Genomic DNA, 56456 nt, shown 5'->3' on the forward strand with positions numbered 1-56456 from the left:
GGAACCCACGCTCACATCCGTTCGTGTGGGTCAAAACCGCGGAGGACATCCTCGCCAAGATCGACCGGAAGAAGACTTCAGCCACGCGCCACTAGGTCGAAGGGACTGCTGCACCGATAGGTGACAGTTACGGTGTCATGCCGCTGTCGCGGCTGTGTTGATGATGGTCTCGTATTCGATGGGCGTCAAGCGGCCGAGGCGGGCTTGCCGGCGGCGGCGGTGATAGGTCCGCTCGATCCAAGTGACGATCGCGATCCGCAGTTGCTCGCGGGTGGCCCACCGACGTCGATTGAGGACATTCTTCTGGAGCAGCGCGAAGAACGATTCCATCGCTGCGTTGTCGCCGGCGGCGCCGACCCGGCCCATTGATCCGACGAGGCCGTGCCGGTTCAACGCTGCGACGAACTTCCGAGACCGGAACTGAGACCCTCTGTCCGAGTGGACAATGCAACCGGATACGTCGCCTTCGCGGCGAGCAACAGCATTGTTGAGCGCGTTCACTGCGAGGCGTGATTGCATACGGGAGTCGATGCTGTAGCCGACGATCCGCCCCGAGCAGGCGTCCTTGATCGCGCACAGGTAGAGCTTGCCCTCGTCGGTCCAGTGCTCGGTGATATCGGTCAACCAGAGCTCGTTCGGAAGCTCGGCGGTGAAGTCGCGTTCGACCAGGTCATCGTGCACCGGCGGCCCGGGCTTCTTGCCGTTGCGGCCTCGTTTCTTTCCGAAGGTCGACCACCAGCCGTTGGCGCAGCAGATCCGCCACGCCGTCCGGCCGCTCATGGGTTGACCAGCAGCGTCGGCCTCGTCAGCGAGGAACCGGTACCCGAACTCCGGGTCCTCGCAGTGCGCATCGAACAGGGCGTTCGCCCGCTCCGCGGCGACCCGGTCGGCGGCGGTGACCGCATCATTGAGCCATCGGTAGTAGGGCTGGCGGGCGAGCTTGAGGACCCGGCACGTCACCGTGACGGGGATCCCGTCGGCGGCGAGCTCCTTCACGAGCGGGTAGAACCTTTTCCCAGCAGGTTCGCCTGCGACAGATACGCCGCAGCCCGTCGCAGGACTTCATTCTCCTGCTCCAACAGGCGGATTCGTCTATTCGCCTCACGCAGCTCCGCAGACTGCCCCGACGTCATCCCAGGCTTGTTGCCGTCGTCGATATCAGCGCGACGCATCCACTTCTGCAAGGTCATCGGGTGCACCCCGAAGTCCTTCGCGATCTGCTCGATCGTCACACCGCTCTCACGGTCCCGGGCAACCCGGACCACGTCGTCGCGGAACTCTTTCGGATAGGGCTTGGGCACGATGGCCATCCTTCCAGGCCGGCCCTCTCAGGCAAGCCAGATCAGATGTCACCTATCGGTGCAGCAGTCCCGAAGATGTAACGCGACCCGTGTCCGCAACAACGTCACGCACTCGTCCGGTCGTGCGACGTCGTGCCTCGGCGCCGCCAAGGTCCGGGCGCGCGAATCTTGAGGCGGTCCGCCAGGCCCGACCTCGATTCCGTTCTGGTCGTCGCGGCTATGCGGCGATCGACGTGGACCGTCGATGTTGGTACGGCTGGCTGCGCCGGAGCATGGCGTGCAGGACGTCGATGCGACGGCGGGACAGGCAGACCAGCGCGGCGTTGTGAGGCTTCCCTTCGGACCGTTTTCGCTGGTAAGAGGCCCGGGAGGCGGGATCGGCGAAGGAGGACAAGAACAGGGCCCGTTTGAGGGCTTTGTTGCCGCCGTGGCTGCGGTGCTCACAGCGGATGGAGCTGCCGGATTGCCGGGTGACGGGTGGGAGGCCGGCGTACGAGGCGAGGTGCCCGCTAGTGGGAAATCGACCGATGTCCCCGACCTCGACGGGGATGGTGGCGGCGGTCCTGACCCCGATCCCCGGCATGGAGGTCAGGACCTTCCCGAGAGGGTGCGCGGACAATATCTCCTCTCTCCGTGTGGCTGCTTCCGCCCGCTGAGCAAGCAACCCCGAGAGCGTCTCGACCAGCTTCGGGATCACCGCCTCCACACCCGCGGTGCCGGGTACGACGACGGTCTGCTCGCGAAGTGCCTTTTCGATCGCTTCGACCAGCTGGGCGCGGTTGCGGTGCGCCTGCTTGGTCACCACCGCCGAGAGCTGGCGGCGCGAGAGTTTCGACAGCCCAGTAGGTCCGCCGTAGCGGCGCAGCAACTTCAGCGCCACGGTCTGCTGCAGTCGTGGGCCGAGCACACGATCTAGGGCGGGGTGGATCTGCCCCAGCAGCGATTGAATCCGGTTCGTCAGGCGAGTGACCTCCCCGGCGAGGTCAGTGTCGAAGCCAACCAGCACACGCAGATTCGCCAGCGCCTCCTCGCCCGACGTCCAGGGGCCGCAGGGTGTGCGGGGTCGAGCGGGCGGCTTCGGCGATCACATAGGCATCGCAGGCGTCGATCTTCGCCGAGCCCGGATGGGTCTGCGCCAACCGGCGCATCACGAGCCCTGGCAGGTAGGCCACGTCCACGCCGTCGGTGGCCTGCGCGACCGCGACGGCGAGGGCACCGATCGACGCTGGCTGATCCACAATCACCAACACCGGCCCGCGATCGGTGAAGAGCTTCTGGAACAGGCGCTCCAGGTCGGGTGCGCTTGCGGTACTGGCTTGTCGAACACGGTCCGGCCAACCGGTGTCAACGCGCAGCCATGGTGACTACTCTTGCCGACGTCAAGTCCGAGAAACACTGCATAGTCGAGTCGTTCGTTCATCTGCACCCTTCCAACTCGTGGAACTGCTTCGCGACCGCAAGTCAAGCGCAGATCCCCGGCACCCACGTTACGAAAGCCCAACCCCGAAAAGTGCAGGTGGACGTATCCCTATCAGCGGTCGACCGGCGCCACCGACCCCGGCGACGCCACAACCCGGATCATCAACTACGACAGGGGTGGAAGTCATACCGAAGCCGGCGACCGCAGCCCCGACACCGGGACCACTACAAAGGTGACGGGGAGGTTGTGCGGCGAAGCGGCTCAGGTCGGCGGCGCGCCATCGACGCCGGTAGGGTGGCCGCGTGCGGCGATGGCAAAAGCTCCTGTGGGTGACAGCGGTGCTCGTCGTCGCCGTGCTCGCCGCGGTCGGTGGGGTCGGGTACGTGCTCTTCGGTGTCCCGCACGAGGATCCGCTCCGCAAGGTGGACGCGATCATCGTCCTGGGCGGTGAACACGACTCCCGCGAGTACTACGGGATCCGCCTCGCCCAGGAGGGGTACGCCAAGAACGTGGTCCTCTCGAACCCGTACGCCGCGACCGACCGCACCATGCAGGACCTGTGCGACACCAGGATCGACGACATCGCCATCACGTGCGAGCGGCCCGCGCCCAGTACGACGCGCGGCGAGGCGATGTTCACGCGGCGGCTGTCCGAGCGGCACGGCTGGAAGTCGGTGATCGTGATCAGCTGGGGTTACCACCTCACGCGGTCCCGGTACATCTTCGACCGGTGCTACAGCGGCGAGACGGTACTGCGGGCGGTCCCGCGCTCGTACGACTACGGCCCCGCCGACTGGGAACTCGTGTACCTCTACCAGTTCTTCGGCACCGCGAAGGCCGTCGTGCAGGGCTCCTGCTGAGCGGTCAGAACCACCCGCGCGCCAGCCACGCCGCGAGCCCGAGCCCGCAGATCGCGACCACCACCCGCAGGCGTCCGGCGTCGATCCGCGCCACGACGGGCGGGCCGCACCAGCCGCCCAGGAACCCGCCGATCGCCATCGCGATCGCCGCCGGCCAGTGCACCGGGCCGAAGACAGCGAAGCCGATGGCCGCCACCAGGTTCGCCAGCCCGAGGACGTAGGCCTTGAGCATCGCCGCGCGCCACAGCGGCTCGGACGTCGCGACCAGGGTGAGCGCCAGGATCATCACCCCGGCCCCCGCGCCGAAGTAGCCGCCGTACACCGAGACCAGGAAGACTCCGACCGGGTAGTACCGCGCGAGACGCGCGACCTCGGGGCGCTCGCGCAGCCGCGGCTGCAGCAGGATCGCCACTGCGGCAACGGCGATGAGTGCCGGCACCACGGCCTCGAAGGTGCTCCCCGGAGCCAGCATCAGCAGAGCGGAGCCCACGACGCCGCCCGCAACCGCGAGCACGGCGAGCAACCGCATCTGCGGCTTGTTCTTCACCAGCTCGGACGCCGACGACGCGATGGAGCCACCGCCCACCGCCACCATCGCGACCGTGTTCGTGACATTGGCCGCCACCGGCGACAGGCCCATCGCGAGCAGCGCCGGATACGAGACCAGCGAGGCCAGCCCGGTGATGTAGCCGATCAGGCCCGCAGCGAACCCGGCGACCACCATCGCCGCGATCATCCACGCCGTCATCGCCCCACCGTCCGACCTACATCAGTCGCAACGATTGTCGCGCGGCACGGGGCGGACTCAGACCGCGGGCTGCTGCTGCGTGATGCAGTGGATGCCGCCGCCGCGGGCGAACAGCGGCCGCGCGTCGACGGTGAGGATCTCCCGGCCGGGATAGGCGGCGGCCAGGACCTCCACCGCCACAGCGTCGTTCGGGTCGTCGAAGGAGCAGGCGACCACGGCGTCGTTGACCACGACGTGATTGATGTAGCTGTAGTCGACGAAGCCCTCGGCGTCGCGGAGCACCGTCGGGGCGGGGACGGACACGACCTCCCAGGGCCGGCCCGCGGCGTCCGTCGACGCGGCGAAGACCTCCCGGATGCCCCGGCACCGCTCGTGGTCCGGATGCGCGGGATCGCGCTGGTCGTGCAGCAGGACGGTGCCCGCCGACGGGACGGTCGCGACGATGTCGACGTGGCCGCGCGTACCGAAGGTGTCGGAGTCGCGGGCGAGCCCGTAGGGCAACCACACCGCGTGCGTCGCGCCGATCGTCCGGGCCAACTCGGCCTCCACGTCGGCCTTCGAGAGCCCCGGGTTCCGGCCCGGATCCAGCTGGACGGTCTCGGTCAGCAGGACGGTGCCGGCACCGTCGACGTTGATTCCCCCGCCCTCGCCCACCAGGTCGGACCCGATGTACTCGGCCCCGGCGAGCTCGGCGACGAAAGCCCCGATCCGGCTGTCGCGGTCCCACGTCGCCCAGGACTGGCCGCCCCAGCCGTTGAACACCCAGTCCACGGCGCCCAGCCGCCCATCCTCGTCGACGACGAAGGTGGGGCCGATGTCGCGCATCCAGGCGTCGTTCAGCGGGGCCTCCACGACGTCGACGGCGCCGGCCAGGTGACGCAGCGCGGCCTGCCGCTCGTCGGGATCGACGACCACGGTCACGGGCTGGAAGTCGACGATCGCGTTCGCCACCGCAGCCCACGTGGTGCGCGCGGATTCCTGCTCCGAAGCCGTGTCGCCCAGCGAGTACCCGGCGGACGGGTAGGCCATCCATGTGCGGGTCTGGTGCGCCGTTTCCGACGGCATCCGCCAGGTCACCGGGCACCGCCCAGGGGGCCGCGCGCCGACACCGGCTCGGTGAGCAGGCCGTAGGTGTCCGGCCGGCGGGTGGTGAGGAACGGGAAGAGCGTGAGCCAGTCGCGCCGCTGGTCCAAGTCCAGGTCCGCCACGAGCACCGCCGACGCGTCGCGGGGCGCCTCGACGAGGACGCGGCCGTACGGGTCCGAGATGAACGAGCTGCCGTAGAAGGTGATGGCGCCCTCGTTCCCCCAGCGGTTGGGCACCACCATGAAGGTGCCGCTGGAGATCCCGTTGCCCACGATCACCTGTCGCCACAGGGGCGCGGTGTCGAAGTCGGGGTGATCGGGTTCGGAGCCGATCGCCGTCGGGTAGGCGATGATGTCGGCCCCACCCAGGGAGTAGGCCCGTGCGACCTCGGGGAACCATTCGTCCCAGCAGGTCGGGAGCCCGAACCGCGCGCCGCCCAGCTCCGACGGTGCGTGGACCGGGTAGGGATCGGCGCCGCCGTCCGGCCCGGGGCCGCGCAGGAAGTAGGTGTCCTCGTAGTAGCCGGCCGTGACCGGGATGTGCAGCTTGCGGGTCTTCCCGAGTAGCTCGCCGGACGGCGAGACCAGGATCGCGGTGTTGTAGCCCAGCGGCTCCGCGTCGGGATGCCGCTCGTAGAGGGAGGCGTGGACGACGACGCCGTGCTGCTTCGCCGCGGCGGCGGCGAAGGTGAAGGTGGGCCCGGTCAGCAGGTCCTCGGCGAACGCGCTGGGCTGCGCGCCGCCCCGCTCGAACGCTGGGTAGCGCAGCAAGGTGATCTCCGAGAGGAAGACGACCTCGGCGCCGGCCTCGGCCGCCTGCCCGATCGCGTCGGTGAGCTCCTTCGCGAGCAGGTCGGCGTCGTCGTGCCAGCGGTGCTGCACGAGGGCGACGCGCAGCGGCTCGCGGGCCGGGGTGTCCACGCGGGCGGGCGATACCGGGATCTCCGGCGCGACGATGAGCTCCATCTCGGCTCCTCCAGAATTTATCGACAGGCTTTCGATAAAAGATAGACCGTGGTGACGGCCGCCACAAGAGCCAAATCGAAGGCCTGTCGATTAATCGCTGGATCGGGTAGGTTCGTGCAGGTGAGCAGACGTGTCGGACGGCCCAGCAGCCCGCAGCTCGACCGCGCCTCGATCGGAGCGGCGGCGCTGGAACTGGTCGATGAGGACGGCTCCCTGAGCATGCCCGCGCTCGCCCGCCGGCTCGGGGTGCAGGTCTCCTCGATCTACCACCACGTCGAGGGCCGGGCGGGCGTCATCGGCCTCGTCCGCGACCTCGTGACCGCGGACATCGACGCCACCTGCTTCGACGCGCTGCCGTGGGACGAGGCCCTGGACACCTGGGCCCGCACCTACCGCGACGCCTTCGCCGCGCACCCGTCGGCGGTCCGGCTGCTCGCGACCGAGACCATCGGCGGCGACCAGAACCTGGCCATGTACACCGCCGCGGCGGCGGCGCTGCTCCGCGCCGGATTCCCCGTCGATCGCGTCATGGGGATCATCGTCGGCGTGGAGAACTTCCTGCTCGGTGCGGCGCTCGACGTGTCCGCGCCCGACGAGCCGATCCACGTCGGCGACGAGCCGGGCGCCGAGGATCTGCGCCGGGCGGTGGCCGCGGCACCGTCGGGCCCGGATCGCTCGCTGCAGGCCTTCGACCTGGGGCGCGCGGCGATGATCGAGGGCCTGCGAGCGCTACTCGTCGCCGAGCAGCAGGGCCAGTAGGAGCTCGGCGCGCACCCGCGCCGACTTCAGGTCCACACCGAGCACCTCCTCCGCCCGCGCCACCCGCGCCCGCGCGGTGTGCCGATGCACACCGAGGGCCGCGGCGGTCCCCTCCCACTGCCCGTGGTTCTCGAGGTACGCACGGAGCGCCTGCGCCAGACCGGGGTCCTGCACACGCAAGGGCTCGAGCAGCGCGCGGTCGAGCGCGGTCAGCGCGCCCCGCGTGCCGGGGTCGGTGAACAGAGTCCGCCCGGCCAGCGCGGAGGCGTCGACGGTGCCCCCGCCGGGCCGGGCCGCGCGGGCGGCGAGCTCGGCCGCGGACACCGCTTCGGCGACGGCGCCCGCCGCATGCGGCGCTCCGAGCCCCGACCGCAGCCGCGCCCGCTCGCCGGGTGCGAGACTCGCGACCAGTCGGTCCGCGAAGGTCGGCCCGTCGGCGCCGCCGAGCAGCGCGACGACGACGTCGACGGCCGCCTCGGTCACGAACACCGGCCGGCCAGCGTCGTGCAGCGCCGCCCGCACCGCGGCGACGACGGCCTCGGCCTCGCCGCCGCGGACCACGAGCGCACGGACGCCCGCCGGATCGGCGGCCTCGCCGACCAGGCGCGCGGCCTCATCGGAGTCCCCGCCCGCCGACAGCACCAGCCGCAGGGCCGCCGCGTTGATCCGCCACTGCGCACGCAGCAGCCGCAGCGGCCGCTCGAAGTCCAACGCCAACAACGAATTCGCGTGCCCGATGAGGACGTGATCGGTGGCCAGCGGCTCGTGCGGCAGCACGACGCCGAGGTGGCCGTGCTCGCGGTCGCCGACGCGGATCGGCTGGGTCACGATCGTCGCACGACCGGCCCCGTCCACCGCCGTCACCGGCCCGACCGCGGATGCCGCGCGGTGCGCCCGCGCCAGCTCGCCCACCTCGCGCGACGCGGCCGGATCGACGTCCACGGGGTGGGCCTGCACCACCCGGCCGCTGCGGTCCAGGAGCAGGGCCGTGCCGCCGCAGCCCACCGCGAGCTCGCGCAGCGTGGCCGACGGTCCGCCGACCACTGCCGCTCGGGTCATGCGCTGCTGGGCACGGCCTGCGGCCACCTGCGACGCGTTCGCGCGGCGCGCGATCTCGTCGATGACGGTGCGCGCAACGGCCACGAAGGGCGTCGGCAGCGGCACGTCCACGAGGGCCAAGCCGTACTCGTCGGCCGCCGCGACCAGGGCCGACGGTGCGCTGGCCCGCGACACGCCCACACCGAACCCGAGCGCCGAGACACCGCGTTCGGTGAGTCGGCGCACGTACATCCGACACCCCTCGTCGCCGGGTGGGATGCCGATGCCCGTGGTCAGCAGCATCTCGCCGCCGGCCAGCCAGGGCGTGGGATCCGACAGCTCGGTGGTGATGACGAAAGTGATGGGGACATCGGTCGCCGCGGCCCCCGCACGGAGCCCGAGACCCAGGTCCCGCTGCGCGAGCAGCCAGCGCACCGTGACGGCCATGCCACTCCATTTCGTCGAGTCACTCCGATCGATGTCGCCATTCTGGCAGATGCGATGAACAGTGACCCAGCGCACAGTGAGAGGACCGCACCCGCCCTGCCGCCACCGACGAGAAAGAGCCGCGATGACAGACCGCCTCCAGAACTACATCGACGGAGCCTTCGTCGACTCGACGTCCGGCACCTCGATCGACGTCGTCGATCCCGCGACCGAGCAGGTCGTGGCGGTCTCCCCGGTGTCCACCGACGCCGAAGTGGCCGCTGCGATCGCCGCCGCCGAGCGCGCCTTCCTCACCTGGGGCCGCACCACGCCCAGCGCGCGGCAGGCGGCGCTGCTCACGCTGGCCGACGCCATCGAGGAGCACGCCGACGAGATCGTCGCGGCGCAGGTGCGCAACACCGGCCAGATCGCCGCCCTGGTGAAGTCGGAGGAGGTCCTCGTCTGCGCCGACCAGGTGCGATTCTTCGCGGGCGCGGCCCGGATGCTCGAGGGCCGGTCCGCGGGCGAGTACATGGACGGCTTCACCTCGTACGTCCGGCGCGAGCCGATCGGCGTCGTCGGCCAGGTGACCCCGTGGAACTACCCGTTCATGATGGCCATCTGGAAGATCGCGCCCGCCCTCGCCGCGGGTAACACCGTGGTGCTCAAGCCCTCCGACACGACGCCCGAATCGACCCTGGTGCTGGCCCGGATCACCAAGGACGTCCTCCCCGACGGCGTGTTCAACGTGGTCCTCGGCGACGGCGGCGTCGGCGCCCGGCTGGTGAGCGACCCCGCGCTCGGCCTGGTCGCGATCACCGGGTCGGTCCGTGCGGGCGTCGCCGTCGCGACCGCGGCGGCGACGGACGTCAAGCGCGCGCACCTGGAGCTGGGCGGTAAGGCCCCCGCCGTCGTGTTCGCCGACGCGGACCTCGCCCGCGCCGCGGAGGGCATCGCCCAGGCCGCCTTCTTCAACGCCGGCCAGGACTGCACCGCCGCCACGCGGGCGCTGGTCCACGAGTCGGTGTACGAGGACTTCGTGGCCGCGCTCGTCGCGCAGGCGCAGACGCTACGGCCCGGCGCGCCCGACGACCCGGACGCCTTCTTCGGCGCCCTCAACAACGTGCGCCACTTCGGCGCCGTGCTCGACAAGCTGGCGGCGCTGCCCGCGCACGCGGTCGTCGCGACCGGCGGCAAGCGGATCGGCGAGCAGGGCTTCTACCTCGAGCCGACCGTGATCACCGGTGTGCACCAGGACGATCCGATCGTCCAGGAGGAGACCTTCGGCCCGATCATCACGGTGCAGCCCTTCGCCACCGAGGACGAGGCCGTGGCACTCGCCAACGGCGTCGACTACGGCCTGGCGGCCAGCGTCTGGACCACCGACCACGCCACCGCGAACCGGATGAGCATCCGCATCGACGCGGGCGCGGTGTGGATCAACTGCCACATCCCGCTCGTCGCCGAGATGCCGCACGGCGGATTCAAGCACTCGGGTTACGGCAAAGACCTGTCTGCGTACGGCCTGGAGGACTACACCCGTATCAAGCACGTCATGAGCAGCAACGACTAACCGCCGCCGAAGCCCGCCGAGAAAGGCACCCCGCGATGCAGACCTCCTCCCCCGCCGCCCATCCTCTGGACCCGCTCTCCGCCGACGAGATCCGCGCCGTCACCGCGCTGCTCGCCCGCGAGCACGGCGTGAACGACGACTGGCGCTACGCCTCGATCGAGATGTTCGAGCCGAGCAAGGCCGAGATCACCGCCTTCGACGCCGACGGGACGCCCTGCGAGCGCGTCGCGGTCGCGGTGCTCTTCGACCGCACGGCGAACCGCACCTACAAGGCCCGCCTGTCCCTGACGGACGGCGCCGTCACCGCCTTCGACCACATCCCGGACGTGCAGGCGAACGTCACCGTCGACGAGTGGGACGAGGCCGACAAGGCCCTGCGCGCCCACCCCGACGTCATCGCGGCGCTCGCCGCGCGGGGCATCACCGACATGTCGCTGGTGTTCATGGACACCTGGACCTACGGCGCGGTGCTGATCCCGGAGGAGTTCGCGGGGCGGCGGATCGGCTGGTCCGACACCTGGGTCCGGGCGGTCGACGGTGCCAACCCCTACGCCGGGCCGGTCAACGGCTTCCACTGCGTGATCGACCTCAACACCATGGAGCTGCTGAAGATCGAGGACACGTTCCACGTGGAACGTCCGGAGATCATGGGCGAGTACGTGCCGCGGATGCTGCCCAAGGAGATCCGCGAGGCGAGCACGCGCCCCGAGCGCAAGCCGCTCGAGATCACCCAGCCCGAGGGCCCCGGCTTCACCCTCGAGGGCAACAAGCTGACCTGGCAGAACTGGTCGCTGCGGGTGGGCTTCAACTACCGCGAGGGCATGACCCTGCACGCGATCACCTACAACGACAACGGGAACGTGCGCAAGATCGCGCACCGCCTCTCCTTCGCCGAGATGATGGTCCCCTACCGCGACCACTGCGAGGACCACTACCGGCGCACCGCCTTCGACATCGGCGAGTGGGGCCTCGGCTTCATGACCACCTCGCTGGCGCTCGGCTGCGACTGCCTCGGCGAGATCCGGTACCTGGACGCCACGCTCCACGACAGCAAGGGCGAGCCCTACGACATCGCCAACGCGATCTGCATCCACGAGGAGGACAACGCCGTCCTCTGGAAGCACGTGGACCACCACGCCGGCGCCGAGGTCCGCCGCATGCGCCGCCTCACGGTGTCCTTCCACGTGACCGTCGCGAACTACGAGTACCTCACCTACTGGCGGTTCTACGAGGACGGCAACATCGAGTGCGAGGTGCGCGCCACCGGCATCATGGTGGTCAGTCACTTCCCCGAGGGCGGATCCCATCCGCACGGCACGCTCGTCGACCAGCGCACCTACGCGCCCTTCCACCAGCACTTCATCGTCGCGCGCATGGACCTCGACGTGGACGGCGAGAACAACACCGTCTACCGGTCCGAGACGCAGATGGTGCCCACCGGGCCGGACAACCCGTACGGACTGTCGCTGCAGCAGGTGAACACGCCGCTGCGCACCGAGTCCGAGGGCAAGCAGGACCCGCACTACCCCACGCAGCGCTCGTGGAAGGTGGTCAACGACAACGTCACCACCGGCCTGGGCGTCCATCCGTCGTACAAGCTGGTCGCGTCGGCGAACGTCCCCGCGATGTTCGACCCGGCCTCCCCCATCCTCGACCGCTGCCGCGCCATCGAGCACACCCTGTGGGTCACCCCCAACGATCGCGAGGAGCGCTGGCCCGCGGGCGAGTTCGTCAATCAGGGCGGCGGTGGGATGGGCCTGCCGGCCTGGACCGCGCAGAACCGCTCCATCGAGAACACCGACGTGGTGCTCTGGTACACCTTCGGCATCCACCACATCACCCGTCCCGAGGACTGGCCGATCATGCCGGCGGACACGGTGAGCTTCTGGCTCAAGCCCTTCGGCTTCTTCGACCGGAACCCGTCGCTGGACGTGGCCCCCACGCCCGCGAAGACCGGGTCGTGCTGTTCCACCGATTCCGACGGTGCCGCATCGTCGTGCTGCGAGGGGGAGGAATGAAGATCTACGTCGCCTACCTGGCCACCGACGGCGGCCGCGACGCCGTCGCGCTCGGCGTGCAGCTGGCGCGCACCCTCGGCGCCGAGCTCGCGCTCGGCATGGTGGTGCCGCCCGACCACACGGGGTCGTTCGTCTCGGGCGACCTGACCTCCCAGGTACTCACCGAGCAGGCGGACGCCTGGCTGGCGCAGGCGAAGACACTGGTGCCGGACGACGTGACCGCGAGCACCCAGGTGGGCGTGCACGACTCGATCGCCGGCGGCATCATCGCCGAGGCGGAGCGGATCGGCGCCTCGATCGTCGTGACGGGCGCCACCGGCGGAGGACTGCTCGGCAGGCACTCGCTGGGCCCCGTGGTCAACGACCTCATCCACTCCGCACCCATGGCCGTGGCGCTGGCCCCGCGCGGGCAGCGCCACTCCAAGGCGGAGCGGGTGCGATCGGTGACCTGTGCGGTCGGTGCCCGACCGGGCGCCGCGGAGCTGCTGGACGCCGCGATCGCCGGCGCCGAGCGCGCCGGCGTCCCCCTCCGGCTCGTCTCGCTCATCGCGGTCGACCTGATGCCCGGTCCGCAGCAGAGCGACGACGGCAAGCTCGACGAGGCCCGCCGTCATTCTCTCGAGGTGCTCGACGAGGCCCGCGGCAAGTTGTCCGGATCGGTCGAGGTGACCTCGGCGGTCGTCCTCGGCGACACGGTCGAGGACGCCGTCAACAGCCTCGACTGGCACCCCGGCGACGTGATCCTCGTCGGCTCGAGCCGCCTCGCGGCGCCCCGGCGCCTGTTCCTCGGCTCGACCGCGGCGAAGATGCTCCGCGTCCTCGACGTCCCGATGATCGTCGTGCCCCGGGCCGGGATCTCATGACCGCCGACGCGGGCCGCGGTCCCGACACCGCGTCCGCGGACGGGAGCGGCGACACCGTCGACAAGGGCCTCGCGAAGGGCAGGATCGGAACCCTCGCGGGCGCGGTCCTCGGCATCTCGACGGTGGCCCCCGGCTACACGCTGACCGCCAGTATCGGCCTCATCGTCGCCTCGGTCGGGCTGAAGATGCCCGCGATCTTCATCGCCGGGTTCATCCCGATGTTCCTCACCGCCTACGCCTACCGCGAGCTCAACTCGCGGGTGCCGGACTGCGGCGCGTCGTTCACCTGGTCCACCAAGGCCTTCGGGCCGTACGTGGGCTGGATGTGCGGATGGGGCATGGTGCTGGCCACCATCATCGTGCTGTCGAACCTGGCGGCGATCGCCGTCGACTACTTCTACCTGTTCCTCGCGCAGGTGGTGGGCAACGACTCGATCGCGGATCTGGCCTCGAACAAGCTCGTCAACATCGCGACCACACTGGTGTTCATCGTGATCGCGACCTACATCTCGGGTCGCGGCGTCACCACCAGCGCCGTGGTGCAGTACGCGCTGGTCGGCTTCCAGATGGTCGTGCTGGTGGCCTTCGCGGTCACGGCGATCGTGCGCTCGCACGGAGTACCCACCGGGCTGTCCTTCTCGATCGACTGGTTCAACCCCTTCACCGGGCTGACGATCGCGGCGTTCGTCGTCGGCCTCACGGGCTCGATCTTCGCGTTCTGGGGCTGGGACACGTGCCTCACGCTCGGCGAGGAGTCCAAGGACCCCACGAAGGTCCCCGGGCGCGCCGGGCTGCTCGCGGTGGTGTCGATCCTCATCACCTACCTGCTCGTGGCGATCGCCGTGATGATGTACGCGGGCGTCGGCACCGAGGGCGTGGGCCTGGGCAACCCGGACAACTCCGAGAACGTCTTCCGGCCGCTCGCGAACCCGGTGCTGGGCGGCTTCGGCGGCCTCATGCTGTTCCTCGCGATCTTCGCCTCGTCCATCGCCAGCCTGCAGACCACCTTCCTGCCCGCGGCGCGGACGATGCTCGCGATGGGCAGCTACGGCGCCTTCCCGAAGAAGCTGGCCGCGGTGCACCCGCGCTACCTGGTCCCGACCTACGCGACCGTCGTCTCCGGCATCATCACCGCCGTCTTCTACGCCGTGGTCAAGATGCTCTCGGACCGCGCCCTGCTCGACACCATCGCCGCGCTGGGCATCATGATCTGCTGGTACTACGGCATCACGGCCTTCGCCTGCGTCTGGTTCTTCCGCCGCGAACTGTTCACCGGTGTGCACAACATCGTCTACAAGTTCCTGTTCCCGCTGCTGGGCGGCACGATCCTCGCGATCGTCTTCGTCATCTCGGTGCAGGAGAGCCTCAACCCCGAGAACGGCAGCGGCTCCTCGCTGTTCGGAATCGGCCTCGTGTTCTACATCGGCTTCGGCCTGCTCCTCCTGGGGGTCGTGCTGATGTTCGTGCGGCGGGCCACCCATCCCGCCTTCTTCCGCGGCGAGACCCTGCGCCGCACCATCGCCCCCGTCGACGTCGACAAGGAGACCCTGACATGACCGCATCCACCACCTCCCTGACGTACCGCCTGCCGCAGGTCCGCAATCTCGTCACCGCCCTCCCCGGCCCGGAGTCCGCCCGCCTGGCGGAGCGCCGACGGTCCGCCGTGGCCGGCGGGGTCGGCTCGTCCGTGCCCGTGTACGCCGCGGACGCCGACGGCGGCGTCATCGTGGACGTCGACGGCAACTCGCTGATCGACCTGGGCTCCGGCATCGCCGTGACCAGCGTCGGCGCGTCCGACCCGCGCGTCGCGGAAGCCGTTGCGACGCAGGCTGCGCACTTCACCCACACCTGCTTCATGGTGACCCCGTACGAGGGCTACGTGGCCGTGGCGGAGCGCCTGAACGCGCTCACCCCCGGCGACCACGACAAGCGCACCGTGCTGTTCAACTCCGGCGCCGAGGCCGTGGAGAACGCCGTCAAGGTGGCGCGCCTGGCCACCGGCCGCGATGCGGTGGTCGCCTTCGACCACGCCTACCACGGCCGTACCAACCTCACGATGGCGTTGACCGCGAAGACCATGCCCTACAAGAAGGACTTCGGCCCCTTCGCGCCCGAGGTCTACCGGATGCCGATGTCGTACCCGTACCGGGACGCCGCCGCCGGCCTCGACGCCGACGGTGCCGCCGCCGCGGCCCGCGCGATCTCCCAGATCGAGAAGCAGATCGGCGCCGACTCGGTGGCCGCCGTCATCATCGAGCCCATCCAGGGCGAGGGCGGCTTCATCGTGCCCGCGCCCGGTTTCCTTCCCGCCCTGGCCGCCTGGGCGAAGGACAACGGCGTCGTCTTCATCGCCGACGAGGTGCAGACCGGCTTCGCCCGCACCGGAGCGTGGTTCGCCTGCGAGGACGAGGGCGTCGTGCCGGACATCATGACCATGGCCAAGGGCATCGCGGGCGGCATGCCGCTCTCCGCGATCACCGGCCGCGCCGACCTGCTCGACGCGGTGCACGCGGGCGGCCTCGGCGGCACCTACGGCGGCAACCCCGTCGCCTGTGCCGGCGCGCTCGCCGCACTCGACACCATGGCGGACCTCGACCTCCCCGCTCGTGCCCGGGCCATCGGCGCGCGCGCCGTCTCGCGACTGCGCGCCCTGGCGGAGGAGATCGGCGTGATCGGTGACGTCCGCGGTCGCGGCGCGATGATCGCGATCGAGCTGGTCAAGGCCGGAACGACGGAGCCGGACGCCGACCTGACGAAGGCCGTCGCGGCGAAGGCCCTCGCGGCCGGCGTCGTGATCCTGACCTGCGGCACCTACGGCAATGTCATCCGGCTGCTGCCGCCGCTGGTGATCGGCGACGACCTGCTCGACGACGCTCTCACCGTGCTGGAGACGGCGATCCGCGAGGCCGCTGCCTAGAGAGGCTCGGCCGACCCGCCGACCCGCCGACCCGCTGCCCCGCCAGGGAGCGGGTCTCTCTGCCGCGCGACTCTCGGATTCCGTCCGTTCCGGACACGTCGTCCGAACCGGACGGAATCCGAGAGTGCTTCGCCGCAGGCACCCGTCACCACCACATCCACACCGCCCCACTGCCACCGAGAGGCCCACCACCATGACCGCATCCCACGCACTCCCCGCTGGCATCCCCACCGGCCTGTGGCAGGGCGGCCGCTCCGTGCCGAGCGAGTCCGGCCGCACCTTCGACGTGGTCAACCCCGCCACCGGCGAGGTCCTCGCCGCCGTCGCGAACGCCACCCCCGCGGATGCCCGGGCCGCCCTGGACATGGCGACCGGCGTCGCCGACGAGTGGGCCGCCACCCCCGCCCGCACCCGCGCGGAGATCCTGCGCGCGGCGTTCGAGGCCGTCACGGCGCGCGCCGACGACTTCGCCCTCCTCATGACCCTCGAGATGGGCAAGATCCTGCCCGAGAGCCGCGGCGAGGTGGCCTACGGCGCCGAGTTCCTGCGCTGGTTCTCCGAGGAGGCCGTGCGCATCGGCGGCCGCACCGCGACCGCCCCCGCCGGGACCGGGGAGATCGCCGTCGTCAAGGAGCCCGTCGGGCCGTGCCTGGCGGTCACCCCGTGGAACTTCCCGCTCGCCATGGGAACCCGCAAGATCGGCCCCGCGCTCGCCGCGGGCTGCACCATGATCGTCAAGCCCGCCGAGGACACCCCGCTCACCATGCTGCTGCTCGCGCAGATCTTCGCCGAGGTCGGTCTGCCGGCCGGAGTCCTGTCGGTGCTCCCGACCCTCGACGCGCCGACCGTCGTCAAGGAGCTCATGGACGACGCCCGCCTGCGGAAGGTCTCGTTCACCGGCTCCACCGGGGTCGGCAAGATCCTGCTCGCGCAGGCGGCGAACAACGTCCTGCGCACCTCGATGGAGCTCGGCGGCAGCGCCCCGTTCCTCGTGTTCGACGACGCCGATCTCGACAAGGCCGTCGACGGTGCCATGCTCGCCAAGATGCGCAACGGCGGCGAGGCCTGCACCGCCGCCAACCGCATCCTGGTGCAGAACGGCATCCGCGAGGACTTCACCACCAAACTCACCGAACGCGTCGCGGCGATGCGGGTCGGTCCGGGCTGGGAGGCTGATTCCGCGATCGGCCCGATCATCAACGCCGAGCAGCGCGGCTCCATCTCCGCGCTCGTCGACGAGGCCGTCGCCGCGGGCGCCACGGTGCGCACCGGCGGCAAGCAGGTCGACGGTGCCGGGTTCTTCTTCGAGCCCACCGTCCTGGACGGCATTCCCGGCGGTGCCCGCATCCGCCGGGACGAGATCTTCGGGCCCGTCGCCGCGGTCGTCGGCTTCGACACCGAGGACGAGGGCGTCGCCATGGCCAACGACACCGAGTACGGCCTCGCCGCGTACTTCTTCACCGAGAATCTCGGCCGGGCGCAGCGCGTCGCGCGGAGACTGCAGGCCGGCATGGTCGGCGTCAACCGCGGCGTCATCTCCGATCCCGCGGCCCCGTTCGGCGGGATCAAGCAGTCCGGCCTCGGCTCCGAGGGCGGCAGCGAGGGCATCGAGGAGTACCTGAACACCAAGTACATCGCCCTGCCCGCGATCTGATCAGCCGATGCGCGGCAGTTTCAGGTACGCCAGGCCGAGCAGGTCGAAGGAGAGGTAGCCCAGGATCGCGGCGGCGGCGGCGCTCGCCACCACGACGAGCCCCCGCCACCACGTCCCCCGCGGGGCGGCCTGCAGCCACCAGAGGATGCCGGTGAAGGTCACCATCGGCCCCAGCAGGGCGATCGGCACCGTCGCCAGGCCCATGTCGCCGACGACCCGGACGACGCGGGCCACCGCGCCGAGCAGCATCGACAGCAGGGCCGTGACCAGCAGCAGCCTGCTCCATCCCGGACCGGCCGCGATCAGGCGGTACCCCGCCACGGATCCCACGGCCCCCGCCGCGGCGACGAGCACGATCACCCGCGGATCCTCCGCACCAGCCACAGTCCGGCCGCCGTGCCCAGCGCGGCGACCACCGGCGCCGCGAACAGGAATCGGACTCCGGCCGCCGGTGGCGTCGCCAGCAGCCCGACCAGTGCGTAGACCCCGACCGACGAGAAGCCGGCGAGCAGGCCGAACACGAGGAGACCGAACGCGCGGGGGCCCAGCCGGTCCCGCAGGCCGAACAAAATGCCGGCGGCGACCGACACGAGCGCGAAACCGAGGAGCCGGACGTCGAATTCGGCGCTGCGCCACGTCGGCGCGGTCGACAGCTCGTTCACGAGGACGGCGGCGAGGGCTCCGCCCGCCGCGACCGCCAGAAGGGTTCGACGGTCGGCGGGCAACCGCGCACCGTCGGGCGCGGTCCGGTCCCGGGTTCGGTCCTGCACGGAGACGACGATACGGCCCGTCAGTACGCGCCGTCGGAGGTGAGCACGGTCTTCACCGTGCGGGCGATGATGCTGATGTCCTGGCCGAGGGACCAGTTCTCGACGTACCCCACGTCGAGCCGGATCGACTCGTCCCAGGAGAGGTCGGAGCGCCCGCTGACCTGCCACGCGCCCGTCACGCCCGGCTTGACCAGCAGGCGCCGCCGCATCACGGGCGGATACTGCTCGACCTCGTGCGCGAGCGCGGGCCGCGGGCCGACGACGGCCATCTCGCCGCGCAGCACGTTGAAGAACTGCGGCAGCTCGTCGAGGCTGTACCGGCGGATGACGCGCCCGACCCGGGTCACGCGCGGGTCGTCCTTCACCTTGAACAGTGGTCCGGCGCCGACGTTCTCGCCGGACAGCACGTCGCGGCGCGCGTCGGCGTCGATGTACATGCTGCGGAACTTGATCATGTCGAAAAGAGCGCCGCCGGATCCGACGCGGGTGGCGCGGTAGAAGACCGGACCGCGACTGTCGACCGTGATCGCGAGGGCCACCGCGACCATCACGGGCGCCGCCAGCACCAGGCCGACCACGGCGACGGTGAGGTCGAGGAGCCGTTTCCCCACGCCGAACGAGCGGCTCGGCTTCGGGGCCGCGATGTGCATCATCGGTGTCCGTCCGAGCGGCTGGCTGACGATCCGACTGCCGGCTACGTCGGCGATGCCTGCGGTGACGACCAGTTCGACACCGTCCTCGGCGAGGTGCCACATCAGATCGCGCACGTCGTCCGGGCCGAGCGAGTCCGTGGCAGTGAGTACGACGACGCCCGCACCGGTGTCGCGGACCGCCTCCGACACCGCGCGATCGGTACCGACCACGGGGATCCGCGTGCCCTCCACCTCGAGAGCGTCGACGGCCAGCGCGTCACCGGCCGGCAGGCACACGCCGACGATCCGGGCGCCGGCGTACTCCGCGCGCAGCAGGCTCCGCGCCGAGGCGGTGGCGGAGGAGTAGCCACCGACGATGAGGGTCGGCGCGCCCACCGCGCCGGAATCCGTGCGGCCGAGCCGCCGGCGGAACCAGATGCGGCTGAGCAGTATCCCGCCCAGGGCGACGGGGCCGGAGACGACGACGAGCGAGTGCGGGAGGAGGGCGGGGAACAGCACCTCGACCGCGACCACGGGGCCGAACACCGACCGGACGGTGCCGAGGACGCGCCGCAGTTCGGCCGAACCCAGACGGAGCAGCGGAACGTCCATCGGCCGCGTCCGGGTCAGCTGATGGAACCAGAGCAGATGCACGACGATGACCAGCACGACGAGCAGCGTCGGGTCGGCGCCCTGACGCAGCCCGACGACCGTGCCCGCGCAGGCGGCGGCGAAGGCGACCGTGCCGTCCGCGACGAGGATCCAGCGGGCGAGCCTGTCGCGGTACGCATCCGCCTCCGCGCGCGCCGATGACGAGCCGGCGGAGACCGCGACACCTCCGTCGAGCACCGCCGGGCGGTCGGGCGGGACCGGGCGGTCGGGCGGGACCGGGCGGTCGGGCGGGACCGGGACAGCCGCAGTGAGCACGGTGGTTCGCGGCGCACGCGCGTCGGCCCAGGTGTCGATCGACATGTCCCGCCTCTCCGAATCGGTGCCGGAAGCTCCGCTGGGCGAATACCTCTTCGGAAATCGCAATCGGCGATCAACGCCATTGCAACTGCGAATTCCCAACGAGGCTCCGCGTGCACCCGGTCCTCACGGCGCACCGGGTCCGATGCGCCGCAACGAGGCGCAACACCCTCCGAGCGCCGCACCCCTCCACCCCCAGGACGACCGCGGCCACGAGTCAGTATCGCTGATACCCTGCTGCTCACAGGGTATGCGATCGCTCGCCGACCTCGACCCTCCGACGTCCGGACCGCCGGTTCTCGGCGGTGGGCGGAGACGGACTCGAGTGGCTGTCGTCAGCCACCGTAGACGTTCACGATTGCGATCGCAACATCAATAGCCATTTGCAACCAGAAAAGCCTGAGAGGCTATGCTCGGGTCTCGAAGCACCCCGTCGACAGTTACGGATTCCATCATGCAGTGCCGTTTGTGCGGTTCGTCGCGACTGCGGAGTGTGGTCGATCTCGGAGCCACACCGCCCTGTGAGAAGTTCCTCACGGCGGACGAGCTCGACCTGCCGGAGCCCACCTACCCGCTGCACCTGCGGATCTGCGAGGAGTGCCTCCTGCTCCAGATCCCCGCTCTGATCATCCCGGAGGAGACCTTCTCCGAGTACGCCTACTTCTCGTCGTTCTCCGCCAGCTGGGTCGAGCACGCGAAGCGCTTCGTCGACTCCTCGATCGAACGGCTGGGCCTCGGCGTCGACAGCCTGATCGTCGAGGTCGCCAGCAACGACGGCTACCTGCTGCAGCACGCCGTCGCCGCGGGCGTGCCGTGCGTCGGGATCGAACCCTCGGTCAACGTCGGCGAAGCCGCCCGCGAGTGCGGGGTCCCGACGGTGACCGCGTTCCTCGGCCCGGAGACCGCCGCCGCCGTCCGGGCCGAGCACGGCCCGGCCGACCTGGTGGTGGCCAACAACGTCTACGCCCACATCCCCGACCTGCTGGGATTCACCCGGGGTCTGCGCGGGCTACTGGCCGACGACGGCTGGCTGAGCATCGAAGTGCACCACGCGCTTCCGCTCGTCGCCGAGGGACAGTTCGACACGATCTACCACGAGCACTTCCAGTACTACACGGTGCTGACGGCGCAGCGCGCGCTCGCGACCGCGGGGCTGACCGTCGTCGACGTCGAGACGATCCCCACGCACGGCGGCTCGATCCGCGTCTGGGCACGGCCCGACGGGGTGGCCCAGGCACCGTCGGACCGGGTGCGCGAGGTGCTGCGCGCCGAGGAGGCGGCGGGCCTGCACCACCTCGCCGGGTACGCGGGCATGCGGGCGCTGGCCGAGCGCGCGCGGCAGGACCTGCTGCGCTTCCTGCTCGAGCGCCGGGCCGAGGGCAAGCGGATCGCGGGCTACGGCGCGCCCGGCAAGGGCAACACCCTGCTGAACTACTGCGGCATCCGCACCGACCTGCTCGAGTACACCGTCGACCGGAACCCGTACAAGCACGGTCGGTTCACGCCCGGCGCGCGGATCCCGATCCACGAGCCCGAGCGACTCGACACGGATCGCCCGGATGTCGTGGTGGTCCTGCCGTGGAACCTCGAGACCGAGATCACCGAGCAGCTGCGGCACCTCGTCGATGCCGGCACCGAGCTGATCTACCCCATGCCCCACCTGCACACCGCGCGACCCCGTGCCGCGGCCGTGGAAATCTGACGAAGGGTCGGACATCATGAAGGTCGTCCTGTTCTGCGGAGGCTACGGCATGCGCATGCGCAACGCCGCCGACGACGCGGTGCCCAAGCCCATGCAGCTCGTGGGGCCGCGCCCGCTGATCTGGCACGTCATGCGCTACTACGCGCACTACGGTCACAAGGACTTCGTCCTCTGCCTGGGCTACGGCGCCCAGCACATCAAGGACTACTTCCTGAACTACCGCGAGACCGAGTCCAACGACTTCGTCATGCGCGGTGGCGAGGTGGAACTGCTGTCCACCGACATGAGCGACTGGTCGATCACCTTCGTCGACACCGGGCTGGAGTCGGCGATCGGGGAACGGCTCCGGCGCGCCCGCCCGTACCTCGACGGTGACGAGTACTTCCTCGCGAACTACGCCGACGTGCTCAGCGACGCGCCGATGAACGACATCATCGACCAGGTCCGCGCGACGGGATCGGCCGCCTCGATGCTCCTGGTCCCGCCGCAGTCCTCGTTCCACTGCGTGGACGTCGACGGTGCCTCGATGGTCACCGGCATCACGCCCGTGTCCGAGTTCCCGATCTGGGAGAACGGCGGCTACTTCGTGCTCACCCAGGAGGTCTTCGACCACCTGCCGCCCGGCGGCGATCTCGTCGCCGACTCGTGCACGGCGCTCGCCAAGGAGGGGAAGCTGTTGGGGTACAAGCACCGCGGCTTCTGGAAGCCCGCCGACACCTTCAAGGAACGTGCCGACCTCGACGCCGGATACGCGCGCGGCGACCGGCCCTGGATGGTGTGGCAGACCGCCGTCGCGCCATGATCGACCTGTTGACCGGCCCTCTCGCGGAGATCGCCGTGCTCGGCGCGCACTGCGACGACATCGCGATCGGCATGGGCGGCACGCTCCTTCAGCTGGCGGAGGCCAACCCGGGGCTGCGCGTCCGCGCGTTCATCGGAAGCGGTGCCGGCACACCCCGCGAGGCGGAGGAGCGCTCCGCGCTGGCCGCCTTCGCGCCCGAGGCGGAGCTGCACGTGACGGTGGTGGACCTCCCGGACGGCCGGGCGCCGGCCCACTGGGAGCGCGCGAAGTCGCTGCTGTCGACGTTCCGCCGCTCCACCGAGCCCGATGTCGTGTTCGCACCGCACCGCGGCGACGCGCATCAGGACCACCGCCAGCTGGCCGAGCTGGTCCCCACCGAGTTCCGCGACCACCTGGTGCTGGGTTACGAGATCCTCAAGTGGGAGACCGACACCCCGCAGCCCACACTGCTCAATCCGCTCTCGCCGTACTCCGCGATGGCGAAGGCCCGGCTGCTCGCCGAGCACTACCCGTCGCAGACCGCGCACGACTGGTTCGACGACGACGCCTTCCTCGGCCTGGCCCGGTTGCGCGGCATCCAGTGCCGCGCCGCCTACGCCGAGGGTTTCCTGCTGGAGAAAGCAATCATCCGATTCGGAGGAGATCGATGAAGGTCCTGCTCACGGGCAGCCACGGATATCTGGGCACGGTCATGGCGCCGGTCCTGCGTGCCGAGGGGCACGCGGTGACGGGCCTCGATTCGGGCCTGTTCGCCGACCGCGTCCTCGGCCCGGCGGTGGACGACCCGCCGACGCTGACCACGGACCTGCGTGACGTGACGGTCGAGGAGCTCCGGGGATTCGACGCGGTGGTCCACCTCGCGGCCCTGTCGAACGATCCGCTCGGCTCGCTCGCGCCGGAGGTCACCTACGACATCAACCACGCGGCGTCGAGCCGGCTGGCACGGCTGGCGAAGGAGGCGGGCGTCTCCCGCTTCCTGTACGCCTCGACGTGCTCGGTGTACGGCGCCGCGGGTGCGGGCCTCGTCGACGAGGACGCGCCGCTCAACCCGATCACGCCCTACGCGATCAGCAAGGTGCGGGTCGAGGACGACGCCGCGGCGCTCGCCGATGCCGACTTCACCCCCGTCTTCCTCCGCAACGCCACGGCCTTCGGCTTCTCGCCGCGCCTCCGCGCCGACATCGTGCTCAACAACCTGATGGGCTACGCCGTGCTGACCGGCGAGGTGCTGGTGCTCTCCGACGGCACGCCGTGGCGGCCGCTGGTGCACGCGCAGGACATCGCGCGGGCGTTCGCCGTCTGCCTCACCGCGCCGAAGGAGACGGTCTCGGCGCGCGCCTACAACGTGGGTACCGAGGCCAACAACGTGACGGTCGCGCAGATCGCGCAGTCCGTGGTCGACGTGGTCCCCGGCGCGGCCGTGCGGATCACCGGCGAGGCGGGCAACGACCCCCGCTCGTACCGCGTCGACTTCTCCCGCGCCCGCGACGAGCTCGGCTTCGAGGCGCAGTGGACGGTTCCCGACGGCGCGGCGGAGCTGCACGAGGCGTACACCGAGTACGGCCTCACCGAGCACTCCTTCCACCAGGACTTCACGCGGCTCGCAGTGCTCAAGGGCCTCCAGGCCGACGGCGCGATCGACGGATCGATGCGCCGTCGATGACGATCCGCTCAGCCCAACCGCGACCGGATCTCGGCCCACGAGCCGGCTGCGCGGTCGCGGGGCGAGACGATCGACGCCGTGAGCGGCCAGTCGAGCGCCAGGTCCGGGTCGGCGTGGTGCACCGCGAGATCCTCGGCGGGGTCGTGCGGCCGGTCGATCCGGTAGCACACGTCCGCCACGTCGGTCAGGGCCTGGAATCCGTGCAGGAAGCCCGGCGGCACGTACAGCGTGTGGAACTCGATGTCGTCCAGCCGGAAGGCCTGCGAGCGGCCGAAGGTGGGCGAGTGCGGTCGCGCGTCGACCAGCACGTCGTGCACCGCGCCGCGGGCACTGCGCACCAGCTTCGCCTCGCCCCGGCCGGACCTGCCGTGCATCCCGCGCAGCACGCCGCGCACGGACCGCGACTGCGAGTCCTGCACGAATCGTGCTGCGGCGCCGTCCTCCCCGAGGTGCGCGTCGAAGACCTCCGCGTCGAAGGTGCGGGTGAACAGGCCCCGCTCGTCGACGTGCGGCGTCGGGACGAGCAGGACGACGTCGGCGAGTTCGGTGTCGCGGATCTGCATGGGAGTACTGTGCCATGACCTCGTCCCGCGCGTGCCGCGGCTGCGGCTCCCCCGACCTGACCCGGGTGCTCGACCTGGGCCGGGTGCCCGCGGCGGACCGTTTCCCGCCCGCCGATTCCCCGGTCTCCCCCGACGAGTCCGCGCACCCGTCGGCCATGGACCTGTGCGGCGACTGCGGCCTGGCACAGCTCGCCGACGACGACACCGTCGCCGACGAGCCGCGGGGCGTGGAGCCGCGCGCCCTGCGCGAGCAGGCCGCGGACGCCGTGGATCGGGTGGCGGCCGCCGGGCTGTTGGGCGGTTCGACGGTGCGCGAGTTCGGCAGTCCGCACGGCGGCACCTGGCTCCCGGTGCTGGCGGACCGGGGATTCGCCGTCGCCGACGGCGACACACCCGCGGATGTCGTGCTCGACTGCTTCGGCATCATGCACGAGCCCGACCAACGCGCGGCGTTCGCGGCCCGGGCGGCCGCCGTCGCACCCGGCGGCGTCCTCCTCCTGCAGTACCAGCCCCTCGGATCGATCGTCGCGCACCGGCAGTGGACCGCGCTGCGGCACGGCCACTTCGGCTACTACACGCTGATCGCCCTCCGGCGCCTGCTCGCCGATGTCGGCATGGAGCCGGTGCGTGCCTTCGAGTTCGACCTCTACGGCGGCACCGTGCTGCTCGCGGCCCGGCACGCGGGCCACCGGCCCGCGGGGCCGGACGGCACGATCACGCGGATCCTGCGCGACGAGCGCACCGCCGGCCTCACCGAACCGGAGGGGCTGCGCCCCCTGGCGGACGCGCCGCAAGAACAGGCCCGGGCACTGCGGGACTGGGCCGGACGTGCCGCGGCCCGCGGTGAGACCGTTGCGGCGTACGGCGCCGCCTCCCGCGCCGTCGCACTGTTCGCCCTGGCCGGGCTGGAGCGCAGCACGATGTCGTGCATCGCCGACGCCTCGCCCACCAAGCAGGGCCGCCGCATGCCGGGCACCGACGTGCCGATCGTCGCGCCCGAGGCGCTCGACGCCACCACCGGCCCCGTCTTCCTGACCCTGCCCGACCTCTACGACGAGATCACCGAGGCGCACCCCGCGCTGCGCGGGCGCCTGGTGACGGAGGGCGAACTGTCATGACCGAGCCCGTCTTCGACGAGTCCCGCCGCCTGCAGGATCGCCTGCACGCCCTCGTGCCGGGCGGCGCACACACCTACGCCCGCGGCGCGGATCAGTACCCCGAGTTCATGCCGCCGGTGCTCGTCCGCGGCAGCGGTGCGCGGGTGTGGGACGCCGACGGCAACGAATACGTCGAGTACGGCATGGGCCTGCGCGCCGTGACCCTGGGCCACGGCTACGCCCCGGTGGTGGATGCCGTCCGGGCGGTCCTCGACGGGGGCCTCAGTTTCAGCCGCCCGACGGTGACGGAACTCGCCGCCGCCGAGGACTTCCTGGACCTCGTGCCCACCGCGGAGATGGTGAAGTTCGCCAAGAACGGCTCCGACGCCACCACAGCCGCGCTGCGGCTGGCCCGCGCCGCGACGGGACGCGACCTGGTCGCCGTGTGCGAGCAACCCTTCTTCTCGGTGGACGACTGGTTCATCGGCGCCACCGACATGAACGCCGGGATCCCCGTGGCCACCAGGGATCTCACGGTGCGCTTCGGCTACAACGACGCGGAGTCGCTGCGCGCCCGCTTCGCGGAGCACCCGGGGCGCATCGCCGCCGTCTTCCTGGAGGCGGCGACCGCGCTCGCGGAGCCGGAACCCGGTTTCCTGGCAGAGGTCCGGGCGCTGTGCGACGAGCACGGCGCACTGCTGGTCTTCGACGAGATGATCACCGGCTTCCGCTGGTCGCCGCACGGGGCGCACTCGGTCTACGGCGTCACCCCCGACCTGTCCTGCTGGGGCAAGGCCATGGGCAACGGCTTCCCGATCGCCGCGCTGGCCGGCAAGCGTGAGTTCCTGGAGCTCGGCGGGCTGAACACCGACGCCGACCGGGTGTTCCTCCTCTCGACGACGCACGGACCGGAGACGATGTCGCTCACCGCCTTCCGCGCCGTCGCCCGCGCCTACCGAGAGGGCGACCCCGTCGGCGCGATGGAGCGGGCCGGGCGCCGCCTGGCCGACGGGGTGAACGCCGCCGCCGAGGCGGCCGGGGTCGGCGACGCCGTGCGCGCCATCGGCCGGCAGTCGTGCCTCGTCTTCACCACCCGCGATGCGGACGGCGCACCGTCGCAGGCGTTCCGCACACTGTTCCTGCAGGAACTGCTGCGCCGGGGCGTGCTGGGCCAGTCCTTCGTCGTCTCCGCCGCGCACACCGACGCCGACATCGACCACACCCTCCGTGCGGTCGCCGGCGCGCTGACCGTCTACCGGCGGGCGCTCGAGGCGGGCACCGTCGACGGGCTGCTGCAGGGTCGCCCCGTCGCCCCGGCGCTGCGCCGCACCGCCGCACCGCGGCGCCTGCCCGGCGGAGCCACGCGGTGACACCGCCGGTCCGGGTGCTCGTCGTGGGTCCCGCGCCGCCGGGCCCCTCGAGCCGGGGCGGCATGGCCACGGTGATCGGGCACATGGCCGCGATCACCGACCCGGCCATCGAGGTGCGACTGCTCACCACCTACGTCGACGCGCCCGCGGCACAGCGGATCCGCGTCGGACTGGTGGGCATGGCACGCGGCACCGTCGCCGTCGCGCGCGGTGACGCGGACGTCCTGCATGTGCACCTCTCACACGGGGGGAGCGTGCTGCGCAAGGCCCCGCTGCTGTGGGCGGCGCGCCTGCGCGGCACACCGGCGGTCGTGCACGGGCACAGCTTCGATTTCGGCGGCTGGATGGCACGCCTGCCCGCTCCCGCGCGGGCCCTCGTACGCGCGGCGCTGCCGGCCGACCGCTGGCTGGTGCTGGGCGCGGGCCTCGCCGCCGAGTACGCCGCGGCGCTGCGGCTCGATCCCGCGCGGGTGCAGGTCCTCTACAACCCCGTCCCTCCCGCCCCGCTCGACGCTTCCGCTCCCGGGCCCGACGGTGCCGCGCGGGTCGAGGTGCTCGCCCTCGGCCGGCTCGGCGTGCGCAAGGGCAGTTACGACCTGCTCGCCGCGATCGCGGAACTCGAACCCGCCGTGCGGGACCGGCTGCACCTCACGCTCGCCGGCGACGGCGAGGTCGCGCACGTCCGGGCCGCCACGGAGCCCCTCGGCGCGGCGGTGACGGTGCGCGGCTGGGCCGGCGCCGCCGAGCGTGACGCGCTGCTCGCCGCGGCCGAGGTCCTCGCCCTGCCCAGCTACGACGAGGGCCTGCCGATGGCCCTGCTCGAGGCGATGGCCGCCGGCCTGGTGCCGCTGACCACCCCCGTCGGCGGCATCCCGGAGGCAGTCGTCGACGGCCGCGACGGGCTACTCGTGCCGCCCGGCGACGTGCCCGCGCTCGCGGCCGCCCTCGCGCGGCTCGTCGAGGATCCCGCACTGCGGCGACGACTGTCCGACGGTGCCCGCGCCCGCGCCGCCGACTTCGATATCGCCGACTGGCACGACCGGCTCAGCGCGCTGTGGACCTCGCTCGCGCGGCGATAGCCGCGGGCCGAGCACCCGTCGCCATGTGCGATGCCAACGTGTCAGTCGGGTGGGTAGGGTCGACACGCACGGCATCAATAGGCTATCTACCTTGTGATTGTCTGGTTTCGTGCAAGAGTATGAGGCAGCATTCCCACGCGTAAGGACGAGCCCATGTCGCAGCCACTGCACGACCCCGCTCCGCGGACCTTGGTCGTTCATCCCGCCGATGCGGAGGAGTACCTCGGGCGTATCGGCATCCCCATCGGCAGTATTCGCGTCGCCCTCGAGCGCGGCGAGACCCGTGCGATGGAGAATTCCGCACCCGAGTACCCGCGTACCGGTGCAGGACTCTCCCGATGGATCGAGACAGTGGGGACGCTGCGGCGGGAACTGATGCGCGAGGACTGGAATCCGCAGGACCAACTGAATCGTCCGATCGTCGTGAATCCCCAGCGGACCGTCAGAGTGGCGGTGGTGGGTGGCACCGAAGCCACCGGTGATCCGCTGTCGGAGGAGGGACCGAAGGCACAACGCCGCAGGGGACCAGCCACCGAGCAGGCGTTGGCCGGTCAGACGCAACTCTTTCTCATTGCCGAAATCACCGGCTCCGCGCAGAGGTACACGCTGAGCGATCCCCCACCCAACGGAGACTGGTTTCTCGTCTATCACCGAGGAGAGCAAGGCGTACAGGTTGAAGTGTCGCTGCCCAACGGGCTCAGCCAGGGCCAGTTCACCGGGTGGGTGGTGCGAGTCGTGCTTCCACCACTGACGGAGGATTCTGTCGATGCCCGGCCGCAGGATATCGGTGGCGGAGACCTCGGGTTCGATGTCCAACCGATCAGCTGAGCCCTTCCTCGACCCGGACCGGATCATCGCAGCGCGGACTCGTCGCGGCATGAGCAAGTCGGACCTCGCACGTGCTCTCGGCATCACACCCCGCAGCATCACCCGGTACGAATCCGACGGCGCGCCGATCTCCGTGGGGGCGGGACTCTCGAATGTGCTGGGATTCCCCGAGGCCTACTTCACCACCGCGCCGCTGGATCGGATCGATGCGCGCACGGTGAACTTTCGTGCGGCACGCCGGGCGGGAGCGCGTCAGCGGGATGCCGCGGTGGCCGCAGGTGGAATCGGGTTCGAGGTGGATCAGTGGATCAGCGCACGGTTCACGCTGCCCGCGGTGTCGGTCCCTCGCCGCATGGGCACCGATCCCGCACTGGCGGCGCGGATCGTGAGGTCCGACTGGGCGCTCGGCGCGAAGCCCTTGCCGAACACGGTGCACCTCGTGGAGTCGCGAGGTGTGCGCGTATACACGCTCCCGTCGATCGCGGAGGACGTCGACGCCTTCTCCTGCTGGTACCGGGACGTGCCGTACATCTTCCTATCGAGGAGGAAGTCTCCGGAGCGGATGCGGTTCGACGTGGCGCACGAGCTGGGCCATCTGGTGATGCACCCGGCCACTCCCGGGGACGAAGCCGAGCAGGAGCGGGAGGCGGATCAGTTCGCCAGTGAGTTCCTCATGCCTCACGACGCGCTCTCCACTCAGCTGCGGCGCAACCCCACCGCCGAGGAGGTTCTGGAAGCGCGATCCCGGCTCAAGGTCTCCGCGATGGCCCTGACCCGCGCGCTGCACACTGCGGGCCGGATGAGCGACTGGCACTACCGCCAGATGTGTATCGACCTCTCCGGCCGCGGCTATCGCAGCGGAGAACCAGGAGGAATGCCGGCTCACGAGATGTCGCGAGTGTTCCCGCAGGTACTCGCCACGGTCAAGGCCAAGGACATCGCGGCGGACTTGAACGTGCCTGCCGAGGAGGTCAGGGCCCTGACCTTCGGCGTCGAGCTACACACCGCGAGCGCCGGCAGCGACCAAGTCGTTGCACGTCCTGCCACGGGTAGAACAGGCCACCTGCGGGTGGTCTGAATCGGTGGGCTTCCTCTACCCGGGCACTATGGCCGCAGACGGTTCTCCCGGAGTCGGGCGGTGGCGATGACCCGCTCCAGTTCGGCCCCGAGCGCCGCGGCGGACACCGTCGAGGCGTGGCGCCGGAGGTAATGCTCGCGGGCGGCACCACCGCGGCGGGCGGCGGCCTCCGGATCGGCGAGCGCGTCGAAGGCACGGGCGAGGCCCGCTACGTCGTCGACGCCGATCGGCTCCTCGCCGGGCGGCTGGAACTCCGGAAGGGCGCCGGCGTCGGACACGATCGGGACCACCCCGAGCTGCATCGCCAGCACCTGCACGCCACTCTGGGTGGCACGCCGGTAGTGGGCCACCGATCCCTTCGCGGCAGCGAGATCGCTGGTCACCTGGACGTACGAGTACGGGCCGCGGCGCCACCGCACCGCCTTCCCGAGGTCGCGGTCCGGGCCGTCCCCGATGAGGACCAGTTCGTCACCACGCCAACCGGGCCCGCTCGCGTGGCGCTCCCACGCCGCCAGTGTCACGTCGAGGTTCTTGTAGGCGGAGAGCCGGCCCACGGCCAGGAAGTCCCGCCGGTCCGCCGCGGGCACGACGGGCGGCACCAGGGCGTCGTCGAGGTCGCTGGTGAGGGGCGCGACGGCCGACGCCCCGATCTCGCGGGCGACGAAGCCGCTGAACGCGACCGTCGACGCGGCACGCGCGTTCCACCGCCCGAACAATCGCCGCTCCCACCGGGGAAGCTCCTCGTCGGCGCCGTGCGGACGGTCGTCGTGGACGAGGTTCACCCGCGGCGCCGGGCCGGCGAGGGCGATCCACCGCGGGTCGCGGACGAGCTCGGTGACCACCACGTCCGGCCGGAAGGACCTGGCGTGCCGCAGTTCTCGCGCGAACTCCGGCCACGTGCCCGCGGTCTTCGGCCGCGGGTCGAGGACCCGTTCGTAGGGCCGCGCACCGTCGGATTCGGGGTGCCGGTCCGAGGTGACCAGCACGACCTCCCAGCCCGCGTCGATCAGCCGCTCGCAGTACACTCGCGCCAGCGGCCGCATCCACGGCGAGAGCCACAGCACCCGGCCGGTCACGCGCGCACCGTCGCCTCGGCGAACGCCGCCTCGTAGGCGTCGGCCATCGCCTCGACGGTGTAGCGCTCGCGCATCCGCGCGAAGCCGCGATCTCCGAGCGCGGGCCACTCGTCGGTGCGGGACAGCAGGGCGCGCAGCGCTTCCCGCCAGCCCTCGACGGTGATGTCGTGCACCAGGGCGCCGGCGGCACCGTCGTCGAGCATGTCCGGGACGGCGCACACGGCGGACGCGATCACGGGCAGGCGGCGGGCCATCGCCTCGAGGATGACCATCGGGAAGGCCTCGGATCCGCTGGGGACGCACACCAGGTCGGCGTCGGCGAAGGCGTGGTCCGGGCCCGGCGACCACCCGCGCCACCGGATCCGGCCGGCGAGCTCGGGCGGGGTGAGCGCCTCGAGTGGCTCGCGGTCGGGGCCGTCGCCGAAGATGTCCAGCTCCCAAGCGAACTCGGTCAGACCCGCCAGCGCCGCCACCAGCAGGTGCGGGTTCTTGTGCTCGACGATCCGCGACAGCATCACCAGCCGCGGGACGGCGCCGACCGGACGGCGCACGGGCACCCCGTCGAGCTCCGCGCCGGCCGCCACGCCGTTGGGCGCCACGAAGAACCGGCGCGCCACTCCCTGGTGGGCGGAGACGAGGTCGCGGTGGGCGGGCGAGAGCGCGACGAATCCGTCGGCGCGGCGCATCGCGGCGGCGAGCGGCGCCGAATAGGTGGGCCCGTCCGTCTCCGGCGGGATGTGCGCCCCCACCAGCCACGTCCGGTCGCGCCCCCCGGTCCGCCACAGCGTGGCGAAGCCGGTCTCGGTGTTGGTGTCCCCGCTGATCAGTACGGTCGGTCCGGGCGGCAGGTCCAGCAGCGGGCCCCACCACGGCTGGCGCACGACCCGCACCCCCGCGGGCGCCTCCGCGATCAGCGGCCCGAACCGCTGCAGGCAGACGACCGTCACGCGGTACCCGCGCCGCTGCAGCTCGCCCGCCAGGACGAGGTGGTGCCGCTCCGCGCCGCCGAACACCAACCGATTGACGGTGAACACCACGTTCGGCCGGCGGCCGCGCGGCGCGGCCCGGCGGCTCGCGCGCTTGCTGCGCTGCACCCGGTCCAGGAGCGAATCCCCCAGCAGGAACACGCCGGCCGCGCGGGGTCCCGCCGCGTGCTCGATGTTCAAGGCCATGTTCGCGCGCAGGAGGTCGGCCGAGCGACGCCAGGCGACGGCATCGTCGCGCACGGTGCCGTGCCCCGAATGCTCCACGCCCGCATCGCCCGTCAGCTCGAGCGTCCAGCCCGCGTCGAGCGCGCGCCGCTGCCAGTCCGTCTCCTCGCCGTAGAGGAAGAACTCCTCGTCGAACGGGCCGAGCGCGTCCCACGCGTCGCGGCTGATCGCCAGGCACGCCCCCGTGAGGTAGCCCTCGACCCGCCCGGGCGGGGCCGGGTACAGGTCCGAGAACGGCGTGCGGCGCAGCGCTTCCGCGTAGCCGGCCCGGGAGACCAGGCCGCGCACGAGGCCCCGTCGACGGTGCGCGACGTCCCAGGTGCGGCCCCGTCCGGACGCGTCGTGGTCGTCGTGGATCACGGGCGCCGCGGCCGCGACGCGGGGACGGCGCAGGGCGGCGCGGGTCGCGTCGAGCCCGCCGCGGAGCAGCGCATCGGGGTTGAGCAGCAACAGGTCGTGCCCCGGGACGAGCGCGGCCAGCCGGTTCACCGCCGCGGCGAAGCCGAGGTTGCGACCGTCGCCGTGCCAGGAGACCGCCGGGAAGGCAGCCCGTACCCCCGCCATGCCCGGGTAGTCCGGCCCCGAGTTGTCCCAGACCAGGACCGGGGCACCCGGCAGGTGCACGGCGACCGCGCCCAGGCACACGGCGATATCGGCGGGCACGCGGTAGGCCACGATCAGGACGGCGAGGTCCCGGGCGGTCCCGTCCGGCGGCGGCGGGGCGAGCCGGAGCCCGCCCGTCAGCTGGGGGCGTTCGGCGATCATTCCGGCGTTCCCTCCTCGGAGCTGAGCAGGCCGTGGGCGTCGCGCAGGCGCACGGGCCCGAGCACGAGGTTCACGGCCAGGTACGCGACCGCGGCGGCTGCGCCGGTGAGCAGGACCGGCAGTGAGTGCCCCACGACACAGACCACCGCAGCCGCCGCGACGGGCGGGATCAGCCGCGCCAGGAACAGCCACGGCGTGCGGTACGGGGTACGACCCGCCAACCGGCGGGTCGCGACGGCGAGGCCGAACAGCTCACTCGCCACCAGCGCCGTGGCGGCGCCCTTCGCGCCGAACTGCGGGATCAGTACGACGTTCAGGCCGATGTTGAGCAGCAGGCTCACGATGTTGAGCCGTAGCAGGAAGACCTGGTCGTGCGCGGCGAACAGGCCCTGGCTCAGGGTGCCGGTGACCAGGCGGATCGCGACGGCCACGAACAGCAGGCCCAACGTGCTCCCGCCCGCCGCGACGAAATCCTCCGAGCCGAGCAGCCGGACCAGTCCGGGCGCGAGGAGCGCACCCGCCACGGCCAGGGGCACCGCGACGAACAACATGAGCTGGATGCTGCGCACCGTGAACCGCGCGAACCGGTCGCGGTCGGTGGCGAACAGGTTCGTCATCGTCGAGAGCGTGGACGCCAGGAACACCGTGGAGATCACGGTCGCGTTGAAGGCGACCGTGTACGCGAGGTTGTAGGCGCCCGTCTCCTCCTTGCTGCTCAGGACGGACAGCAGGACGCCGTCCGAGCGCCAGTACAGCGCGGCGATCACCAGGACGCCGGTCTGCGGCAGGCTCTCGCGCACCAGCTCCCAGCTCTCGCGGAACGAGAAGATCGGCCGCAGGTCGATGATCCGGCGCGCGACGCCGCCCTGGATCAGCAGCACCACCAGCGGCGGGATCAACTGCACGAGCGCGTACCAGTAGAGGTCGGCGCCGACGTGCACGAGTAGGAAGGTCAGCCCGAACGACAGGAGGCGGCCCAGGAGGTCCGAGAGCGCGATCGCGCCGAAGCGCACGTCGGTGACGAAGACCGGCTGCACGCAGCTGCTGAGCGTCGTGAGCACGAGGCTGCCGCTGATGATCGCGATCATCCCCACGACCAGCGGATCGTCGCGGTACAGCAGCCAGCCGGACAGCGACGCCGCCGCCCCGAGCGGCAGGCAGTAGGTCAGGGAGAAGCCCGCGTTGACACGGACCAGACGCGACAGGTCGCCCGTACCGCCGGTGACCCGCCGCACGATGACCGCGCCGATGCCGAGCTCGGTGAGGCTGCTCCACAGGCCGATGAACATGATCGCCGCGGAGAGCTGCCCGTAGGGCCCCGGTCCGAGCGATCGGGTCGTCAGGGCGACGGTGCCGATCGACGCCACCAGCCCGACGATCCGCGCCACGAACTGCATGCTGAACGCCCGTGCGATCCGGCCGCCCGAGGCACGCCCACGCAACGTGGGTTCGGCCTCGGCGTTAATCTCATCGCCGAGAGGAGGTTCGGATGCGAGTAGTGGTTCCGCTGGCAGGGGGACTGTCGCCGGCTGATTGGGCCCGCCGGTACCGGGCGGGAGAGGTTCCGGATCGCTCACCGTACGGCCTCCATCGGCTGGCCGATCACGCCCTCGACGTGCGCTTCGCCCCGTCGGAACTGGGCGAGCGGTCCCGACTGCTGCAGCGGGTGGCGCGGTCCGTGCGGCACCGCACCGACGGCTACGAGCTCATCGGCGCGCCCTCGCTCGCGGACGCCGATGCGGTACTCGCCTACGACGAGCGGACCGGGGTACCCGCGCTGCTGCGGGCAAGTGCGCCGGTGGCGGCGGGGATCGGCTGGCTCACCACCCGCGGCGCGGCCGGACGGGCGCACGGCGCCCTCGCCGCCCGCGCCCTCCCGCGCGCGGCCGCGGTGTGGGCGCAGTGCTCGGCCGTTCTGCCCGTCATCGGGAGCGAGTGGAAGATCGCGCCGGAGCGCCTGCATTTCATCCCCCTGGGGATCGACACCGATTTCTACGCCGAGCAGCCGGCCCCGGAGACGGGATGCACGGTGATGAGCGCGGGCGAGGATCGCTTCCGCGATCATCCGACGCTGGTCGCGGCGGTCGAACAGGTCCGCCGGACGGTGCCGCGCGCCGCCCTCGAGCTCGCCTCCAGCCTGCCCCTGCACGCACCCGAGGGCCTCGTGACGGTGCACACCGAACGGCTCAACGGCCGTATCCGCGAGTTGTACCGCCGTGCCGCGGTCGTGGCGATCGCCCTGCACCCGACGGTGACCGGCTCGGGTCTGACGGTCGTGCTCGAGGCGATGGCGAGCGGGCGGCCGTTGGTGGTCACCGACAACCCCGGCGTCTCCGATTACGTTCAGCACGGCGTGACGGGCCTGCTCGTGCCACCCGGGGACGCCGACGCGATGGCGGGCGCGATCCGCACGCTGCTGCTCGACGAGGACATGCGCCTCGAGATGGGCCGACGCGCCGCGGCGACCGCACGCGAGCGGTTCACGTCGCAGGTCATGGCAGCTCACCTGGCCGAGATGCTTCGGGCCATGTGACCCGGTCCAGACGTACCCGACGCAGACGAAGGGCTGCCCTGGGCCCCTGGACCAGGTAGCGGCGCCCCAGCCGGCGCGGCTCCTGCAGCAGCCGGTACAGCCACTCCGCTCCCGCACGTTGCCAGGCCGACGGTGCCCGCGACACGGTGCCCGCGAGGAAGTCCGCGGCCGCGCCGAAGGGCAGCAGCACCTGCGCCCCGGTCCCTGGCCCGGCCTCGTCGATCCACTGCTCCTGCCGGGGCTTGCCCAGACCGACGATGAGCACCGTCGGCGCGGCCGAACGGATCTCGTCCACCAGGCGTGCCGCCGCGGCGGGATCGTCGAGCTCGGCCCGCTCGGGGGCCCAGTAGCCGGCCACCGTCAGCGCCGGATACCGCCCGGCGAGTACCGGGGCGAGCCGCGCATGCATGGCAGGGGTGCCACCGACGAATCCGATCGGCCAATCGTGCTCCGCTGCGAGCGCGATCACCGCGGGCAGGAGGTCCGCACCGGTGACGCGGGGCCACGGGTGCCCCGCGGCGAGTGCCCCGCGACCCGCGACCGGGGCACCGTCGGCCACCGAGAGCCACTCGACCCGCCTCCCGAGACTGCGCCGCCCGCGCCCGAAGTGATGCAGGTGATCGACGTTGACCGAGCACACGGCCAGCGGCCGGGCACCGCCCTCGCTCTCGGCGATCCGCAGCCGAATGCGGTCCAGGACGTCAGCGCCGGTGACGCAGACGACCCGTTCGTCGTCGAGCAGCATCGCGCTGCGCGTACTCACGCCGACGACCGTTCCATGATGCTCACCAACTCATAGTAAGGTGAAGCCACGGATTGCTGGGAATGCAACCACATACAACATTCGGTTGGGCTTCTCCGCTCGCCGGGAACGGAACGGGGTCGCACGGATGAATGTCGCAGCGTTCCTCCGCTGGGTGCTCACGAAGCCCCTCGTCATCGTGGTGGTGCTCGCGTGCGCCGTCGCCGGTGGCTTGGTCGGCTACCGCTCGGCGACGGTGCAGTACGAGACCGAGGCGGCCGTCCTGGTGATCCCGCCGTCGATACCGTCGGTGCCGGGCGCGTCGGACGCGATGCTCAACCCCTTCACCAACCTCTCGGGCAGTACCACGCAGCTGGCGTGGGTACTGGCCAGCTCCGCGCAGTCGGTACAGGCCCGGGAGCTGGTGAAGCGAACCGGGGCGTCCCCGGACTACACGATCGCCTCGGTCGCGGGGGACTCCAGCTTCTCCCAGCTCTCCCCCCAGATCACGATCCGGATGCCCGCGACGGATCCGCAGGCGGCGAAGGCCGGCGCGGAGGCGCTGATCGCCTTCATGCGTGACCAACTCCGCAGCATCCAGAAGGACGCCGGCGTCGCTCCCGCCGTGTACGCCGATCTCCGCACCACCACCGAGCCGCAGGCCGGCGCGCAGGTGAGCAGCACCGCGCTCAGCAACGCGGGCGGGCTCGCGCTCGGCGCCGCGCTGGCGGGCCTGCTGGTCAGCCTGCTCGTCGCGGCCGTCCTCGACACCCGCCGCAAGCGCAGCGCCGAGGCCGCGACCAGCGGGGAGTCCGAGGACACGAGCCCGCTCAGCGGCGTCGTTCCCCCGGCCGGTGATGCCGCCGCCGCTCCGATCGAACCGGCTGCCGGATCGGTCGACGGCGCCGAACCGGCGCCGCTCCCCGTTTCGCGGCTGGAGATCGCGCGTCCCCCGGTGGGCGAGGCCGACGCCCCGCAGCGCCCCGCGCCGCCCCGTCCCGCTCGCCCCACCGGCCGGGCCGAGCAGCGCGCGATGACGCGCTGGCGGGACCGTGTGGAGGTCGTTTCCGAGGAGTCCGAGTTCCCCCTCCCCGCGTTCGACGGCGACGACGGCGAGGCCACGCGGCGCCTCGGCACCTCGGGGTGAGCTCTGCGCGCTGCGGCGTCGTGCCGAAGCGCATGCTCGCGCTCGTCCTCACGATCACGATCGTCGCCGGGTGCACGACGCCCCCGCCCGAGCCCGGCACCGTCGCCTTCGACGGGCCGGACCTGGTCAACCCGATGCGCGGCCAGTACCGGAACATCCTGACCGACCTGTTTCCCCAGGCCAGCGAGACGAATCGGGACCGCCCGGCGTGGCCGGGGACGCGATTCGAGAGCGTCCGGATCCCCTGGCGGATCCTGCAGCCCACGGACCCGCGGACCGTCGCCGCCGGCGCGCCGGACACCGTGCGGTACGACTTCACCCGTCTGGATCAGGCAATCGCCGACGCCGCGGCCCAGGGCCGGCAGTTCGGCTTCCGGATCACCGCCTTCGACTCGTGCTGCGACGCGACGGAGAAGGGCCGGACGGTGTCGATGGCACCGGACTGGCTGGCCTCGACGCCGGGGGCGAGCAGCACCCGCACCGCCGACGGCGTGCACTACGTGCTGCCGGAGTGGAACAGCCCCGCGTACCTCGACGCGTTCACCGCGCTGATCGCAGCGCTGGGCCGCCGCTACGACCACGACGAACGCGTCGCGATGTACGAGATGTCCGGCTACGGGGACTTCAGCGAGAACCACGTGGCGTTCGCGCGGGACAGCCTGAAGATCGCGGCGCCGTCGCCGGAGAACAGTCGGAAGGAGCTCGGCTACTTCAGCCAGTACCGGGACCAGTACCTCACCTACGCCTCCGCCCAGCGGCTGGTCGACGCGACCCTGCGGGCCTTCCCCAGCACGCAGATCGTCTCGACCATGGGCAACCCCGCGATCGCCGGCCTGCTACTGCGCGACAGCCCCGAGCTGCCGGGACTGCGGCGCCCCGTGGGGATCCGGTCGGACGCACTCGGTGCCCTGCCGATCCTCCCCACGTGGGCGGAGAACCGCTGGTCGGAATACGTACAGAAGCGCGACCCGCTGATCGGCGTGCTCGCGGAACGGTTCCGCACCGCGCCCGTCATCACCGAATGGCCTCCCCAGCTGTTGTCCGGGGGCACCGTCCTCGACTACTACCGCCGGGGCCTGCGCGACGTGGTGAACGGCCACGTCTCGCTGGTCTCGAGCACCGGATTCCCGGCGCAGAGCCGGCCGGAGCGGATGACCGACGAGCAGTACGCACTCTGGCGGCGCGCCACCACGTACGCCGGGTATCGCTACGCGGTGGACCGGGTCGAGGTCACCCCGACCGCGTCCGGGCTGCGCGCGGCCGTGCACTGGGTCAACCGCGGCTCCGCGCCCACCTACGACGGCTGGAGGGTCTCCTACGAGGTGGTCACGGAGTCCGGCCGCTGGGTGGCCCGGGTCGACGGTGCGCCGCCGCTGCGGACCATGGTCCCGACCCAGCCCTATCAGGATCTCGCCGCCGCCCCGCCGGCGGCGGAGGCGACGGACACCGTCGACCTGCCCGGCCTGCAGCCCGGGCGGTACATGCTCCGCGCGATCGTGGCCTGGGACGAGCACAAACCCCGGGGTACCCACCGGACGACGATGCCGCCGATGCAGCTGGCGATGACCGGGCGCGGCGAGGACGGCGGCTACTCGGCCGGCTGGTTCCGGGTGGGCTGACCCCGTGAACCGTCAGCCGACGACGAGACTCGGGAGGCGTCGGGCCATGATCTCCTCGGCCTCCGCGACGACGGTGTCGACGACACCGGCAACGGTGTCGACGGACTCGATGAGGCCCTGGGTCTGTCCGTCATCGTCGGGAGGTCCAGTCCCGGAGCACGTCCGGTTGTGCCGGCGCACACCCATCGGGCGGTGGGCCTCGTCATCGACGCCCGACGGTGCGCCGTGCATCAGTGCTCGGCGCCACGCGCGGCCGGGGAGGTCGCGAGGTAGGCGACGGCCTGCGCCGTGGAGCCGATGGACGCCGGGTCGAAGCTCGGCTTGAAGTAGAGCAGCGTGAACCAGATGACCTGCCGGATCTTCGGGAGGAGATTCTTGTGGGACGCCCTGAGGTACTCCCACCACAGCCGCGGGTAGGAATAGCTGAAGTTCGGGTCCTTGCGCAGCAGGTACCCCGAGCAGCGGTGGAGGGTGAGCCCCAGGAAGAAGACGACCGTGAGCATCGCCCGCACGCGGTGCAGGTAGCCGGGGTCGAAGTAGGTGGCCACGTCGTGCGCGACGGACCGGTGCTCGACCTCCTCCGCCCCGTGCCAGCGGCAGATGTCCGCCATCACGGGGTTCACGTCGTAGTCGTCCCACGCGTTGTTGAGCGCGAACACGCCCAGGATGGCGGTGTAGTGCTCGATACCGGCGATCAGCCACAGCCGCTGGACCATGTCGTTGTACTGTGCGCGGTCCGATCGGTAGCGGCGCGGCGCGAGGATGCGGCGGAAGATGAACTCGGCCTGGCGGGCGATCGGCGCGGTGTCGATGCCGCACCGCTGGAGGTACTCCGAGAGCGCGCGGTCGTGCGATTCGGCGTGCATGGCCTCCTGGCCGATGAAGCCGCGCATCGTCCGGGCCAGGTCCTCGTCCTTCACGTACGGCAGCGCCTCGGAGTAGACCTCGCAGAACCAGCGCTCGCCCTCCGGGAGGATGGCGTGCAGCACGGAGCTGACGATGTCGCTCGCCACCGGCTCGCCGGGGATCCACTCGAGCGGCACGTTCTGCCAGTCGAACTCGACGTCACGGGCGTGGATCTCGACGCCCACCGGTTCGGTGGGCGTGCTCGTCTTGCCGCGCAGGGACACCATCGTCGACTCCAACCGTCGGGGCGATTCATACAAGTGTGTAGGAACTCGCTCCGAAGTCTGTCGCGGCGCTAGTGATATGTCAAGGGCAGATTTCTATCATCTGCACTGACCGTCTCGGCGCTACCCCTCGAGGCGGGCAGCGCGCCGCTCAGGACGGGTCCGCGGAGGCGGTGAGGTCGTCGGAATCCGCGAAGACGAGATCGCCCGCGTCACTGAGCACGGCCCACCGTCGGGCGGGCTCGGCGATCCGCTCGCCGTCGTATTCGGTGGCGACGGGAGTGAACTCGCCGAAGTCCTCGACGATCGTTCCGACGACCTCACGGTCGCTGCCCGCGAACGCGGTGACGGCTTCCCCCACGGTGTGCGCGCCTTCTCCTTCGGTCGCGACCGCATCATCGTCCGTGGGTGCGGAATCGTCGCCCTGCGCGGGCTCGGTGCTCGACGTGGCCATGGTGCGCCTTCCGTAAGGGCTGCTCGGTTCGATGGCTCGCCACCGGATCCGACGGTCCGCGGTACTCCCCGCCGGGTACTCGACGGAATCGAGAACGGAACAAAGATCGCCGACGACGTCCGCAATCATGTTCGTTATCTTCGCGGAACAATAAACGCACCCGAAGACCTGGCGGAAGCGAATTCGGTACCGTGGATGCATTTCGGCCGATTTCCTGCGACTCTTCCGGGCGATTCCCGTAGGTCCATTGTGCGTTTCATGCGATCGCCCCGTCGACGAGTCCGAGCCGGCCGCGCACACCTCGATGTTGACACTGCTTACAAGGCGGCCTACAGTCTGGGGTGTAAGCAGTGCACACATCACCGAGCGAGGGACACCATGCAGACCGTACTGGGCGCGAACGGGCAGATCGGCGAGGAGCTGGCGCGCTACCTGCACGAGCACGTCACCCAGGACATCCGGCTCGTCGGGCGCAACCCCGCGAAGGTCAACGAGTCGGACGAGCTCGTCAAGGCCGACCTGATGGACGCCGAGGCCACGAGCCGCGCCGTTGCGGGCAGCGAGATCGTCTACTTGACGGTCGGCCTGCCGATGGACTCGGCGATGTGGGAGGAGCGCTTCCCACAGATGATGGAGAACACCATCGCCGCGGTACGCGAGCACGGCGCCAAGCTGGTCTTCTTCGACAACACCTACATGTACCCGCAGACGGCGGCCCTGCAGGTCGAGGGCAGGACGCCCTTCGAGCCGCGCGGCCGCAAGGCGGCGGTCCGTGCGCGGATCGCAACCCGGCTGCAGGAGGAGATGGACGCCGGCCGCATCGAGGCGGTGATCGTGCGCGCCCCCGAGTTCTACGGCCCGGGCAAGACGCAGGGCCTGACGAACACCACCGTCTTCGACCGCATCAGGAAGGGCGAGCGGCCCCTGGTCCCCGTGAGCGCGAACACCAAGCGCAGCCTGATCTGGACGCCCGACGCCAGCCGCGCCATGGGCCTGATCGGCAACACCCCCGACGCCTACGGGCAGACCTGGCACCTTCCGATCGACCAGAACCGCCTGACCTACCGCGAGATGATCGCGATCGCCTCCGAGGTCACCGGCCGGAGGATCTCGTTCAGCACGATCCCGCTCGCGGTGTTCACGCTGGCGGGCCTGGTCAACGCCAGGGCGAAGGAAGCCTCCGAACTCATGCCCCGGTACGGCGTCGACAACATCTTCGACACCTCGAAGTTCACGGCCCGGTTCCCCGACTTCCGGGTCACCACCTACCGCGAGGGCATCACGCAGATCGTGTCCTGACCGCGGCGCGCAGCAGCTCAGCGTTCATCGCCGGAGGACGACCTGCGAGGCGCCCTCAGCAGTGCGCGGCGAGCACCCGCCGCTGAGCACCCTGAGCGGCGGGATCGTCGGGGCCGGTCTCGATTCCGGTCATGTCGGGAATCCTCGCTGCTCGGGTGACGTGTCTCAGGCGTCGGCCATCAGGCGGGTCATTCCCCGCAGCACGGAGCGGGTGACCGCACCGCGCAGGCGATCGGGGAACGACGGTGCCGGGGCCGGTGCTGCCGTCCCCAGGCGCGGGAACAGCGCGAGGGCGTTGTCGCGCTCGATCAGGCGAGCGAGCTCCGCGTCGCCCGCCGTGTAGGTGTCGAGTCCCGCGGCGAAGTACTGCACGGCCGTCTCGGGCGCGAAGGGCCAATCGCTGCCGAACAGGACGTGTCCGGGATCCGCGAAGGCCAGCAGGCTCGGCAGCGCCGCCGCGCTGGCGGACAGCGCGGTGTCGAAGTAGAAACCCGAGAAGTCGTCCAGCACGTCCAGCGGGCTCCGCCGCGCCTCGCCCGCGATGGTCACGGCCATCCGGTGCGAGGAGTAGGGCACGAATCCGCCGGCGTGACTGAGGATGAACCGGATGTGCGGGTACCGTCGCCGGATCTCGTTGCGCACGAGCAGGTACGCGGCCCGGGTGGTGTCCAGCAGGAAGTCGGCCGCGAACGGCGGAATCCCGTCGACCGCCGGTGCCGGGAGATCCGCCGGATGGATGAACACCGTCGCGGCCCGCTCGTCGAGGACGCTGAAGAGCTGGTCCTGCCCCGGCTCCCCGAGGTAGGTGCCACGGGCGTTGGCCAGCAGGACCACGCCGTCGGCGTGCAGGTCGTCCAGGGCGCGCCTGGCCTCGACCGCGGAGGCGGCCACGTCGGGCGTCGGCAGCGTCGCGAAGAAGCCGAACCGGTCCGGGTTCGCCGCGACGATCGCCGCGCTCTCGTCGTTGAGCATCCGCGCCAGCTCGACCGCGTTCGCGGGGTCCTCGAGGAAGGTCGTCCCCGGTGTCGAGACGGACAGGATCGCGGTGGCGATCCCCGCGCGGTCCATCACCGCGAGGGACTCCTCAGCGGACCACGCCGGCAGGTCCCGGCCGCCGGCCTCGGCGATGCCGGCCGCGGCGAGCCGCGCCCGGTACCCGGACGGGATCATGTGGTGGTGGACGTCGATGCGCTGCATGGAATCTCCGTTATTCGGCGGGACGGTGGATCGGATGGCGTCGGCGGGCTCGGCGATCCGGCTCGGATCGCCGATCGCCGATCGCCGACGGTGCCGCCTACCCTTCCGCGTGGAAGGGCTCGGTGCCGAGGACGAGTCGCAGCCCCGCGATGCCGGAGTGCTCCTGGGCGTAGCGCAGCTCCCGGCTCAGGTCACTGAGGCTGTTGCGTGGCGGCACCCCGAGGCTGAGCGTGGACAGCGTGCCCAGTGCGAAGCCCTCGGAGTCCACGTACGCGGCGCCGCTGTCACCCGGGACGCCGGGCCGCGCGGCGGTGACCGTGTGCGTCCAGCCACCCGCGTAGGGCTCGGGGGACTGCAGGGTCCCGCGGTGCGGCGACAGTGCGTTCACCCCACCGCGCAGCGACGAATCACCGTAGCCGAACACCCGCTCCCCCGCGTGCACCCGATCGACCCCGAGGCCCACCGGCCCACCCCACGTGGGGAGCGAGGGATTGACGGATCCGGCAGCGCTCTTCGGCAGCCGGATCAGCGCGAAATCGTTGTTGGCGCACAGGTCCGCGCCCTGCTCACCCGCCTTCTGCATCGTCCTCCAGCTGGAGTAGGCGAGGGAGCCCCTGGCCTTCGTCGTACCCTCGGCCCGCACCGACCCGCCCGTTCGCAGGTCGACGGGGGTGCCCAGGGGCACCGTCTGTGCGGTGCAGCCGTTCGGCAGCTTGTCCGTGCCCGGGTAGCCGCAGTGCGCGGCCTGGCCCAGGTACACCTCTCCCGTGGCGTCGGTGAAAACGAAGTTGGTCGTGCACTGGCTGTCGCCCGTGTAGGCCTGCACGCCCGGGTGCAGTGTCGCCTGCGCGGCGGGGGCCCAGGACACTCCCGCCTCTGCGGCGGCGACGGTGGGCGCCGCGCCCGCGGACGCCGCCGTGACGGCGGTGAGGGCGCGGACGGCCCGAGTCAGGCGATCGTCGATGTCGATGCGTCGCATCTGTTTCTCCTGATCTCTCACCCGATGATCGGGCGACGGTGCCGGGTCTGGCGGTCGAGTTCGGTCTGCATGGCGGCCCGTACGCGGTCGGCGTAGTCCTCCGCGGCCTCGTCGGGTTCGGGGCGCATGGCGGGCAGGAAGGTGGTGCGGAGCTTGGTGGGCAACGGGATGTAGGGCAGCAGCCCCACCGCGCCGATGTTGACGCCCCACGGGATGGACACGGTGGTCGGCAATCGGTTGAGGCGGAACCTCTCCCGCACACCGGTCGCCGTGGCGAGCCAGGCACCGTCGTCGAGGACGACGACCGATTCTCCCGCACCGCTCGTGACCACGGGCACGATCGGGACGGCGGCTTCCACGGCGAGCCGGGCGAAACCGGCGCGGCCGTCGAAGAGGACCGTGTTGCGGTCCCTCCAGGCCTTGAAGGCGTCGACATCGCCGCCGGGGAAGACGAGGACGTGCTTGCCCTCTGCGAGGGACTCCTTCGCGGTCGCGCGGCCGGCGGGCCGGGAGCCGAAGGGTTCCAGGAACCGTCCGACGCCGAGTTGCCACGCCACCTGGTGGGTCAGCACGATCACCGGTCGCTCATCGCCGCTCTCACGGTGCCCGATCCCGAAGGCGACCACGTTGAGGTCGAAGACGCCGCCGAAGCCGTGGTTGGCGACGAAGAGCACGGGTTCGTCGGGAATCGGTGCCGCGATGGTGGTCTCGTGCCGGTTGTACGCGCGACGAAGGTCTCCAGGGCCCGCGCGACGCGGTCGCTCCAGTCCGTCATCTCCCGATCGCCGCCTTCAGCCGTGGCAGCTGCTTCAGCGGGTTGTACCGCTCGATCTCGAGGCGCTGCTCGGTGGTGAAGGTCTCGCTGAGGCCGGGCGCGGGATCACGATCGCCGTGCTGGTCGAGCACGAGCGCCGAGAAGGGCCAGTCACTGCCGAAGACGATGTGGTCGCGGCTGGTCGCGGCCAGCACGCTGTTCATCGCGGTGGGCGCCGCACTGAGCGCGGTGTCGTAGTACATGCCCGCCACTTGGGCCTTGACGTCGAGCAGCGAGATCTTCGGTAGCGGTAGCCGACCGAGACCGGTCTGCGAGGCTACGCCGATGCGATGCGTGAGGAAGGGCAGCGTGCCGCCGGCGTGCGAGAGCTGGAACCGGATGTTCGGGTACCGCTCCATCACACCGGTCATCATCATGGTCGCCGCGCGCGTGGTGTCGAAGGTGAACTCGGCGAGGAAGTCCGGCAACGGCAGGTGCGGCTTGGCGTTGTCGGGGATCGCCGCGGGGTGCACGAAGACGTAGGCGGAACGCCGGTTGAGCTCCATCATTAGCGGCTCGTACCGCGGGTCGCCCAGGTACACACCGTCGTAGGCGCTGAGCAGCGTCACGCCGTCGAGGTGGAGCACGTCGAGCGCGTAGGCGAGCTCGGCGATGGACGCGATCAGGTTGGGCAGGGGCAGGACCGCGAAACTGCCGAAGCGCTTGGGGTGCCTCTTGCTCAGGTCCGCCGCGTAGGTGTTGCAGTACCGCGCCAGGTCCGTCGCCTCCTTGCCTGCGAGGAAGGAGACGCCGGGGTCCGACACGGCGAGGACGCGCGCGGAGATGCCGTAGTAGTCCTGGAAGGCGAGGTCCGCCTCGGGCGACCAGGTGGGCGTCGGGTAGCCGCCGATCGTGAAGTGGCCGTGCGAGAGCAGCGCCGCCCGGTACTCCGGCGGCAGGAAGTGGGCGTGCAGGTCCACGCGGTACTGTCCCGTGGGGGCGGCGTGACCCGGCTCCGGCTTCGCGGCGGCGGGCGCTGCGGCGGCAGCGCCGAGGGCGACCGCGCCGGCGGTCGTCGCGGCGCCGGCGAAAAGAGTGCGGCGGTTGATCATCGGGTGGCTCCGGTCTGCAGCAGGGATGGTCGTCAGGGGGATGTCTGTCGGGCCTCAGGGCTGGGGCGCGAACTCGGCCACGGCCGTCGCGAGGGTCTCGTCGCCCAGGCCGATGCGCGCCTCGACGCGATCCCCGGGACGGACCGGCACCATCGGACCCAGCGCGCCGGAGAGAACGACGTGCCCGGCGCGCAGCGGCTCGCCCAGGTCGCGGGCCGTCTCGGCGAGCCACAGCAGCGCGTTGAGCGGGTCGCCCAGGCAGTCCGTGCCGTATCCGGTGGAGGCGATCGTGCCACCCACTGACATCGTCATCGTCACCGCCGACGGGGTGATCGCGTCGGGGAGCCGGTCGCCGATCACGTACAGGCCGGCACTCGCGTTGTCGGCGACGGTGTCGGCGTAGCTGATGTCCCACTGGGCGACTCGGCTGTCGACGACCTCGATGGCGGCGTGGCTCCGGGCGACGCCCCGGCGGACGGACTCGAGCGTGAGGTCACCGTCGAGGTCCTCGCCCAGGACGAAGGCGATCTCCGCCTCCACCTTCGGCTGCAGGAGCATCGAGCTCGGGATCGGCGTGCCGGTGACGTCCATGTCGTCGAACAGCACGCCGAAGTCGGGGCGATCGACGCCGAGCTGCGCCTGCACGACCGGGTTGGTCAGCCCGATCTTGCGGCCCACCACCACCGCGCCGCGCTCGACGCGGTCCTGGGTGAGCAGCTGCTGCACGGCGTACGCGGCCGTGACATCTGTGGGCCCGATGAGGTCGCGCACCGGCGGGCACGGACTGCGGAGGTCCGTGGCGGTCAGCAGTCGCCGCGCGGCGGTGGTGATGGTGTCGGCGCTCATGCGGGCCTTCCCGTCTCGGTGGGGGTGGCATCGGTACGGGTGGCTGTTCGGACATCGGCGCCCGAGGGCGCGACCTGCCGGACCAGTTCGCGGGTCAGGTCCGCGGCGTCGCGGCTGGCGCCGAAGACGTACTTGTCGGGTCGCAGGACCACGACGGTGCCCGGCCGGTGCCCGGCGCGCCGCAGCCATGAGGTCAGGAGCCCGTCGGTGTCCTCGAGGTCGAGGAGACCGGCCTTGCGGCGGCCGTCGCCGATCCGCCCCTGCGGCCGCGCGCCCGAGCGGTAGATCGTCGCGAAGGTCGCGCCGAGACGCTCCCACACGGCGGCCTCGGCGCCGAGCGCCTCGCGCGGGTCAGTCTCGAATCCGATGACGGCCCAACCGATGCCGAGGGCGTCGTCCAGCCGGACCCGGTGGCCGTCGTAGCGCCGGACCACCGGCTGCGGCGGCAGCGCACCCTCGATGCCGCGGACCGGCTTGCGGTCGAGGCCGAGGTACTCGCCGCGACGGAACCGCGGCTTAGGCTTCATGCCGGCCCGCCGCACCCAGGCGCCGAGCGCGGGTACGTGGATCGCGGTGCGCAGCGCGATGTCCCGGGAGCGAGCGAGGGCCCGGCTCTGCACGGAGACGAGCGACTTGTTGAACACCGAGAGCTCGATCATCGCCTTCGCGTGATGCCGGCGCTCGGACTCGTAGGTGTCGAGGATCGCGGGATCCGCCCCGTACTGCAGGACGGCCTGAAGCTTCCAGGACAGATTGTCCGCGTCGCGGACACCCGCGTCGCGGACACCCGCGTTCATGCCCTGGCCGATGAACTGCGGGGTCATGTGCGCGGCGTCGCCCGCGAGCAGGATGCGGCCCTCGCGCCAGCGGTCGGCGACCACGGCGTTGAAGGTGTACACGAGACGCCGCTCCACGGTCACCTCGTCGACGTCGACGTACTGCCCGATGAGGCGCTGCACCGTCGCGTCGGACTCGAACTCGTCCTTCTTGTCGTCATCGGCGAGGTTGAACTCGAACCGGTGATGCCCGCCGGGCTGGGGACAGCTCACCGTCGGCATGTCCGGATCGCAGACGAAGTCGAAGTACGGGAGGTGGCGGAACGGGTCCGTGCCCTCCTTGGCGGCCAGGTCGACGACGAGCCACCGCTCGGGGAAGCTCTTGCCGCTCATGTCGATCCCGAGGCCGGTCCGGATGACACTGCGGCCGCCGTCGGCCCCGACGAGATAGGACGCGCGCACCGTCTCGCGGGTGGCATCGTCGATCACGTTGTCCTGCTTGCCGTACCCGCTGCCGGTGGCGGCGGCGTGGACGACGGTCACGCCGTCGGCGTCCTGATCGAACTCGATCACCTCGCGGCCCCGCCGGACCTCGACGTTCGGGTAGCGGATGAGGGTGTCCCCCAGCTTCGTCTCCAGGTAGGGCTGGTAGAAGAAGTTGGTGACCGGCCACCACAGCGGGCGCTGCGGCTGGCGGAACTGGACGAGGACCTCACCGTCAGAGGTGACCCACTGGACCGCCGAGTCGACGTTCATGTCCTTGTGGATCTCGTCGGCGACGCCGGCGGTCTGGAACACGCGCAGCGCCTCGTCGTCGGTGTAGACGGCGCGGGCGTTGCCGTAGAAGTGGGGTTCACGCTCGAGGACGAGGACGGACAGGCCCCGTCGGCCGAGCAGGTGGGCAAGGGTCAGGCCCGTGGGCCCGAGGCCCACGACGGCGACGTCGTAGTCGTTCACGTGGTGGTTCCGATCGGTGTGCTGAGGGCGGGAACGGTCTCCTCCGGACGGCGGAGATACCGGAGGGCTTCGCGAACCTGGGCCAGGTTGTCGGTCATGTGGACGGTGTCGTGGCCCCAGATGCTGATGCCCTGATAGGTCGTGGGCTGCCAGGCGGCCTCGAGCTCGGGGGTGACGACGACGGGGTTCCACCCGACCTCGAGTTCGAAACCCGAGGGCGTGACGCAGTAGAAGGACAGCTCGCGGTCGTTGGTGTGCTGCCCGACCGTCCACGCGATGCGGAAGCCGAGGTCGCGGACGCGCTGGTACGCGGCGAGCATGTCGTCGAGGTCGGCGACCTGGATGTTGACGTGCTGCGCCCGGGTGCGGATGGGGTCGACGGGCAGGTGGTGCAGGCCGGCGACGGCGATGGAGTGGTGGCGCTCGTTGACCCGCAGGAAACGGATCTTCAGGGTGAGGCCGCCCACGTTCTCGTCGATGTAGTCCGAGAGCCGCGAGTCGAAGACGGTGCCGTAGTAGCGGTGAATGCTCGCCGGGTTCCGCGAGGTGATGGCGACGTGCCCCATCCCGGAATCGCCGGTCACGTAGCCGGAGGTGAGCATGCGGAGCGGCTGCGCGGTGGTCCGGGCGGTGGTGAAGAGTTCCTGGACAATGCCTTTCGGTCCCGGAAAACGCCACAGTCGCTCGACGCCGCGCAGCGCGGCGTCCTCGGCGGAGCCTTCTACGATGGGGACGCCGCGATCGCTGACCCGCTTGATGATTCGGTCGAAGGTCTCGTGATCGTCGACCCCCCAGCCGATCGCCATGAGGTCCTCGGCCGGGCCGCGGCGGATGAGGAAGCGGCACTCGTTCTCGTCGAGCCGGAAGCGGAGGGTGTCGGCGTCGAGCTCGTCGACGTGGAGCCCGATGGCGTCGGCGCCGAAGCGGTGCCACTGCTGCATCTTCCGGGACTCTATGACGAGGTAGCCGAGATGGACTGCGCCGAAGACGGATCCCTGCTTCTCGGCCTCGGTTGCGGCGGCGGTCATTGCGCGCCGCCGAGGAAGGTGGCCGCGAGGTCGTTGAACAGGTCCGCGCGCTCCCACTGCACCCAGTGGCCGGTGCGCGCCGCGACGTAGAGGTCGCAGTTCGGCATCGTCTTGGCGAGCATCGGCCCGCCGGCCGGACGGTTGACCTTGTCGTCGGCGCCCCAGATCACCAGGGTCGGGGCCTGCACGTCCGCCAGGCGGCGATCGCGAGTGAAGTCCATTCTCACGGCGGTCCGCAGCGCGGTCCGGCCGGAGGGCCGGCGGAGCGGCGGGTTCGCGACGACATCGGGCTGGATGCTGGCCTGGTACCGCAGCTCGATGAGGTCCTCCGGCACCGCCGAGGCGTCGTAGACGAGGTACTCGCGGATGAACTCGCTGAGCTTCTCCCTGCTGGGCCCGTCGCCGCCGTAGTAGCCGAGCAGCGCGTTCAGACCCTTGGTCGGGAGCGCGCGCGTGGTCCCGATGCCGCCGGGGCCCATCAGGATCAGCTTGTCGACCTTGTCGGGCCGGTCCATCGCCAGGCGCAGCGCCGCGGCGCCGCCGTACGAGTTGCCGACGAGGTGCGCCTTGTCGATGCCGAGCTCGTCGAGCAGGCAACGCACGGCCAGGGCGAGATCCCCGAACGGGTCGCTCTGGTCGATGTCCTTGCTGGACCGCCCGTACCCCGGCATGTCCGGCACGATCACGCGGAACTTCGTTGCGAGGGCGTCGATGTTGCGCGAGTAGTTGGACGCGCCTGTCGCCCCGGCGCCGCCGCCGTGGAGCAGGACCACGGGGGCGCCCTCGCCGGCCTCGGTGACGAAGATCCGACGCCGCCCGACCTCGACGGTGCGCTCGGTGCGGGTGGGGGTGGTGGCGGTCATCGGTGGCCCTCTCGGTCGGAACGTTTCTGATCACATCATCAGAAACTCGCCCACCGATGTCAAGAGGTTTCTGATAGATTTATTCAAGAACTTCGTCGAACGGAGACCGCGAATGACCACCGAGACGGCCGACGCGCCCGCACGCCGACCGGATCCCCGCCGGGCCCGCACCCGCAACGCCCTGATCGGCGCGGCGCGGCGCCTACTCGCCGACGGGCGGACCGCGGCGAGCGTGCAGGAGATCACCGACGAGGCCGGGGTGGGTTTCGGCAGCTTCTACAACCACTTCGAGACCAAGGAGGAGCTGTTCACCGAGGCGGTGGCCAGCGTCCTCGACGAATGGGGCGAGCTCCGCGACGCGGTCGTCGACGGCATCGAGGACCCGGCCGAGGTGTTCGCGGCGACCTTCCGCATGCTCGGCAGGATGCAGCGCCACCTGCCCGAACTGGTGCGCGTGACACTGCACCAGGGCATGTCCGTACTGATCACCGACCGCGGCCTGCGTCCCCGCGCGCTCGCCGACCTCCGACGCGGAATCGAGACGGGTCGGTTCACCGTGCCCGACGCCGAGATGGCGCTGATGATGTCCGGCGGCGCGCTACTCGGGCTGGTCCAGCTGCTCGACGCCTACCCCGATCTCGACGATGCCCGCACCTCCGACGACTACGCGCGGCACGTCCTGGTGATGCTGGGGATCGAGAAGGACGATGCCGACCGCATCGTCGCCCTCCCCCTCCCGGTGATCTCGGTCCCCGTCTGACCAGTCGCGCGACGGCCGGGCCCGCCCGTCCTCGCCGGCCGGTAGTCACCACCGTGCGGGAACGTCGCCGGAGAGCAGGCCGCCGCGTGTGCACACTGTGCACACGCGGCGGTGACAAGCCGGACACGGATCAGGCCGGGGTGCCCTCCTGGCGGGCCAGGATGTCGAGCGCGATGTCGACGATCATGTCCTCCTGACCGCCCACGAGGCCCCGTCGGCCGACCTCCAGCAGGATGGTGCGCGCATCGATCCCGTACCGCTCCGAGGCGGCCTCGGCATGCCGCAGGAACGACGAGTACACGCCGCCGTAGCCGAGGGTCAGGGTCTCCCGGTCCACCCGCACGGGGCGGTCCTGCAGGGGCCGGACGATGTCGTCGGCGGCGTCCTGCAGCTGGAAGAGGTCGGCGTTGTGCTTCCACCCGTACAGGTCGGCGACGGCGACGAAGGGCTCGATGGGGCAGTTGCCCGCGCCCGCACCGTGTCCCGCGAGTGAGGCGTCCACCCGGGTCACGCCCTCCTCCACAGCCACCACCGAGTTCGCGACCGACAGCGAGAGGTTCTCGTGCGCGTGGATGCCGATCTCGGTACCGGGATCGAGGACGTCCCGGTAGGCCCGGACCCGGCTGCGGACGTCGTCCATGGTCAGCCGGCCGCCCGAGTCCGTGACGTACACGCAGTGCGCACCGTAGGACTCCATGAGCTTGGCCTGCTGCGCGAGCGCGGCGGGCTCGTTCATGTGCGACATCATGAGGAAGCCGGAGACGTCCATGCCGAGCTCGCGCGCCTTCGCGATGTGCTGGGCCGAGACATCGGCCTCCGTGCAGTGGGTGGCCACCCGAACGGACCGCACCCCGAGCTCGTAGGCACGCTCCAGCTCGGTGATGGTGCCGATGCCGGGGAGCAGCAGCGTGGTGAGGCGGGCGTGCTTGATGTTGGCCGCCGCCGCTTCGATCCACTCCCAGTCGGAGTTGCTGCCGGGCCCGTAGTTGAGGCTGCCGCCGGCCAGTCCGTCGCCGTGCGCGACCTCGATCGCGTCGACTCCCGCCGCGTCCAGGGCCGCGACGATCCGGCCGACGTCCTCGGGCGTGATGCGGTGCCGGACCGCGTGCATGCCGTCGCGCAGCGTGACGTCCTGCAGGAACAGGCGACGGGTCTCGGATGTCAGATCTGTGGTCATGGTTCGTCCCTTACTGTGCCGGTGCGCCGGCGACGATGTTCTCAGCGATGCTCTCGGCGTAGCGCAGCGCGGCGGAGGTCATGATGTCGAGGTTGCCCGCGTAGGCGGGGAGGTAGTGCGCGGCGCCCTCGACCTCGAGGAACACCGTCACCTGATGAGTGGGCTTCTCGGCGCCCTCCGGCAGGAGGGTGTGCACCGGCTGGTCCGCGGGGATCTCGACGATCTGCACCTCCTGCTTGAGGCGGTACCCCGGGACGTACTGCGACACCGAGTCGACCATGGTGTGCACGGATTCCTTGATCGCGTCCCGGGTCGCGGCATCCGGTGCCGTGGCCAGGCAGAGGACGGTGTCGCGCATGATCATCGGCGGCTCGGCGGGATTCATGATGATGATCGCCTTGCCGCGCTTCGCGCCGCCCACCGTCTCGATCGCGTGCGAGGTGGTCTCGGTGAACTCGTCGATGTTGGCGCGGGTACCGGGACCCGCGGACTTCGACGCGATCGAGGCCACGATCTCCGCGTAGGGCACGGGCGCGACCCGGGAGACCGCGGCCACGATCGGAATGGTCGCCTGTCCGCCGCAGGTCACCATGTTCGCGTTCGGGGCGTCGCCGTGCTCGCCGAGGTTCACCGCCGGCACCACGAACGGGCCGATCGCGGCGGGAGTCAGGTCGACCATCCGCTTGCCGAGCGGTTGCAGCAGTTCGGCGTTCGCGACATGGGCCTTCGCCGAGGTCGCGTCGAAGACGATGCCGATCTCGTCGAAGCCGTCCAGATCGATCAGGCCCTGCACGCCGTCGGCCGTCGTCGGCACGCCGAGCCGGGCGGCGCGCGCGAGGCCGTCGGACGCGGGATCGATGCCCACCATGGCGCCCATCTCGAGGACCTCGGAGTTGCGGATGACCTTGATCATCAGGTCGGTACCGATGTTGCCCGATCCGATGATGGCGACCTTCACGGTCGGCCGGGACGGAGAGTTCACGTGTGCTCCTTGTGTTGTGCGTGACTGGGTGTTCAAGCGAAGACCGCGGTGACGGATCCGAGCCCGGAGACCTCGGTGGTCACGGTGCACGGGCCGGTCACGGAGACCATGGGGCCGAGCGCGCCGGACAGGATGATCTGGCCCGCGAGCAGGGGGCGGCCGTGCTCCCGTGCGGTGCGCGCGAGCCAGGCCAGCGCGGCGAGCGGATCGCCCAGGCATGCGGCGCCGGTACCCGACGATGCCTCGGCGCCGTCGACGGCCATGGTCATCGTGGCGTCGACGGGGGCGTAGTCGTCGAGTGTGCGGCGCTCCGCGCCGAGGACGAACAGCCCGCTCGATCCGTTGTCGGCCACGGTGTCGCCGAAGGTGATGTCCCACTGGGCGATCCGGCTGTCCACGATCTCGATCGCCGCGCACGCGTAGTCGACGGCGGCGCGCACCTGCGCGTCGTCCAGCGGACCGTCGACCAGGTCCGCACCGAGGACGAAGGCGATCTCCGCCTCCGCCTTCGGCTGCAGGAGACGACCCAGCGGAACCGTCTCCGCCGCCGTGAGGTCCATGTCGTGGAAGAGGACGCCGAAGTCGGGGCGGTCGACGCCGAGCTGGCGTTGGACCGCCGGGGAGGTGAGCCCGATCTTGCGGCCGACGATCGTCGCGCCGGAGGCCAAGCGGTCGTCGGTCAGACGGTCCTGCACGGCGTAGGCGAGGGCGATGTCGTCCGCACCGATGAGGTCGCGGACCGGCGCGCACGGTGCGTGATCGGACGCTGCGGCCCGCAGGCGGTCGGCCGCGGCTCGGACGGCGTCGGTGTCGTGGGTGGGCGAGGAACTCGGCATGTTCCCAGTGTCCGGGCCCGGTGCTGTGTCGATCCAGCGCAGTGTTCCGCTGAGCGGAACGGTCGTCACGCTACGCCCGGAAGCCTCGTCCAGCTGCATCGATGGCGTGCATACCCGGGATTCCGTGTATGCACTTCCGGGTCGCCGCGCACCGGCGCTACTGTCAGACCCGGTGACAGCTGCCCGCCGCGATCCGAGATTCGCAGCGGGCCAACCGCATCCACCGCCAACCTGATCGGATGCAGGCCCGGCCGGCGGGCCGCAGAACCGAAGACGCCGAAAGGTTTCCCATGATTGATGTCGGCCGCGAACACCTACCGATCCCGGATGTGGAACCGGTGACGAGCGACAGGCTGGACGTACGGGGAACCAGTTACCCGCAGTTGCGGCCGCTGCGGCCGCCGGCCGGTGCCCCGAACGTGGTGATCGTGCTCCTCGACGACATGGGCTTCGGCACGTCGTCGGCCTACGGCGGGCCGTGCGAGATGCCGACCGCCGACCGCCTCGCGCAGACGGGCCTGAAATACAGCCGTTTCCACACCACGGCGCTGTGCTCCCCCACCCGGCAGGCGCTGCTGACAGGGCGCAATCATCACGCGGTGAACATGGGCACGATCGCGAACCTCGCCACATCGGTCCCCGGATACACCGCTGTCCGACCGAACACCGCGGCCACGCTCGCCGAGGTATTGCGTTGCAACGGGTACAACACCGCCGCGTTCGGCAAGATGCACCAGACCCGGACTGGGAGATCAGTCCGTCGGGCCCCTTCGACCGCTGGCCCACCGGCGACGGGTTCGAGAAGTTCTACGGCCTCATGGGTGGCGGCACCGACCAGTGGGCGCCGCTGCTGCACGAGGGCACCACCCCCGTCGACACCCCCGACGACCCGGACTACCACTTCAGCGCCGACATCACCGATAGGGCCATCGAATGGACCCGCACCCAGCGGGTCCTGACCCCCGATAAGCCCTTCTTCCTCTATCTGTCGTTCGGTGCCACTCATGCGCCACACCACGCTCCCAAGGAGTGGATCGATAAGTACCGCGGCAAGTTCGACCACGGCTGGGACGTCGAGCGCGAGCGCATGCTCACCCGGCAGAAGGTGCTCGGCGTCGTCCCGCCGGACTGCGAGCTGACTCGCAGGCACGACGAGTTCCCGCCTGGGCCGACCTGTCGGACGACGAGCGGACCGTTGCCGCCCGCCTGATGGAGGCGTTCGCCGGGTTCGCCGAGCACACCGACCACGAGGTCGGCCGCTACGTGCACGCCCTCGAGGAACTCGACGCGCTCGACGACACGGTCTTCCTGTACATCCTCGGGGACAACGGAGCCTCTGGCGAGGGCGGCGTCCACGGTTGTTTCAACGAGATCGCCGGGCTCAACGGCGTCCACGACAGTACCGAGCACATCCTGTCCAAGCTGGACGAGATCGGCGGGCCCACCGCCTACAACCACTACCCCGCCGCCTGGGCGCATGCGATGGACGCGCCGTACCAGTGGACCAAGCAGGTCGCATCGCATTGGGGCGGTACCCGCGTCGGCATGGTGGCCCACTGGCCCAACGGAATCGGCGACGCGGGGCAGGTGCGGGATCAGTGGCAGCACGTGATCGACGTCTTCCCCACGATTCTCGAACTCGCCGGTCTTCCCAACCCGCGGACCGTCAACGGCGTCACCCAGCAGCGCGTCGACGGCACCAGCTTCGCCGACAACCTCCGCGGGGCGGACGCCCCGGAACGTGTGGTCACGCAGTACTTCGAGATGTTCGGTAACCGCGGCATCTACCACGACGGCTGGTCGGCCTGCACCAAGCACGTGACGCCGTGGGACCTGACCTACATCCCCCCGCTGACGGACGACACGTGGGAACTCTACGCCCCCGATGATTGGAGCCAGGCACACGATCTCGCGGCCGAGATGCCCGAGAAGCTCGCCGAGCTGCAGCAGTTGTTCCTGGTCGAGGCCGAACGAAACCACGTCCTCCCGCTCGACGATCGGCGCTCGGAGCGGTTCAACCCCGCCGTCGCAG

The 56456-nt window shown here is 71.0% G+C and carries 51 protein-coding genes and 2 pseudogenes (1 of these 53 running past the window's edge); 25 read left to right on the plus strand and 28 right to left on the minus strand.

Annotated elements, in window-relative coordinates; translation table 11 throughout:
* Nucleotides 1-135: 135 nt before the first annotated feature.
* Both ABZX10_RS04230 and ABZX10_RS04235 read right to left on the minus strand, forming a co-directional pair.
* A protein-coding gene (locus ABZX10_RS04230; protein ID WP_355534877.1) for an IS3 family transposase occupies nucleotides 136-1301 on the minus strand; the annotation gives its coding sequence in 2 pieces (ribosomal slippage) (nucleotides 136-1026 and nucleotides 1029-1301; 1164 coding nt in all).
* Between the two features lie 217 nt (nucleotides 1302-1518).
* A pseudogene (locus ABZX10_RS04235) lies at nucleotides 1519-2721 on the minus strand (IS110 family transposase).
* 302 nt (nucleotides 2722-3023) lie between these two features.
* Here ABZX10_RS04235 and ABZX10_RS04240 point away from each other — a divergent pair.
* Nucleotides 3024-3581: a YdcF family protein gene (locus tag ABZX10_RS04240; protein WP_355534879.1), complete on the plus strand. Its 558-nt coding sequence runs from the start codon at nucleotides 3024-3026 to the stop codon at nucleotides 3579-3581.
* Between the two features lie 4 nt (nucleotides 3582-3585).
* Here the strand turns inward: ABZX10_RS04240 and ABZX10_RS04245 are convergent, their stop codons facing one another.
* Genes ABZX10_RS04245 through ABZX10_RS04255 form a run of 3 tightly spaced genes read right to left on the minus strand, consistent with a single transcriptional unit; the run spans nucleotide 3586 to nucleotide 6380 of the window.
* Nucleotides 3586-4329 carry a sulfite exporter TauE/SafE family protein gene (locus tag ABZX10_RS04245; RefSeq protein WP_355534881.1) on the minus strand — a complete coding sequence of 248 codons (744 nt, stop codon included), beginning with the start codon at nucleotides 4327-4329 and terminating at the stop codon, nucleotides 3586-3588.
* 57 nt (nucleotides 4330-4386) lie between these two features.
* The gene (locus tag ABZX10_RS04250) at nucleotides 4387-5406 is read right to left on the minus strand and encodes an agmatine deiminase family protein (RefSeq protein WP_355534883.1); all 1020 of its coding nucleotides are present in this window, start codon (nucleotides 5404-5406) and stop codon (nucleotides 4387-4389) included.
* Nucleotides 5403-6380: a nitrilase-related carbon-nitrogen hydrolase gene (locus tag ABZX10_RS04255; protein ID WP_355534885.1), complete on the minus strand. Its 978-nt coding sequence runs from the start codon at nucleotides 6378-6380 to the stop codon at nucleotides 5403-5405. The genes ABZX10_RS04250 and ABZX10_RS04255 overlap by 4 nt, the downstream gene beginning before the upstream one ends.
* A 120-nt stretch (nucleotides 6381-6500) precedes the next feature.
* Here ABZX10_RS04255 and ABZX10_RS04260 point away from each other — a divergent pair, with 120 nt between their 5' ends.
* Nucleotides 6501-7139: a TetR/AcrR family transcriptional regulator C-terminal domain-containing protein gene (locus ABZX10_RS04260; RefSeq protein WP_355534887.1), complete on the plus strand. Its 639-nt coding sequence runs from the start codon at nucleotides 6501-6503 to the stop codon at nucleotides 7137-7139.
* Here the strand turns inward: ABZX10_RS04260 and ABZX10_RS04265 are convergent.
* Entirely contained in the window at nucleotides 7110-8624 is a 1515-nt protein-coding gene (locus tag ABZX10_RS04265; RefSeq protein ID WP_355534889.1) for a PucR family transcriptional regulator, read from the minus strand. The two genes, ABZX10_RS04260 and ABZX10_RS04265, sit on opposite strands and share 30 nt — an antisense overlap.
* A gap of 124 nt (nucleotides 8625-8748) precedes the next feature.
* Between ABZX10_RS04265 and ABZX10_RS04270 the strand changes: the two genes are divergently transcribed.
* The 6 genes from ABZX10_RS04270 (at nucleotide 8749) to ABZX10_RS04295 (ending at nucleotide 17628) form a co-directional block, all read left to right on the plus strand.
* Nucleotides 8749-10176 carry an aminobutyraldehyde dehydrogenase gene (locus ABZX10_RS04270; RefSeq protein ID WP_355534891.1) on the plus strand — a complete coding sequence of 476 codons (1428 nt, stop codon included), beginning with the start codon at nucleotides 8749-8751 and terminating at the stop codon, nucleotides 10174-10176.
* A gap of 35 nt (nucleotides 10177-10211) precedes the next feature.
* Nucleotides 10212-12194: a primary-amine oxidase gene (locus ABZX10_RS04275; protein ID WP_355534893.1), complete on the plus strand. Its 1983-nt coding sequence runs from the start codon at nucleotides 10212-10214 to the stop codon at nucleotides 12192-12194.
* Nucleotides 12191-13057, plus strand: coding sequence for a universal stress protein (locus tag ABZX10_RS04280; protein WP_355534895.1), 867 nt, complete (start codon nucleotides 12191-12193; stop codon nucleotides 13055-13057). The genes ABZX10_RS04275 and ABZX10_RS04280 overlap by 4 nt, the downstream gene beginning before the upstream one ends.
* A complete protein-coding gene (locus tag ABZX10_RS04285) occupies nucleotides 13054-14613 on the plus strand; it encodes an APC family permease (protein ID WP_355534898.1) in 1560 nt (519 codons plus the stop codon). The genes ABZX10_RS04280 and ABZX10_RS04285 overlap by 4 nt, the downstream gene beginning before the upstream one ends.
* Nucleotides 14610-15974, plus strand: a complete 1365-nt coding sequence (gene gabT, locus ABZX10_RS04290; RefSeq protein WP_355534900.1) for a 4-aminobutyrate--2-oxoglutarate transaminase — start codon at nucleotides 14610-14612, stop codon at nucleotides 15972-15974. The genes ABZX10_RS04285 and gabT overlap by 4 nt, the downstream gene beginning before the upstream one ends.
* A gap of 193 nt (nucleotides 15975-16167) precedes the next feature.
* Nucleotides 16168-17628 (plus strand): NAD-dependent succinate-semialdehyde dehydrogenase, encoded by a 1461-nt coding sequence (locus ABZX10_RS04295; protein WP_355534902.1) that lies wholly within the window; start codon nucleotides 16168-16170, stop codon nucleotides 17626-17628.
* Here ABZX10_RS04295 and ABZX10_RS04300 read toward each other — a convergent pair whose 3' ends face one another.
* Genes ABZX10_RS04300 through ABZX10_RS04310 form a run of 3 tightly spaced genes read right to left on the minus strand, consistent with a single transcriptional unit; the run spans nucleotide 17629 to nucleotide 20002 of the window.
* Nucleotides 17629-17988, minus strand: coding sequence for a hypothetical protein (locus ABZX10_RS04300; RefSeq protein ID WP_355534904.1), 360 nt, complete (start codon nucleotides 17986-17988; stop codon nucleotides 17629-17631).
* Nucleotides 17985-18398, minus strand: coding sequence for a hypothetical protein (locus tag ABZX10_RS04305; RefSeq protein ID WP_355534906.1), 414 nt, complete (start codon nucleotides 18396-18398; stop codon nucleotides 17985-17987). The genes ABZX10_RS04300 and ABZX10_RS04305 overlap by 4 nt, the downstream gene beginning before the upstream one ends.
* A 20-nt stretch (nucleotides 18399-18418) precedes the next feature.
* Entirely contained in the window at nucleotides 18419-20002 is a 1584-nt protein-coding gene (locus ABZX10_RS04310) for a sugar transferase (protein WP_355534908.1), read from the minus strand.
* Nucleotides 20003-20453: 451 nt separating this feature from the next.
* Between ABZX10_RS04310 and ABZX10_RS04315 the strand changes: the two genes are divergently transcribed.
* The 4 genes from ABZX10_RS04315 to ABZX10_RS04330 are packed head-to-tail and all read left to right on the plus strand — an operon-like array spanning nucleotide 20454 to nucleotide 24166.
* Nucleotides 20454-21701, plus strand: a complete 1248-nt coding sequence (locus tag ABZX10_RS04315) for a class I SAM-dependent methyltransferase (protein WP_355534910.1) — start codon at nucleotides 20454-20456, stop codon at nucleotides 21699-21701.
* A 16-nt stretch (nucleotides 21702-21717) separates the two neighbouring features.
* Entirely contained in the window at nucleotides 21718-22503 is a 786-nt protein-coding gene (locus ABZX10_RS04320) for a glucose-1-phosphate cytidylyltransferase (RefSeq protein ID WP_355534912.1), read from the plus strand.
* Nucleotides 22500-23153 carry a PIG-L family deacetylase gene (locus tag ABZX10_RS04325; protein ID WP_355534914.1) on the plus strand — a complete coding sequence of 218 codons (654 nt, stop codon included), beginning with the start codon at nucleotides 22500-22502 and terminating at the stop codon, nucleotides 23151-23153. Before ABZX10_RS04320 ends, ABZX10_RS04325 begins: the two co-directional genes overlap by 4 nt.
* The gene (locus ABZX10_RS04330) at nucleotides 23150-24166 is read left to right on the plus strand and encodes an SDR family oxidoreductase (protein ID WP_355534916.1); all 1017 of its coding nucleotides are present in this window, start codon (nucleotides 23150-23152) and stop codon (nucleotides 24164-24166) included. Before ABZX10_RS04325 ends, ABZX10_RS04330 begins: the two co-directional genes overlap by 4 nt.
* Nucleotides 24167-24174: 8 nt before the next feature.
* Here ABZX10_RS04330 and ABZX10_RS04335 read toward each other — a convergent pair whose 3' ends face one another.
* The gene (locus ABZX10_RS04335) at nucleotides 24175-24729 is read right to left on the minus strand and encodes a dTDP-4-dehydrorhamnose 3,5-epimerase family protein (protein WP_355534918.1); all 555 of its coding nucleotides are present in this window, start codon (nucleotides 24727-24729) and stop codon (nucleotides 24175-24177) included.
* 14 nt (nucleotides 24730-24743) lie between these two features.
* Between ABZX10_RS04335 and ABZX10_RS04340 the strand changes: the two genes are divergently transcribed.
* From ABZX10_RS04340 to ABZX10_RS04360, 5 genes are all read left to right on the plus strand, one after another.
* Nucleotides 24744-25847 (plus strand): methyltransferase domain-containing protein, encoded by a 1104-nt coding sequence (locus ABZX10_RS04340; RefSeq protein ID WP_355534920.1) that lies wholly within the window; start codon nucleotides 24744-24746, stop codon nucleotides 25845-25847.
* Nucleotides 25844-27196 (plus strand): glutamate-1-semialdehyde 2,1-aminomutase, encoded by a 1353-nt coding sequence (locus ABZX10_RS04345; RefSeq protein WP_355534922.1) that lies wholly within the window; start codon nucleotides 25844-25846, stop codon nucleotides 27194-27196. The genes ABZX10_RS04340 and ABZX10_RS04345 overlap by 4 nt, the downstream gene beginning before the upstream one ends.
* The gene (locus ABZX10_RS04350; protein WP_355534924.1) at nucleotides 27193-28275 is read left to right on the plus strand and encodes a glycosyltransferase family 4 protein; all 1083 of its coding nucleotides are present in this window, start codon (nucleotides 27193-27195) and stop codon (nucleotides 28273-28275) included. Before ABZX10_RS04345 ends, ABZX10_RS04350 begins: the two co-directional genes overlap by 4 nt.
* 153 nt (nucleotides 28276-28428) lie before the next feature.
* On the plus strand, nucleotides 28429-29103 hold the full coding sequence (locus ABZX10_RS04355) for a hypothetical protein (RefSeq protein WP_355534926.1): 675 nt from the start codon (nucleotides 28429-28431) through the stop codon (nucleotides 29101-29103).
* Complete coding sequence (locus ABZX10_RS04360) at nucleotides 29042-30181, plus strand: ImmA/IrrE family metallo-endopeptidase (RefSeq protein ID WP_355534928.1); 1140 nt, start codon at nucleotides 29042-29044, stop codon at nucleotides 30179-30181. The genes ABZX10_RS04355 and ABZX10_RS04360 overlap by 62 nt, the downstream gene beginning before the upstream one ends.
* A 26-nt stretch (nucleotides 30182-30207) precedes the next feature.
* On the opposite strand, the gene ABZX10_RS04365 is transcribed toward ABZX10_RS04360, so the two are convergent.
* The 3 genes from ABZX10_RS04365 to ABZX10_RS04375 are packed head-to-tail and all read right to left on the minus strand — an operon-like array spanning nucleotide 30208 to nucleotide 34630.
* Complete coding sequence (locus ABZX10_RS04365) at nucleotides 30208-31245, minus strand: glycosyltransferase family 4 protein (protein WP_355535666.1); 1038 nt, start codon at nucleotides 31243-31245, stop codon at nucleotides 30208-30210.
* An 8-nt stretch (nucleotides 31246-31253) separates the two neighbouring features.
* On the minus strand, nucleotides 31254-33233 hold the full coding sequence (locus tag ABZX10_RS04370; protein WP_355534930.1) for a glycosyltransferase: 1980 nt from the start codon (nucleotides 33231-33233) through the stop codon (nucleotides 31254-31256).
* Nucleotides 33230-34630 (minus strand): flippase, encoded by a 1401-nt coding sequence (locus tag ABZX10_RS04375; protein WP_355534932.1) that lies wholly within the window; start codon nucleotides 34628-34630, stop codon nucleotides 33230-33232. The genes ABZX10_RS04370 and ABZX10_RS04375 overlap by 4 nt, the downstream gene beginning before the upstream one ends.
* Before the next feature lie 92 nt (nucleotides 34631-34722).
* Between ABZX10_RS04375 and ABZX10_RS04380 the strand changes: the two genes are divergently transcribed.
* Nucleotides 34723-35766 (plus strand): glycosyltransferase family 4 protein, encoded by a 1044-nt coding sequence (locus ABZX10_RS04380; protein WP_355534934.1) that lies wholly within the window; start codon nucleotides 34723-34725, stop codon nucleotides 35764-35766.
* On the opposite strand, the gene ABZX10_RS04385 is transcribed toward ABZX10_RS04380, so the two are convergent.
* A complete protein-coding gene (locus ABZX10_RS04385; RefSeq protein WP_355534936.1) occupies nucleotides 35726-36529 on the minus strand; it encodes a WecB/TagA/CpsF family glycosyltransferase in 804 nt (267 codons plus the stop codon). The two genes, ABZX10_RS04380 and ABZX10_RS04385, sit on opposite strands and share 41 nt — an antisense overlap.
* A 127-nt stretch (nucleotides 36530-36656) precedes the next feature.
* Here ABZX10_RS04385 and ABZX10_RS04390 point away from each other — a divergent pair, with 127 nt between their 5' ends.
* Both ABZX10_RS04390 and ABZX10_RS04395 read left to right on the plus strand, forming a co-directional pair.
* Complete coding sequence (locus ABZX10_RS04390; RefSeq protein WP_355534938.1) at nucleotides 36657-37655, plus strand: hypothetical protein; 999 nt, start codon at nucleotides 36657-36659, stop codon at nucleotides 37653-37655.
* The gene (locus ABZX10_RS04395; protein WP_355534940.1) at nucleotides 37652-39274 is read left to right on the plus strand and encodes a hypothetical protein; all 1623 of its coding nucleotides are present in this window, start codon (nucleotides 37652-37654) and stop codon (nucleotides 39272-39274) included. The genes ABZX10_RS04390 and ABZX10_RS04395 overlap by 4 nt, the downstream gene beginning before the upstream one ends.
* A 12-nt stretch (nucleotides 39275-39286) precedes the next feature.
* On the opposite strand, the gene ABZX10_RS04400 is transcribed toward ABZX10_RS04395, so the two are convergent.
* The 3 genes from ABZX10_RS04400 to ABZX10_RS04410 form a co-directional block, all read right to left on the minus strand.
* The gene (locus ABZX10_RS04400) at nucleotides 39287-39505 is read right to left on the minus strand and encodes a hypothetical protein (RefSeq protein WP_355534942.1); all 219 of its coding nucleotides are present in this window, start codon (nucleotides 39503-39505) and stop codon (nucleotides 39287-39289) included.
* Nucleotides 39505-40407 (minus strand): metal-dependent hydrolase, encoded by a 903-nt coding sequence (locus ABZX10_RS04405; RefSeq protein ID WP_355534944.1) that lies wholly within the window; start codon nucleotides 40405-40407, stop codon nucleotides 39505-39507. The genes ABZX10_RS04400 and ABZX10_RS04405 overlap by 1 nt, the downstream gene beginning before the upstream one ends.
* A 148-nt stretch (nucleotides 40408-40555) precedes the next feature.
* Entirely contained in the window at nucleotides 40556-40858 is a 303-nt protein-coding gene (locus tag ABZX10_RS04410; protein ID WP_355534946.1) for a hypothetical protein, read from the minus strand.
* Nucleotides 40859-41236: 378 nt separating this feature from the next.
* Between ABZX10_RS04410 and ABZX10_RS04415 the strand changes: the two genes are divergently transcribed.
* Nucleotides 41237-42157 carry an NAD-dependent epimerase/dehydratase family protein gene (locus tag ABZX10_RS04415; protein ID WP_355534948.1) on the plus strand — a complete coding sequence of 307 codons (921 nt, stop codon included), beginning with the start codon at nucleotides 41237-41239 and terminating at the stop codon, nucleotides 42155-42157.
* A gap of 165 nt (nucleotides 42158-42322) precedes the next feature.
* Here the strand turns inward: ABZX10_RS04415 and ABZX10_RS04420 are convergent, their stop codons facing one another.
* From ABZX10_RS04420 to ABZX10_RS04455, 8 genes are all read right to left on the minus strand, one after another.
* Complete coding sequence (locus ABZX10_RS04420; RefSeq protein ID WP_355534950.1) at nucleotides 42323-43354, minus strand: amidohydrolase family protein; 1032 nt, start codon at nucleotides 43352-43354, stop codon at nucleotides 42323-42325.
* Between the two features lie 97 nt (nucleotides 43355-43451).
* Nucleotides 43452-44333 (minus strand): hypothetical protein, encoded by an 882-nt coding sequence (locus ABZX10_RS04425; protein ID WP_355534952.1) that lies wholly within the window; start codon nucleotides 44331-44333, stop codon nucleotides 43452-43454.
* Nucleotides 44334-44350: 17 nt separating this feature from the next.
* Nucleotides 44351-45100 carry a 1-acyl-sn-glycerol-3-phosphate acyltransferase gene (locus ABZX10_RS04430; protein ID WP_355535669.1) on the minus strand — a complete coding sequence of 250 codons (750 nt, stop codon included), beginning with the start codon at nucleotides 45098-45100 and terminating at the stop codon, nucleotides 44351-44353.
* Nucleotides 45101-45104: 4 nt separating this feature from the next.
* The gene (locus ABZX10_RS04435) at nucleotides 45105-46199 is read right to left on the minus strand and encodes an amidohydrolase family protein (protein WP_355534954.1); all 1095 of its coding nucleotides are present in this window, start codon (nucleotides 46197-46199) and stop codon (nucleotides 45105-45107) included.
* Between the two features lie 54 nt (nucleotides 46200-46253).
* Nucleotides 46254-47045 (minus strand): fumarylacetoacetate hydrolase family protein, encoded by a 792-nt coding sequence (locus ABZX10_RS04440; protein ID WP_355534956.1) that lies wholly within the window; start codon nucleotides 47043-47045, stop codon nucleotides 46254-46256.
* On the minus strand, nucleotides 47042-48778 hold the full coding sequence (locus ABZX10_RS04445) for a bifunctional 3-(3-hydroxy-phenyl)propionate/3-hydroxycinnamic acid hydroxylase (RefSeq protein ID WP_355534958.1): 1737 nt from the start codon (nucleotides 48776-48778) through the stop codon (nucleotides 47042-47044). The genes ABZX10_RS04440 and ABZX10_RS04445 overlap by 4 nt, the downstream gene beginning before the upstream one ends.
* On the minus strand, nucleotides 48775-49806 hold the full coding sequence (locus ABZX10_RS04450; RefSeq protein WP_355534960.1) for a VOC family protein: 1032 nt from the start codon (nucleotides 49804-49806) through the stop codon (nucleotides 48775-48777). The genes ABZX10_RS04445 and ABZX10_RS04450 overlap by 4 nt, the downstream gene beginning before the upstream one ends.
* Nucleotides 49803-50669, minus strand: a complete 867-nt coding sequence (locus tag ABZX10_RS04455; protein WP_355534962.1) for an alpha/beta fold hydrolase — start codon at nucleotides 50667-50669, stop codon at nucleotides 49803-49805. The genes ABZX10_RS04450 and ABZX10_RS04455 overlap by 4 nt, the downstream gene beginning before the upstream one ends.
* A gap of 112 nt (nucleotides 50670-50781) precedes the next feature.
* Here ABZX10_RS04455 and ABZX10_RS04460 point away from each other — a divergent pair, with 112 nt between their 5' ends.
* Nucleotides 50782-51429 (plus strand): helix-turn-helix domain-containing protein, encoded by a 648-nt coding sequence (locus ABZX10_RS04460; RefSeq protein ID WP_355534964.1) that lies wholly within the window; start codon nucleotides 50782-50784, stop codon nucleotides 51427-51429.
* Between the two features lie 130 nt (nucleotides 51430-51559).
* Here ABZX10_RS04460 and dmpG read toward each other — a convergent pair whose 3' ends face one another.
* The 3 genes from dmpG to ABZX10_RS04475 are packed head-to-tail and all read right to left on the minus strand — an operon-like array spanning nucleotide 51560 to nucleotide 54424.
* Nucleotides 51560-52606, minus strand: a complete 1047-nt coding sequence (gene dmpG / locus ABZX10_RS04465; protein ID WP_355534966.1) for a 4-hydroxy-2-oxovalerate aldolase — start codon at nucleotides 52604-52606, stop codon at nucleotides 51560-51562.
* Nucleotides 52607-52616: 10 nt separating this feature from the next.
* Nucleotides 52617-53588: an acetaldehyde dehydrogenase (acetylating) gene (locus ABZX10_RS04470; RefSeq protein ID WP_355534968.1), complete on the minus strand. Its 972-nt coding sequence runs from the start codon at nucleotides 53586-53588 to the stop codon at nucleotides 52617-52619.
* A gap of 32 nt (nucleotides 53589-53620) precedes the next feature.
* Complete coding sequence (locus ABZX10_RS04475) at nucleotides 53621-54424, minus strand: fumarylacetoacetate hydrolase family protein (RefSeq protein WP_355534970.1); 804 nt, start codon at nucleotides 54422-54424, stop codon at nucleotides 53621-53623.
* A gap of 443 nt (nucleotides 54425-54867) precedes the next feature.
* Between ABZX10_RS04475 and ABZX10_RS04480 the strand changes: the two are divergent.
* The 3 genes and pseudogenes from ABZX10_RS04480 to ABZX10_RS04490 form a co-directional block, all read left to right on the plus strand.
* A pseudogene (locus ABZX10_RS04480) lies at nucleotides 54868-55110 on the plus strand (sulfatase-like hydrolase/transferase); the annotation flags it as partial.
* A gap of 8 nt (nucleotides 55111-55118) precedes the next feature.
* Complete coding sequence (locus ABZX10_RS04485) at nucleotides 55119-55634, plus strand: sulfatase-like hydrolase/transferase (protein WP_355534972.1); 516 nt, start codon at nucleotides 55119-55121, stop codon at nucleotides 55632-55634.
* Nucleotides 55634-56456, plus strand: partial view of a sulfatase-like hydrolase/transferase gene (locus tag ABZX10_RS04490; protein WP_355534974.1) — the 5' portion only. 587 nt of this gene lie beyond the right edge of the window; the window shows 823 of its 1410 coding nt (coding positions 1-823); the start codon lies at nucleotides 55634-55636; its stop codon lies beyond the right edge, outside the window. Before ABZX10_RS04485 ends, ABZX10_RS04490 begins: the two co-directional genes overlap by 1 nt.

It is taken from the genome of Tsukamurella sp. NPDC003166, assembly GCF_040611135.1.
Taxonomy (GTDB): Bacteria; Actinomycetota; Actinomycetes; order Mycobacteriales; family Mycobacteriaceae; genus Tsukamurella.

Bases quoted from the DNA above. Each gene is read 5' to 3' on its own strand.
- ABZX10_RS04245 (WP_355534881.1), bottom strand. From the start codon at position 4,329: ATGACGGCGTGGATGATCGCGGCGATGGTGGTCGCCGGGTTCGCTGCG.
- ABZX10_RS04255 (WP_355534885.1), bottom strand. From the start codon at position 6,380: ATGGAGCTCATCGTCGCGCCGGAGATCCCGGTATCGCCCGCCCGCGTG.
- ABZX10_RS04265 (WP_355534889.1), bottom strand. From the start codon at position 8,624: ATGGCCGTCACGGTGCGCTGGCTGCTCGCGCAGCGGGACCTGGGTCTC.
- ABZX10_RS04270 (WP_355534891.1), top strand. From the start codon at position 8,749: ATGACAGACCGCCTCCAGAACTACATCGACGGAGCCTTCGTCGACTCG.
- ABZX10_RS04275 (WP_355534893.1), top strand. From the start codon at position 10,212: ATGCAGACCTCCTCCCCCGCCGCCCATCCTCTGGACCCGCTCTCCGCC.
- ABZX10_RS04280 (WP_355534895.1), top strand. From the start codon at position 12,191: ATGAAGATCTACGTCGCCTACCTGGCCACCGACGGCGGCCGCGACGCC.
- ABZX10_RS04285 (WP_355534898.1), top strand. From the start codon at position 13,054: ATGACCGCCGACGCGGGCCGCGGTCCCGACACCGCGTCCGCGGACGGG.
- gabT (WP_355534900.1), top strand. From the start codon at position 14,610: ATGACCGCATCCACCACCTCCCTGACGTACCGCCTGCCGCAGGTCCGC.
- ABZX10_RS04295 (WP_355534902.1), top strand. From the start codon at position 16,168: ATGACCGCATCCCACGCACTCCCCGCTGGCATCCCCACCGGCCTGTGG.
- ABZX10_RS04310 (WP_355534908.1), bottom strand. From the start codon at position 20,002: ATGTCGATCGACACCTGGGCCGACGCGCGTGCGCCGCGAACCACCGTG.
- ABZX10_RS04315 (WP_355534910.1), top strand. From the start codon at position 20,454: ATGCAGTGCCGTTTGTGCGGTTCGTCGCGACTGCGGAGTGTGGTCGAT.
- ABZX10_RS04320 (WP_355534912.1), top strand. From the start codon at position 21,718: ATGAAGGTCGTCCTGTTCTGCGGAGGCTACGGCATGCGCATGCGCAAC.
- ABZX10_RS04325 (WP_355534914.1), top strand. From the start codon at position 22,500: ATGATCGACCTGTTGACCGGCCCTCTCGCGGAGATCGCCGTGCTCGGC.
- ABZX10_RS04330 (WP_355534916.1), top strand. From the start codon at position 23,150: ATGAAGGTCCTGCTCACGGGCAGCCACGGATATCTGGGCACGGTCATG.
- ABZX10_RS04335 (WP_355534918.1), bottom strand. From the start codon at position 24,729: ATGCAGATCCGCGACACCGAACTCGCCGACGTCGTCCTGCTCGTCCCG.
- ABZX10_RS04340 (WP_355534920.1), top strand. From the start codon at position 24,744: ATGACCTCGTCCCGCGCGTGCCGCGGCTGCGGCTCCCCCGACCTGACC.
- ABZX10_RS04345 (WP_355534922.1), top strand. From the start codon at position 25,844: ATGACCGAGCCCGTCTTCGACGAGTCCCGCCGCCTGCAGGATCGCCTG.
- ABZX10_RS04355 (WP_355534926.1), top strand. From the start codon at position 28,429: ATGTCGCAGCCACTGCACGACCCCGCTCCGCGGACCTTGGTCGTTCAT.
- ABZX10_RS04360 (WP_355534928.1), top strand. From the start codon at position 29,042: ATGCCCGGCCGCAGGATATCGGTGGCGGAGACCTCGGGTTCGATGTCC.
- ABZX10_RS04370 (WP_355534930.1), bottom strand. From the start codon at position 33,233: ATGATCGCCGAACGCCCCCAGCTGACGGGCGGGCTCCGGCTCGCCCCG.
- ABZX10_RS04375 (WP_355534932.1), bottom strand. From the start codon at position 34,630: ATGCAGTTCGTGGCGCGGATCGTCGGGCTGGTGGCGTCGATCGGCACC.
- ABZX10_RS04380 (WP_355534934.1), top strand. From the start codon at position 34,723: ATGCGAGTAGTGGTTCCGCTGGCAGGGGGACTGTCGCCGGCTGATTGG.
- ABZX10_RS04390 (WP_355534938.1), top strand. From the start codon at position 36,657: ATGAATGTCGCAGCGTTCCTCCGCTGGGTGCTCACGAAGCCCCTCGTC.
- ABZX10_RS04400 (WP_355534942.1), bottom strand. From the start codon at position 39,505: ATGCACGGCGCACCGTCGGGCGTCGATGACGAGGCCCACCGCCCGATG.
- ABZX10_RS04405 (WP_355534944.1), bottom strand. From the start codon at position 40,407: ATGGTGTCCCTGCGCGGCAAGACGAGCACGCCCACCGAACCGGTGGGC.
- ABZX10_RS04410 (WP_355534946.1), bottom strand. From the start codon at position 40,858: ATGGCCACGTCGAGCACCGAGCCCGCGCAGGGCGACGATTCCGCACCC.
- ABZX10_RS04415 (WP_355534948.1), top strand. From the start codon at position 41,237: ATGCAGACCGTACTGGGCGCGAACGGGCAGATCGGCGAGGAGCTGGCG.
- ABZX10_RS04420 (WP_355534950.1), bottom strand. From the start codon at position 43,354: ATGCAGCGCATCGACGTCCACCACCACATGATCCCGTCCGGGTACCGG.
- ABZX10_RS04425 (WP_355534952.1), bottom strand. From the start codon at position 44,333: ATGCGACGCATCGACATCGACGATCGCCTGACTCGGGCCGTCCGCGCC.
- ABZX10_RS04435 (WP_355534954.1), bottom strand. From the start codon at position 46,199: ATGATCAACCGCCGCACTCTTTTCGCCGGCGCCGCGACGACCGCCGGC.
- ABZX10_RS04440 (WP_355534956.1), bottom strand. From the start codon at position 47,045: ATGAGCGCCGACACCATCACCACCGCCGCGCGGCGACTGCTGACCGCC.
- ABZX10_RS04450 (WP_355534960.1), bottom strand. From the start codon at position 49,806: ATGACCGCCGCCGCAACCGAGGCCGAGAAGCAGGGATCCGTCTTCGGC.
- ABZX10_RS04455 (WP_355534962.1), bottom strand. From the start codon at position 50,669: ATGACCGCCACCACCCCCACCCGCACCGAGCGCACCGTCGAGGTCGGG.
- ABZX10_RS04460 (WP_355534964.1), top strand. From the start codon at position 50,782: ATGACCACCGAGACGGCCGACGCGCCCGCACGCCGACCGGATCCCCGC.
- dmpG (WP_355534966.1), bottom strand. From the start codon at position 52,606: ATGACCACAGATCTGACATCCGAGACCCGTCGCCTGTTCCTGCAGGAC.
- ABZX10_RS04475 (WP_355534970.1), bottom strand. From the start codon at position 54,424: ATGCCGAGTTCCTCGCCCACCCACGACACCGACGCCGTCCGAGCCGCG.